The organism is Alkalitalea saponilacus (assembly GCF_900168165.1).
Lineage (GTDB): Bacteria > Bacteroidota > Bacteroidia > Bacteroidales > Marinilabiliaceae > Natronoflexus > Natronoflexus saponilacus.
This window is the reverse complement of sequence record NZ_FUYV01000009.1, coordinates 57,672-115,342: the sequence shown is the minus strand read 5'-3', so window position 1 is coordinate 115,342 and position 57,671 is coordinate 57,672. Positions and strand designations below refer to the sequence as shown.

47 protein-coding genes and 1 tRNA gene (2 of these 48 cut by a window edge) are annotated in these 57,671 nt (G+C 40.0%); 27 read left to right on the top strand and 21 right to left on the bottom strand.

The genetic code is table 11. From position 1 onward, the window contains the following. A protein-coding gene (pheT, locus tag B5X70_RS08950) for a phenylalanine--tRNA ligase subunit beta (RefSeq protein WP_079557562.1) crosses the window boundary here: on the bottom strand, window positions 1-1,432 show its 5' portion. Its footprint begins 1,019 nt before the window's first position; 1,432 of the gene's 2,451 nt are visible here — the first part of the coding sequence; the start codon lies at window positions 1,430-1,432; the stop codon falls past the left edge of the window. 335 nt (window positions 1,433-1,767) lie between these two features. Between pheT and surE the strand changes: the two genes are divergently transcribed. The 10 genes from surE (at window position 1,768) to B5X70_RS08905 (ending at window position 12,885) form a co-directional block, all read left to right on the top strand. After that, window positions 1,768-2,574 carry a 5'/3'-nucleotidase SurE gene (surE, locus tag B5X70_RS08945; protein ID WP_079557561.1) on the top strand — a complete coding sequence of 269 codons (807 nt, stop codon included), beginning with the start codon at window positions 1,768-1,770 and terminating at the stop codon, window positions 2,572-2,574. A 105-nt stretch (window positions 2,575-2,679) separates the two neighbouring features. Next, window positions 2,680-2,979, top strand: coding sequence for a hypothetical protein (locus B5X70_RS08940; RefSeq protein ID WP_079557560.1), 300 nt, complete (start codon window positions 2,680-2,682; stop codon window positions 2,977-2,979). A 13-nt stretch (window positions 2,980-2,992) separates the two neighbouring features. Continuing rightward, a complete protein-coding gene (lpxB, locus tag B5X70_RS08935; protein ID WP_079557559.1) occupies window positions 2,993-4,126 on the top strand; it encodes a lipid-A-disaccharide synthase in 1,134 nt (377 codons plus the stop codon). A 121-nt stretch (window positions 4,127-4,247) separates the two neighbouring features. After that, the gene (gene gldF, locus B5X70_RS18315; protein WP_232468372.1) at window positions 4,248-4,979 is read left to right on the top strand and encodes a gliding motility-associated ABC transporter permease subunit GldF; all 732 of its coding nucleotides are present in this window, start codon (window positions 4,248-4,250) and stop codon (window positions 4,977-4,979) included. 18 nt (window positions 4,980-4,997) lie between these two features. After that, window positions 4,998-6,710: a gliding motility-associated ABC transporter substrate-binding protein GldG gene (gene gldG, locus B5X70_RS08930; protein WP_232468371.1), complete on the top strand. Its 1,713-nt coding sequence runs from the start codon at window positions 4,998-5,000 to the stop codon at window positions 6,708-6,710. A 375-nt stretch (window positions 6,711-7,085) separates the two neighbouring features. Next, window positions 7,086-8,213, top strand: a complete 1,128-nt coding sequence (gene dnaN, locus B5X70_RS08925; protein ID WP_079557558.1) for a DNA polymerase III subunit beta — start codon at window positions 7,086-7,088, stop codon at window positions 8,211-8,213. Between the two features lie 132 nt (window positions 8,214-8,345). After that, the gene (gene mnmA / locus B5X70_RS08920; RefSeq protein WP_079557557.1) at window positions 8,346-9,551 is read left to right on the top strand and encodes a tRNA 2-thiouridine(34) synthase MnmA; all 1,206 of its coding nucleotides are present in this window, start codon (window positions 8,346-8,348) and stop codon (window positions 9,549-9,551) included. 9 nt (window positions 9,552-9,560) lie between these two features. Continuing rightward, complete coding sequence (locus B5X70_RS08915; protein ID WP_079557556.1) at window positions 9,561-10,061, top strand: metallophosphoesterase family protein; 501 nt, start codon at window positions 9,561-9,563, stop codon at window positions 10,059-10,061. A 97-nt stretch (window positions 10,062-10,158) separates the two neighbouring features. Further along, entirely contained in the window at window positions 10,159-12,258 is a 2,100-nt protein-coding gene (gene ppk1, locus B5X70_RS08910; protein WP_079557555.1) for a polyphosphate kinase 1, read from the top strand. Window positions 12,259-12,378: 120 nt separating this feature from the next. Beyond that, window positions 12,379-12,885 (top strand): SixA phosphatase family protein, encoded by a 507-nt coding sequence (locus tag B5X70_RS08905; protein ID WP_079557554.1) that lies wholly within the window; start codon window positions 12,379-12,381, stop codon window positions 12,883-12,885. A gap of 2 nt (window positions 12,886-12,887) precedes the next feature. Here the strand turns inward: B5X70_RS08905 and B5X70_RS08900 are convergent, their stop codons facing one another. Beyond that, the gene (locus tag B5X70_RS08900; protein WP_079557553.1) at window positions 12,888-15,143 is read right to left on the bottom strand and encodes a sensor histidine kinase; all 2,256 of its coding nucleotides are present in this window, start codon (window positions 15,141-15,143) and stop codon (window positions 12,888-12,890) included. Between the two features lie 240 nt (window positions 15,144-15,383). On the opposite strand from B5X70_RS08900, the gene hydG reads away from it, so the two are divergent. Then, window positions 15,384-16,769: a [FeFe] hydrogenase H-cluster radical SAM maturase HydG gene (gene hydG, locus B5X70_RS08895; RefSeq protein ID WP_232468370.1), complete on the top strand. Its 1,386-nt coding sequence runs from the start codon at window positions 15,384-15,386 to the stop codon at window positions 16,767-16,769. A gap of 276 nt (window positions 16,770-17,045) precedes the next feature. On the opposite strand, the gene pgl is transcribed toward hydG, so the two are convergent. From pgl to hydE, 3 genes are all read right to left on the bottom strand, one after another. Then, a complete protein-coding gene (pgl, locus tag B5X70_RS08890) occupies window positions 17,046-17,759 on the bottom strand; it encodes a 6-phosphogluconolactonase (RefSeq protein ID WP_079557551.1) in 714 nt (237 codons plus the stop codon). A 46-nt stretch (window positions 17,760-17,805) separates the two neighbouring features. Then, the gene (gene zwf / locus B5X70_RS08885) at window positions 17,806-19,332 is read right to left on the bottom strand and encodes a glucose-6-phosphate dehydrogenase (protein ID WP_079557550.1); all 1,527 of its coding nucleotides are present in this window, start codon (window positions 19,330-19,332) and stop codon (window positions 17,806-17,808) included. 119 nt (window positions 19,333-19,451) lie between these two features. Next, the gene (gene hydE, locus B5X70_RS08880) at window positions 19,452-20,555 is read right to left on the bottom strand and encodes a [FeFe] hydrogenase H-cluster radical SAM maturase HydE (RefSeq protein ID WP_079557549.1); all 1,104 of its coding nucleotides are present in this window, start codon (window positions 20,553-20,555) and stop codon (window positions 19,452-19,454) included. Window positions 20,556-20,715: 160 nt separating this feature from the next. On the opposite strand from hydE, the gene B5X70_RS08875 reads away from it, so the two are divergent. The 8 genes from B5X70_RS08875 to B5X70_RS08840 all read left to right on the top strand — a co-directional run bounded on the left by B5X70_RS08875 (window position 20,716) and on the right by B5X70_RS08840 (window position 29,358). Next, the gene (locus B5X70_RS08875) at window positions 20,716-22,779 is read left to right on the top strand and encodes an acetate--CoA ligase family protein (RefSeq protein WP_079557548.1); all 2,064 of its coding nucleotides are present in this window, start codon (window positions 20,716-20,718) and stop codon (window positions 22,777-22,779) included. Between the two features lie 86 nt (window positions 22,780-22,865). Beyond that, complete coding sequence (locus B5X70_RS08870) at window positions 22,866-23,291, top strand: ACT domain-containing protein (RefSeq protein ID WP_079557547.1); 426 nt, start codon at window positions 22,866-22,868, stop codon at window positions 23,289-23,291. A 35-nt stretch (window positions 23,292-23,326) separates the two neighbouring features. Next, window positions 23,327-24,637: a phenylacetate--CoA ligase family protein gene (locus B5X70_RS08865; protein ID WP_079557546.1), complete on the top strand. Its 1,311-nt coding sequence runs from the start codon at window positions 23,327-23,329 to the stop codon at window positions 24,635-24,637. 443 nt (window positions 24,638-25,080) lie between these two features. Continuing rightward, window positions 25,081-26,400: a pyridoxal phosphate-dependent aminotransferase gene (locus tag B5X70_RS08860; protein WP_079557545.1), complete on the top strand. Its 1,320-nt coding sequence runs from the start codon at window positions 25,081-25,083 to the stop codon at window positions 26,398-26,400. Between the two features lie 167 nt (window positions 26,401-26,567). Then, window positions 26,568-26,804, top strand: a complete 237-nt coding sequence (locus B5X70_RS08855; protein WP_079557544.1) for a 4Fe-4S dicluster domain-containing protein — start codon at window positions 26,568-26,570, stop codon at window positions 26,802-26,804. Window positions 26,805-26,882: 78 nt separating this feature from the next. Then, entirely contained in the window at window positions 26,883-27,965 is a 1,083-nt protein-coding gene (locus B5X70_RS08850) for a 3-methyl-2-oxobutanoate dehydrogenase subunit VorB (protein ID WP_232468369.1), read from the top strand. A 2-nt stretch (window positions 27,966-27,967) separates the two neighbouring features. Then, window positions 27,968-28,735 (top strand): thiamine pyrophosphate-dependent enzyme, encoded by a 768-nt coding sequence (locus B5X70_RS08845; RefSeq protein ID WP_079557543.1) that lies wholly within the window; start codon window positions 27,968-27,970, stop codon window positions 28,733-28,735. Window positions 28,736-28,806: 71 nt separating this feature from the next. Then, complete coding sequence (locus B5X70_RS08840; RefSeq protein ID WP_079557542.1) at window positions 28,807-29,358, top strand: 2-oxoacid:acceptor oxidoreductase family protein; 552 nt, start codon at window positions 28,807-28,809, stop codon at window positions 29,356-29,358. Between the two features lie 41 nt (window positions 29,359-29,399). On the opposite strand, the gene B5X70_RS08835 is transcribed toward B5X70_RS08840, so the two are convergent. From B5X70_RS08835 to B5X70_RS08800, 7 genes are all read right to left on the bottom strand, one after another. Next, on the bottom strand, window positions 29,400-30,242 hold the full coding sequence (locus B5X70_RS08835) for an MBL fold metallo-hydrolase (RefSeq protein ID WP_079557541.1): 843 nt from the start codon (window positions 30,240-30,242) through the stop codon (window positions 29,400-29,402). Window positions 30,243-30,484: 242 nt separating this feature from the next. Next, on the bottom strand, window positions 30,485-30,886 hold the full coding sequence (locus B5X70_RS08825; protein ID WP_079557539.1) for a DUF134 domain-containing protein: 402 nt from the start codon (window positions 30,884-30,886) through the stop codon (window positions 30,485-30,487). 1 nt (window position 30,887) lies between these two features. Beyond that, window positions 30,888-31,595: a peroxiredoxin gene (locus B5X70_RS08820; RefSeq protein WP_079557538.1), complete on the bottom strand. Its 708-nt coding sequence runs from the start codon at window positions 31,593-31,595 to the stop codon at window positions 30,888-30,890. A 193-nt stretch (window positions 31,596-31,788) separates the two neighbouring features. Then, complete coding sequence (locus B5X70_RS08815; RefSeq protein WP_079557537.1) at window positions 31,789-34,470, bottom strand: TonB-dependent receptor; 2,682 nt, start codon at window positions 34,468-34,470, stop codon at window positions 31,789-31,791. 29 nt (window positions 34,471-34,499) lie between these two features. Further along, window positions 34,500-35,456 carry a FecR family protein gene (locus B5X70_RS08810; protein ID WP_079557536.1) on the bottom strand — a complete coding sequence of 319 codons (957 nt, stop codon included), beginning with the start codon at window positions 35,454-35,456 and terminating at the stop codon, window positions 34,500-34,502. 52 nt (window positions 35,457-35,508) lie between these two features. Then, on the bottom strand, window positions 35,509-35,694 hold the full coding sequence (locus tag B5X70_RS08805) for a hypothetical protein (RefSeq protein ID WP_079557535.1): 186 nt from the start codon (window positions 35,692-35,694) through the stop codon (window positions 35,509-35,511). Between the two features lie 242 nt (window positions 35,695-35,936). Continuing rightward, complete coding sequence (locus B5X70_RS08800) at window positions 35,937-36,551, bottom strand: RNA polymerase sigma-70 factor (protein WP_079557534.1); 615 nt, start codon at window positions 36,549-36,551, stop codon at window positions 35,937-35,939. A 341-nt stretch (window positions 36,552-36,892) separates the two neighbouring features. Here B5X70_RS08800 and B5X70_RS08795 point away from each other — a divergent pair. From B5X70_RS08795 to B5X70_RS08775, 5 genes are all read left to right on the top strand, one after another. Continuing rightward, a tRNA-Pro gene (locus tag B5X70_RS08795) sits at window positions 36,893-36,970 on the top strand. 630 nt (window positions 36,971-37,600) lie between these two features. Further along, on the top strand, window positions 37,601-39,058 hold the full coding sequence (locus B5X70_RS08790) for a TlpA family protein disulfide reductase (protein ID WP_079557533.1): 1,458 nt from the start codon (window positions 37,601-37,603) through the stop codon (window positions 39,056-39,058). A 22-nt stretch (window positions 39,059-39,080) separates the two neighbouring features. After that, window positions 39,081-39,671, top strand: a complete 591-nt coding sequence (locus B5X70_RS08785; RefSeq protein ID WP_079557532.1) for an SUMF1/EgtB/PvdO family nonheme iron enzyme — start codon at window positions 39,081-39,083, stop codon at window positions 39,669-39,671. A 235-nt stretch (window positions 39,672-39,906) separates the two neighbouring features. After that, window positions 39,907-40,902 carry an alpha/beta hydrolase gene (locus B5X70_RS08780; protein ID WP_079557531.1) on the top strand — a complete coding sequence of 332 codons (996 nt, stop codon included), beginning with the start codon at window positions 39,907-39,909 and terminating at the stop codon, window positions 40,900-40,902. Window positions 40,903-40,908: 6 nt separating this feature from the next. Continuing rightward, window positions 40,909-42,114, top strand: coding sequence for a hypothetical protein (locus B5X70_RS08775; RefSeq protein ID WP_143255051.1), 1,206 nt, complete (start codon window positions 40,909-40,911; stop codon window positions 42,112-42,114). Here B5X70_RS08775 and B5X70_RS08770 read toward each other — a convergent pair. The 3 genes from B5X70_RS08770 to B5X70_RS08755 form a co-directional block, all read right to left on the bottom strand. Continuing rightward, window positions 42,104-42,940: a patatin-like phospholipase family protein gene (locus tag B5X70_RS08770; protein ID WP_079557529.1), complete on the bottom strand. Its 837-nt coding sequence runs from the start codon at window positions 42,938-42,940 to the stop codon at window positions 42,104-42,106. The genes B5X70_RS08775 and B5X70_RS08770 overlap by 11 nt on opposite strands. Window positions 42,941-43,362: 422 nt before the next feature. Further along, the gene (locus tag B5X70_RS08760) at window positions 43,363-44,814 is read right to left on the bottom strand and encodes an aminoacyl-histidine dipeptidase (RefSeq protein WP_079557527.1); all 1,452 of its coding nucleotides are present in this window, start codon (window positions 44,812-44,814) and stop codon (window positions 43,363-43,365) included. 15 nt (window positions 44,815-44,829) lie between these two features. Next, complete coding sequence (locus B5X70_RS08755) at window positions 44,830-46,368, bottom strand: hypothetical protein (protein WP_079557526.1); 1,539 nt, start codon at window positions 46,366-46,368, stop codon at window positions 44,830-44,832. Between the two features lie 1,120 nt (window positions 46,369-47,488). Here B5X70_RS08755 and B5X70_RS08750 point away from each other — a divergent pair. Then, window positions 47,489-48,049: a helix-turn-helix domain-containing protein gene (locus B5X70_RS08750; protein WP_079557525.1), complete on the top strand. Its 561-nt coding sequence runs from the start codon at window positions 47,489-47,491 to the stop codon at window positions 48,047-48,049. A 266-nt stretch (window positions 48,050-48,315) separates the two neighbouring features. Here B5X70_RS08750 and B5X70_RS08745 read toward each other — a convergent pair whose 3' ends face one another. The 4 genes from B5X70_RS08745 to B5X70_RS08730 all read right to left on the bottom strand — a co-directional run bounded on the left by B5X70_RS08745 (window position 48,316) and on the right by B5X70_RS08730 (window position 53,570). After that, window positions 48,316-48,792: a hypothetical protein gene (locus B5X70_RS08745; RefSeq protein ID WP_079557524.1), complete on the bottom strand. Its 477-nt coding sequence runs from the start codon at window positions 48,790-48,792 to the stop codon at window positions 48,316-48,318. Between the two features lie 120 nt (window positions 48,793-48,912). Continuing rightward, on the bottom strand, window positions 48,913-49,983 hold the full coding sequence (locus B5X70_RS08740) for an ice-binding family protein (protein WP_079557523.1): 1,071 nt from the start codon (window positions 49,981-49,983) through the stop codon (window positions 48,913-48,915). Between the two features lie 114 nt (window positions 49,984-50,097). Further along, on the bottom strand, window positions 50,098-50,652 hold the full coding sequence (locus tag B5X70_RS08735) for a hypothetical protein (RefSeq protein ID WP_079557522.1): 555 nt from the start codon (window positions 50,650-50,652) through the stop codon (window positions 50,098-50,100). Continuing rightward, a complete protein-coding gene (locus B5X70_RS08730) occupies window positions 50,649-53,570 on the bottom strand; it encodes a chemotaxis protein CheB (RefSeq protein ID WP_079557521.1) in 2,922 nt (973 codons plus the stop codon). Before B5X70_RS08730 ends, B5X70_RS08735 begins: the two co-directional genes overlap by 4 nt. A 531-nt stretch (window positions 53,571-54,101) precedes the next feature. On the opposite strand from B5X70_RS08730, the gene B5X70_RS08725 reads away from it, so the two are divergent. Both B5X70_RS08725 and B5X70_RS08720 read left to right on the top strand, forming a co-directional pair. Continuing rightward, window positions 54,102-54,773, top strand: a complete 672-nt coding sequence (locus B5X70_RS08725; RefSeq protein ID WP_079557520.1) for a YiaD family glycine zipper/OmpA-like lipoprotein — start codon at window positions 54,102-54,104, stop codon at window positions 54,771-54,773. A gap of 86 nt (window positions 54,774-54,859) precedes the next feature. Next, the gene (locus B5X70_RS08720; RefSeq protein WP_079557519.1) at window positions 54,860-55,543 is read left to right on the top strand and encodes a porin family protein; all 684 of its coding nucleotides are present in this window, start codon (window positions 54,860-54,862) and stop codon (window positions 55,541-55,543) included. 218 nt (window positions 55,544-55,761) lie between these two features. On the opposite strand, the gene B5X70_RS08715 is transcribed toward B5X70_RS08720, so the two are convergent. Together B5X70_RS08715 and B5X70_RS08710 are read right to left on the bottom strand one after the other, a co-directional pair. Beyond that, entirely contained in the window at window positions 55,762-57,573 is a 1,812-nt protein-coding gene (locus B5X70_RS08715; protein ID WP_079557518.1) for a BamA/TamA family outer membrane protein, read from the bottom strand. 63 nt (window positions 57,574-57,636) lie between these two features. Further along, a protein-coding gene (locus B5X70_RS08710) for an MlaD family protein (protein WP_079557517.1) crosses the window boundary here: on the bottom strand, window positions 57,637-57,671 show its end. Its footprint extends 901 nt past the window's final position; only the last 35 of its 936 coding nucleotides appear in the window; the start codon falls outside the window, past its right edge; it ends in the stop codon at window positions 57,637-57,639.

Genomic DNA, 57,671 nt, shown 5'->3' with positions numbered 1-57,671 from the left:
TTTCTTCAATAACGTCGGCCTCACGTTGCACATCAACCCTGTATGGCGGAACTGCCACGCTTAATCCGGTTTCGGTTTCATTGGTAATTTTGATGTCAAGGGATGTCAGAATTTTTTTCACCAGGGTTTGGTCAATGATTTTCCCTATCAAACGGGTGATGTTTTTCCAGCTTACATCTACTTTAAAATCAGTTACCGGGTTTGGATAGACGTCCACAACCTCGGACGATATTTCACCACCGGCAATTTCTTTTATCAGAAGTGCCGCTCGTTTTAAAGCATAAACTGTGATGTTTGGGTCGGAGCCTCTTTCAAATCTGAATGATGCATCGGTGAAAAGAAGGTGGCGTCGAGATGTTTGACGGATATATACCGGGTTAAAGCAGGCACTTTCGAGAAAAATACGTGTGGTTTTTTCAGTAACCCCGCTTTTAATTCCTCCAAAAACTCCGGCAATACACATGCCTTCAGTTTCGTTGCATATCATCAGGTCTTTTTCGTGGAGTGTTCTCTCTTTTTCATCGAGTGTGATAAATTTAGTGCCTGCAGACATGGTTTTTACAACAACATGATCACCGGTTATCTGATCTCCGTCGAACGCATGTAACGGTTGGCCACATTCATGCAAAACAAAGTTGGTGATGTCAACAATATTGTTGATGGGTGTCATACCAATGCTCAGGAGTCTGTTTTTAAGCCAGTCGGGCGATTCCGTGACTTTTACCCCGGAAATGGTCACTCCACTGTATCGCGGACATGCCTCTGCATCTTCAACGGTAATTTTTATCGGATAATTGTTATTATCGGTTTTGAAATCGTCAACCGATGGTTTTGTTACTTTAATATTGGGGTCGGTCAGTTGAAGCGATGCCGCCAAATCTCTAGCTACGCCAATGTGGGAGGCCCCATCAATGCGGTTTGGGGTCAAATCAACTTCAAATATGGTATCCGATTCAATTTTGAAATATTCAGCAGCGGGTGTTCCAACTTTTGTTTCGGGATTCAGCACCATAATTCCATCGTGACTGGTTCCCAGTCCAATTTCATCTTCGGCACAAATCATCCCTTCTGATGCTTCTCCGCGTATTTTTGTTTTCTTGATAACGAACGATTCTTCCCCACTGTATAGGGTTGTTCCCACCGTGGCTACCACCACTTTTTGTCCGGCCGCAACATTGGGTGCTCCACAAACAATGGGCAATGGTTCACCTGTCCCCACATCTACTGTGGTTACACTAAGTTTGTCAGCGTTTGGGTGTCTTTGGCATGAAAGAACCTTTCCAACAACCAGTCCTTTTAAACCTCCTTTAACGGTTTCTTTTTCTTCAATACTGCCAACTTCGAGTCCCAAAGCAGTTAATGCAGCAGCAATTTCAGAAGGTGATTTATCGGTATTGATGTAATTTTTTAGCCAGTTATATGAAATATCCATGCCAGTAGCGGTTATCTGTTAATTATATAATTACAATTTTTTGTGAGTTCTTTAAGAATTCACAAAAATAGCATTTTACTTTTATGGAGCGAAAAATTATTCCGTTTGTTTTGATACGTACCCGACTGCATTGGCAATTAATTTTCGGTATTGGGGGTGATGAAACAGATCCGGTCCATGTCCGGGCATGATATAAACAATAGCAGATTGGTTGAAGCGGTTGGTCCATCCTATGGTTGAAACGGAGTGAGGATTGATTTTTCAAATAGAGATCAATAAATACCCATTGTTGTTTCTTCCTTTAATGTTATCTTTGATTTCTTAAACAAGTAAACATGGAAAGAATAAGTACCAACCACAGGCCTTTGATATTAGTGACCAATGATGACGGGGTTGAAGCGCGTGGATTAAAGGCTTTGATTGAGGTGGTTCGGCCGTTTGGAGATCTTTTGGTTGTGGCATCTGATCAGCCTATGTCCGGCATGTCACACGCCATTACAGTGAAATATCCTTTATATCTTACAAAAGTAACAGATGAACCCGGACTGGAGATTTATAAAACAAACGGAACTCCCGCCGATTGTATAAAACTAGCGATGAATTCTCTTTTGGAGAAAAAACCGGATTTTGTTGTATCAGGAATTAATCACGGAACCAACAGTTCTGTGAGCATGCATTATTCAGGCACCATTGGAGGAGCCAGAGAAGGTGCCTTAAATGGAATTCCTGCCATAGGATTTTCTCTGCTCGATCATCATCCTGAAGCCGATTTTTCAAATGCCATCCACTATTGTCGTGAAATCTTCAGTTTTGTGCTTAGCAACGGCATGGAACAGGGTATTTGCTATAATGTTAACATCCCTAAAGGAAAAAGTATAAATGGGATTAAAGTTTGTCGCCAGGCCAAAGGTGTTTGGGTTGAAGAGTTCGATAAAAGAATCGATCCCAGAGGACGAACCTATTATTGGCTGACCGGACATTTCCAGAATAATGAACCCGAATCCACCGATACCGATGAATGGGCGCTTAATAACGGTTATGTATCCGTGGTACCCTGTACCATTGATGCCACACACCAACCTTCCCTGGAGCATTTGAAAAATGCGGGTCTCGACAGGGTTGCTTCTCATCAGATTGTTTGAAAATAAATTCCACAGATGAAACGAGCCATGTCGAATGTTTCAACACTCAAGGAGATCACTAGCTGTCGAGTTCCATCTGATTATTGAAAAACAAATTATTAACAGATGAATAGAAATTGGAAAAACAACCAAATTACAGGTTTAATTATTGGATTTATAGTCCCTTTGATAGCCTCCTTGCTCATTTATCATTTCAGGTATCCCGGTGCAGGAACCTATATTGAATTCCTTTCGAAACTCAATGAGTGGGACAGTTTGGGAAAGTTGTTGAGTTTAAGTGTAATTCCCAATTTGCTGTTCTTTTTTATCGGGTTGAAAAAGGAGTGGATGAAAAGTGCAAGGGGAGTTTTAACGGCCACCATGATATACGGTGTTGTGGCTTTGATTATTTTTATGGCTCAGTAAAATAGTTGTTTAGGTGAAGTACTATATAATAGCAGGCGAAGCATCCGGCGATTTACACGCATCAAACCTGATGCGCCAGATTAAAAAAAACGATAATATGGCGCATTTTCGCTATTGGGGAGGCGATTTAATGGCTGCCGAAGGCGGACAATTGGTGGCTCATTACAGAGATACCGCCTACATGGGTGTTTTTGAAGTGGTAAAGAATCTGTTCAACATATTCAGGAATTTTAGAAAATGCGAAAAAGACATTCTCAACTATCAACCTGACGTCGTAATTTTGGTTGATTATCCTGGTTTCAACCTGCGAATGGCCAAATTTATTAAAAGAAGCGGGTTTAAGGTGTTTTACTACATTGCACCAAAGGTTTGGGCATGGAACAGGAGTCGTGTAAAGAAAATTAGAAAATATGTTGATAGAGTTTACTCTATTTTACCTTTTGAAACCGATTTTTTTGCCAAATATGGCATAAATGCCATATATTCAGGGAATCCTTTATTGGATTCAATTGATCAGAGGAAGAATAAAAACGAAACGGGAGAGGAGTTTCGAGTTCGTAACGGGTTAAACGGAAAACCCATCATAGCCATGCTTGCCGGCAGTCGCAAAGAAGAAGTTCATCGTTTGCTGCCTGAAATGGTGACGATGATGCCTCATTTTCCCGATTTTCAGTTTGTTATAGCTGGTGCACCATCTTTCACCATGAGTCATTACGAGCCATATCTTCAAAATGTGAAGGAGGCCAAGGTTTTGTTTGATGAAACATACAGTTTGTTGCAGCATGCCCATGCCGCCATGGTGACTTCCGGCACCGCAACCCTCGAAGCGGCCTTGCTTAATTGTCCGCAAGTAGTATGTTACAAAATGTGGGGAGGAGTTTTTACTGATTTTATGTCTAAGCGGGTGATTATAAAAGTACCATACATCTCTTTGGTGAATCTGATCATGCAGCGCGAAGTGATTAAAGAACTCTTTCAGAGTTCTTTTTCGACCGAGGCATTGCTTGATGAATTGAAAAAGTTATGTTACGATGAATCTCATCGTAACAAAGTTTTTAAAGGTTACGATGAACTTAGTTTTATAATGGGAGGGCCTGGCAGCAGTGAACGTACCGCTAGATTAATGGCCGATACTTTAAGTGAATAAAATCCTTTGGGATTGCTTAAAATATATGTTTTATGCAAATCTTTAAATTTGCAGAGGTCACAGAAATTTAAACCTAACCCATCAGTCTAAACATCTTGTTTCTAATAATTTGTTCTGTATTATGCTGGCACTTTGGAAAAAAGAAGTCATGTCGTTTTTCAGCTCACTTACGGGCTATTTGGTAGCAGGCGTATTCCTGTTAATGACAGCACTGTTTTTGTGGGTCATTCCCGGAAACCTGAATATTCCCTTCGGAGGTTATGCTACCCTGGATTCTCTGTTCTGGATTGCACCCTGGTTGTATCTATTTCTAGTTCCGGCAGTCACCATGCGTTTGCTGGCCGATGAAAAAAAATCAGGCACCATCGAGTTGCTTATGACTAATCCTTTAACTGATTGGCACATTGTGTTGGGTAAATATCTGGCCGGGGTGACTTTGGTGGTCATATCTCTGATACCCACTTTGGTCTATTTTATCTCTGTACATTACCTCGCTCAGCCGGTGGGGCACATTGACCACGGAGCCATTTGGGGGTCATATATCGGGCTGGTACTACTTGCCGCCGTCTATGCATCCATCGGGTTATTTGCTTCGGCTTTAACAGAAAATCAGATTGTATCCTTTGTTATTGCCGTAGTCATCTGTTTTTTCTTCTACAGTGGAATACAGTCCATGGCAGTTTTACCGTTTTTTCGTCCCATTGGAGGTTTTCTGGTTCAGTTAGGAATTGATGAGCATTATCAATCAATCAGCCGTGGGGTTGTTGATTCGCGCGATTTGGTATATTTTGTCGGTATTATAACTTTCTTTTTAGTGTTAACAAAAACCGTTTTGGGAAGCCGTAAGTGGTAAATTTTTAAAATGAAGGAGATGAGTAGATTCAACCCCCGCAAAAAAGATTTAATTCAGCTGGCTTTGGTTTTTGCTATAATTATAGTTGTTAACCTGATTTCATCCAACTGGTTTTTTCGAATTGATTTAACCGCAGAAAAGCGATATACACTGGCTCCTGTCACCAGAGATTACTTACGTAATCTCGATCATCAGGTATTAGTAAGAGTCTATTTACATGGAGATCTCAATGTAGGTTTTCAGAGGTTGGCACGTACCACTCGTGAAACACTTGATGAGTTCCGTTTGGTATCAAGAGGTGCTATACAATATGAATTTGTGGATCCTGCTACCGATGCAAACATCCGTGAAGAACTTCGGGAGTGGGGGCTTTCTCCCGTTCCCGTTTATGAGGCCGAAGCTGATGGTCGGAGAACACAAACCAATGTTTTTCCTTACGCAATTTTTCATATAGATGGGTATGAGCTGCCTGTGAATTTATTGGAAAATCTGCCGGGAAAATCGGGTGCTGAGAACCTGAATATATCTATGGAATCGCTGGAGTATAAAATTACCGACGCCATGCGACGTCTCGCAACTGATGAGATTCCTGCCGTTGCATTTCTGGAAGGGCATGGAGAATTGGATGAATGGGATGTGTATGATATTACCGAAGCTTTGTCACACTACTACCAGGTGGACAGGGGCGCTTTGACAGGCGATCCATGGGTTTTAGATAATTACGAAGCCATCATCATTGCCAAACCACAGGAGCGTTTCTCCGAGAGCGACAAGTTTATTATCGATCAGTACATCATGCGAGGAGGTAAGGTTCTTTGGTTGGTGGATGCCGTTAATGTAACGCTCGACAGTTTAAGACGTGCCACTCAAACAGTTGGATTGGCAACGGATGTAAATCTTTCCGACCAGCTTTTCAGATATGGAGTTCGAATCAACCATGAGTTGTTGCAGGATATTCAGGCAGCAATGATTCCTATAAATACCGCTCCAGACGGTCAGCAACCCAGATTCGTTCCGGTTCCATGGCTTTTTAACCCGCTTCTGAATGTTAATATGGAACACCCGGTTACCCGCAATCTGAATGCAGTAAGAGGAGAATTTGTCAGCAGCATTGATACCGTTGGGAGTCCGGAAGACATATACCGTGAGGTTTTGTTGCATACCAGCAGATTTACCCGACGATTGCCGGTTCCTGTATATATTTCTCTTGCCATGGTAAACGAACGACCGGAAAGAGAGGATTTCCGAAGTTCATATGTGCCTGTTGCAGTAGCAATGGAAGGCTCATTTCCATCGGTTTTTGCAAATCGGTTAATACCCCCGGGTATTGAAATGGAAGCTTCAGAAGTACGACACCGGAGTGAACCAACCCGTATGATAGTGGTAGCAGATGGCGACATCATTAAAAATGAAGTGAGAAACCGCCATGGAGCATCGCCACGTGCCATGCCCTTAGGGTTTGATGAAATGGGCAACCAGACCTTTGGAAACAAGCAATTTATTCTTAATGCCATCAATTATCTGGTTGACGATGAAGGTTGGATGGAGCTAAGAACCAGAAATTATGAACTTCGTTTGCTTGATAGGGAGAAATTATCTTCACAAATTAAGTTTTGGCAAACCATTAATGTTTTGGTACCGCTTCTTTTTCTGTTGTTGATTGGGGTGACGCTTCCAGTATGGCGTAAGTTTACTTTTGGAAAACATAAGGGAGTTGATGAGGCTGTCTAAAAAGTCTGTTAATAATATTCAATACTTACAATTTGTAAAACAACCTTGCTTTCACTCCACCAAACCTCCCCATAGTGGGAGACTTAAAGTCCCCTAGGGGATTTAGGGGTGAATTATTAACGTGTAATTTACGATTTGAAAGATAAGGAAAATTTAAATTTACTTTTTGGACAGCCTCATCTGTTTCAAAAATTTGTATATTCGAACGCTTTTTAAGCTTTTATGCTTTGCCGTATTTATGATATAAAACATCACAATGACTTTTTAGTTTTTTCATGAAAAACAGAAGAGGAATTCAATCAAAAATTAATTGATATTTCATATATTTGAGAAGAAAGAAAAGTACTTAATGCATTAAAATAAAACAAAATAACTATGAAGTTTGTCGTATCCAGCTCCGAATTGCTGTCGCACCTGACGGCCATAAGCCGGGCAATTTCTACAAAAAGTCAGTTACCGGTGCTTGATTGTTTCCTGTTCGATTTAAATGGAACTACCCTGAATATCACAGCTTCCGATCTGGAGGTTACCATGACTACCACCATGGAAACCGAAAGCACCGAAGGCGATGGGAAAGTTGCGTTGCCTTCTAAAATGTTATTAGAGGTTCTTAAGAAGCTTCCGGAGCAGCCTCTAACTTTTGAATTAGCTATGGATTCGCTCATGGTTGATATGGTTTCGGAAAAAGGAAAGTACAATTTTGTGGCGCAAGCTGGTGATGACTATCCTGTTATTCCTGAAATTGATGAGGATAAGGCTAGTAAATTGCAGGTTCCTGCTTCAATGTTGCTTACAGGTATTACCAAAACCCTGTTTGCTACAGCCGACGACGAACTGAGACCAGTAATGAACGGTATTTTATTCGAATTGTCTTCTGAGAGCCTTACTTTTGTGGCTTCCGATTCGCATAAACTGGTTCGCTATAGAAGATTGGATGCCAAGAGCGAGTTTGAAGCATCATTTATTCTTCCTAAAAAGCCCGCAGGCTTATTGAAAAATGTGTTGCCTCGCGAAAGTGGTGATGTAATGATTGAATTTGACCATAAAAATGCATTTTTTAACCTGCCAAACTATAAATTGGTTTGCAGACTTGTTGAGGGTAATTATCCCAGCTACAATGCTGTGATTCCACAGGACAATCCCAATAAAGCTGTAGTTGACAGAGTTGATCTGGCCAACTCACTTGGTAGGGTATCGATATTCTCAAACCAGGCTTCCAATTTAGTGAAGCTGCATCTTGGTAAAGATGAACTGGTGGTATCCGGACAGGATATTGATTTCTCAATTTCAGGTTTTGAGAAACTTAATTGTCAGTATGACGGTGATGAAATGGAGATCGGATTCAAATCGGTGTTTTTAAGTGATATTCTTGAGAATATCAATTCTGGTGATATCATCATTGAGTTATCAGATCCTTCAAGAGCCGCTATTGTATTACCTTACGAAAAAAGTGATGATGAAGATGAATTGATGCTGATCATGCCGATGATGATTAACGCATAATTCTGATCATACGTTTAATATTTTACGGAGGCTGTCCAAACATGGTTTGGACAGCCTTTTGTGTATCTTGAAATCTGTATTTATTAATCAGGTTAAAAACTCTATCTTTGTCTATTCAAAATTTTAGTTAGCATGTCAGTTAAAAAAGAGAAGGTAGTTATTGGTTTGTCGGGAGGCGTGGATTCTAGCATTGCAGCATTTGTTCTGAAAGAGCAGGGATACGATGTTATTGGGTTGTTTATGAAAAACTGGCACGATACCACCGGTGTGTTAAAGGCTGATTGCCCTTGGCTTGATGATAAATTTGATGCGGAATCTGTTGCGCGTAAACTGAATATTCCTTTCCATTTTGTTGATTTAAGCGATCATTACCGGAAAAGGGTTGTCGATTATATGTTTGCCGAATATGAAAAGGGTCGTACCCCAAATCCTGATGTGCTTTGTAATCGTGAGATCAAGTTTGACGTGTTCATGGATGAAGCCATGCGCCTTGGTGCTGATTATGTGGCCACGGGACACTATTGCCGGAAAGAAACTGAAATAATTAACGGACAACCGGTTTACAAACTTCTAGCTGGCGCCGATCAGAACAAGGATCAGAGTTATTTTTTGTGCCAGTTATCTCAAAAGCAATTAGAGAAGGCGCTTTTCCCCATAGGTGATTTGCAAAAGCCTGAAGTAAGAAGAATAGCCAATGAACTTAAACTGGTAACGGCTCATAAAAAGGATTCACAGGGAATTTGTTTCGTAGGGAAAGTTGACCTGCCTGTCTTTTTGCAGCAAAAGCTTGAAGCAAAAAAGGGGAAGGTGTTTCTGGTTGAACCAAATTGTGAACTGTTTCAGAGAGATTGGAGCAGGGCAGATGAAAATTCCACAGACGACGAACTGGCGGAACTTTCAAAACCATTTCCATTTCATCCAAAATTTGGAAGCAGAGTTGGCGAACATAATGGGGCTCATTTTTATACCATCGGACAAAGGAAGGGGCTCAACATAGGCGGTTTCCCGGAGCCCCTGTTTGTGATTGGAATTAACGTGGACTTTAACCAGGTTTATGTTGGAATGGGGCAGGAGCATAACGGGTTATTCCGTTCAGTTATTCAGATTCAACCTTCGGAAATTCATTGGATCAGGCCTGATTTGGCACTTGAAATTGGTCAATCGATGCGGTTAAAAGTACGTATCAGATACCGGCAGCCTTTGCAAGACGCTTTAATAATTCGGCGAACCAATGGTCTGTTTATCGTTTTTGATGAGCCGCAAAGAGGAGTCACAGCCGGACAGTTTGCTGCATGGTATCGCGATGACGAATTAATTGGTTCAGGTGTAATTGGATAGTTATTATATATGCAAAAAATCGGGTTGATTTCTGATACACACAGTTGGTTGGATCCACGATTGTTCGAACTTTTTAAAGATGTTGATGAGGTTTGGCATGCCGGTGATATAGGCTGTGAAGAAGTTTTAGATCAACTGGAGTCTTTTAAACCGGTAAGGGCTGTTTATGGTAACATTGATGGAGCGGAATTGCGGCGAAAAGTACCCGAACTTCAACGATTTACCATTGAAGGGATAGATGTTTTAATGACTCACATTGGGGGGTATCCCGGCAAATATGCACCCAAAGTAAAACAGGTCATTTATTCCAATCCCCCAAAACTTTTTATTTGCGGCCACAGTCATATTCTGAAAGTGATGAACGATTCATCATTAAATTTGTTACATGTAAATCCCGGAGCTGCCGGTAAATATGGTTTTCACTTAGTACGAACTGCGATCAGGTTTGTTCTGGATGAAGGAAATATCAGCGATATGGAAGTTATCGAACTTTCACCGGTGCGCGTTTAACTTGCAGATAAGTAAAAGTCTTGCGGTCTTTTCTTCAATGGTATTGTTTTTTTTAATATTTTAGAGAGCAACATACGAGTGAGTAATTGGGTTTTATATGGTAAATGTTCCGAAATATTTCAATCGTGATATTAGTTGGCTATCATTCAATTATCGGGTTCTTGAGGAGGCCGATGATAAGAGACTGCCGCTTTATGAGCGTTTGAAATTCCTGGCTATCTATTCATCCAACCTGGATGAATTTTATAAGGTAAGAGTCGCAGAATATAAATATAATTTTGATCCTGAAGAAGTCGATGAAATTCAGGGAGCATCGCCCGTAAAGGTGCTTAAGCAAATCAACACCATTGTTGACAAACAATTGATCGATTTTAGTCGAATTTTTCATAATGAGATTCTGGCCGGATTATATGAAGAAGGGCTTATGTTGTATCAAGGGTTTGAGCCTCCTGCCAAAGTGCATCAGACTTTTATCCGGGACTATTTTTATCGTGAGGTTATTCCCTATCTGCAACCGGTTCTTTTAACTCGCGGTACACGCTCGTTCTTAAGGGATAACAGATTGTATCTGGCCATCAAACTTTTTAGAAAAAAAAATACCGATGATCCCGAACGACTAAAGAAGCGACGACCCCGTTACGCCATTGTTAAGTTGCCTACCAATGACCTGCCGCGCTTTATTCGATTGCCGGATTTGGGAGGACAATATCACTTCCTTTTTTTGGATGATCTGGTAAGATTCAATTTGCAGGAGCTTTTTCCGGGCTATGATGTTGATTCAAGTTACTGCATAAAACTTTTGAGAGATGCAGATTTGGGAATTCAGGATGAATTCAGTGGAAATCTTGTGGAGAAAATTAGGCGCAACATCGGGCTTCGAAAAGTTGGAGAGCCCACTTTGTTTACTTATGATCGAGCAATTCCTTCGGAATTTCTTCAGATATTGAAAGAGACTTTTGGCCTTTATAAAGAAGATATGCTGGCAGGTGAGCGTTACTTAAGTTTTCAGGATTTTTTCTCTTTCCCAAACCCGTTTTCGCCTCGTCTGCAAATGAATCATCCATCACCCATTCAGCCGGCAGCACTGCGGAAGTATGGTTCTATGTTTTCAGCCATCAAAATCAAGGATCGGGTGCTTCATTATCCTTATCAGTCTTTTGATTTTGTATTAAAATTCTTAAATGAAGCATCGCTTGATCCAAAAGTGGAGGAGATTAAGGTTACTCAGTACAGGGTGGCCTCAAATTCGGCCGTTGTAAACGCACTGATCAATGCCGCCAGAAATGGAAAGCGAGTCACTGTTTTTGTTGAAGTAAAGGCAAGGTTTGACGAGGAGAATAACCTCCAAATGGCACGCCTGATGGAGAAGGCCGGAGTCAGGATTATTTACAGTCTGCCTGGACTAAAAGTTCATGCCAAGATGGCGCTGGTCATCCGCCGTGCAGGAGGTGTGCGGAAAAGATCTTATGCCTATTTAAGCACAGGGAATTTCAATGAAAAAACGGCTCGTTTGTACGCAGATCATGGATTCTTTACATGCAAAGATGAGTATATTTATGATCTAGAGAGGCTTTTCAATTATCTGGAAGACCAAAGTGAACTTCCGGTTTTTAATAAAATACTAGTTACTCAATTTAATTTTAAGCAGGATTTAATGCGCTATATCGATCGTGAGATCGAATTGGCTCAAAACGGAGGTGAGGGATACATTCTTTTAAAGATGAATGGCATTCAAAATAAAACCTTTATTAATAAATTGTACGAAGCAAGCGATGCTGGTGTAAAAATTGATCTCATTGTTCGCGGAATATGCAGCGTGGTTCCCGACCAGCCATTCAGTAAAAATATTCGCATCCGCAGAATTGTTGACAGCTACCTGGAGCACGCTCGCATATGGGTGTTTGGAAACAGCGGTAATAAAAAGGTATACATGACTTCTGCAGATTGGATGAATCGCAACATTAACCGACGTATTGAGATCGCATTTCCTGTTGATGACGAGGAGATTCTAGAAGAACTGCTTGATATTTTAAACCTTCAGTTAAGAGACAACGTGAAAGCCAGGTATATTGACCATCAACTTAATAATATTAAGGTAGAACACGATGGCTATGAGCGGATCAGATCTCAATGGAGTACTTTTAATATGTTGGCTGCCAAAGAACCGGATTACAATGGCGATTTATTTGAAGTTTAAATATTCGCCTACAAACTCAGAAGAGCAGATACCAATAAAAACATTATGAAACGAGTTCCGAGACTTCGGGACGAGTTCTCCCGAGGCTTCGGGAGTAACTTATAAACAAATTATTGACACATGAAACGATTGATATTAGTAAGACATGCCAAAACAGAGGCATATAGTGATGCAGGATCAGATTTTCAAAGAAAACTGAAAAAGCGTGGACATAAAGATGCTACCTTGGTGGCAAGGGATCTTAAGGAAAAAGGTTACCACCCCGACGTGATTATTTCAAGCCCGGCAACCCGGGCTCTTCAAACTGCTGAGATTTTCTCCAGAGTTTTTGATTTGGACATTATGACCATTCAACAAGCATCTTTTATTTATGATGGTGATACCACTGCCGGAATGTTGCATGGCATTTCGCAATTGTGTGGCGAGGCAAAAACAGCTCTGGTGGTTGGGCATAATCCGGACATTGCTATGTTAAGCATCAGATTGAGCGGACAGGATATGTTCCATTTTCCTACCACGGCAAGTACCGTAATTTCTTTCCCAATTACAAAATGGAGCGATATGGAAGTAGGAAAAGGACGAAAAGAATACTTTATCTATCCTAAGGTGTTGAAAGTTCAAAAGTAATTTCAGAAATGGATTCCTGATAGCTGTGATTTTACCCGACAGGGAATAACAAATCGAAAACAAGAGCCTTTTTTGGGCTCCGATTCAACAGATATCTGACCGCCCATTAAATCAATCAGACTTTTGGAAATGGCCAGTCCCAATCCGGTGCCGGCTGTATGGTGATCACCATTTCCTGCTTGGCGGAATCGTTCAAATATAAGAGACTGGTCTTCTGAGGCAATTCCAACTCCAGTATCGGTCACCGAAAACTCAATTTGCCGATCATTATTTATAAAATAGGCAAGTTCAATTGATCCGGAATTAGTGAATTTTATCGCGTTATTGATCAGGTTATAAATGATTTGTTCAATTCGGTGCGGATCAGATTCAATGAAGAAATCCTTTTTTGTGTTTCCTTTTTTTACGACAAATGCAATGTTTTTGTTCTTGGTGTTAATCAATGTTTTTGCCACCATTTCAATGTTTTGCAACAGCGTGTGCAGATCGAATGTTTCTGGTTTAATCTGAATTTGTCCCGACTCAATTTTACTGATATCAATGATGTCGTTGATTAGGTTTAACAAACTTTCTCCGCTTTTTAATATCATTTTCAGGTATTTCTCAGCCTCCTTGCTGCTCATTTTTTCTTTAAGGATGATGTCCGAAAAACCAATGATGGCATTCATTGGTGTGCGAATCTCATGAGACATATTGGCAAGGAATGCTGATTTTAACCGGTCGCTTTCAAGCGCCCGGTTACGTGCTTTATGTAGTTCGTTCTCAAACTCTTTTTGAAAGTTAATATCGGTAAGTATCCCAACCATCCTTACCGGTCTGTTTGATTCATTAAACTCAGTAACCCTTCCATGTACGCTATGCCATCCATATTCTCCGTTATCTGTTTTTAATCTGAATTCACCGTGAAATCCTCTGTTGGTTCCTTTAACGTGCATGATAAATGCTTCTCTTATCTGGTCAATGTCCTCAGGATGAAACAGATTTCTTACCATCTTGATATTAAAGTTTGTTTCAATTTTATCATCATATCCCAGAAAACGAGATAATCGTTTATTTAGATAAATGGTTTTGTTTTCAAAATCGATGTCCCATAATCCGGTATTAGATCCTTCCAGAGCTAGTTCCAGACGATTCTCACTTTTGCGGAGTCTTTTTTCAATGATTCTTTTCTGATTGAGTATATGCAGCAATATAAGTATGGCAGTTACAAAAAATATAAGCACAGAACCACCTATAATAATCGTCCTTTGATATTTTCGAAATAGGTTTTCAGGCCGGTTAATGAATGTTATGTAGCCTTCTCTGGGTATGATGAGATCGTATCTTTTTAGTTGAGCATAATCAAATATCACATGTTGAGGAGTCTTTATAAGAAATGGAACCTGTTCGGCCTGGCCGGAGAGTATCTTCCGCATGGCTCTTCCTGCTTCTATCCCCTGATCGGTTCCGTTTATAACAGAACCCCCAACTATAAAATTACCAAACAAAAAGTCCCAATTCCCATATACAGGAACATCGAGAGATTCCCTGATAAAATCGGCCTCTAGAATGATGTCCCGAGACGAACCATCTCTATCCAGGTATAAACTCAGAAGGTATATGGCGCGATTATTTTCAGGAAATGCCGAAAGTTGCTCTTTTAATTGAAAGGGAGTTGTAGCATAAATAATCTCATAGTTTAGGTGTGTGAACTCTGGTTCTATAGCATTCTTGAATTGGTTAACGAAGAGCAGGCCGGATAAAGTTGAGTCAGATATTACAATCAACTCTTCTATCTCAGGCTGAACTATTTCAATGAGTCTAAGGGTTGATTCAATGTCAATATCTTCAGCAACACCCCGATAACGGGTGGTGTCAATGTTAAAGTCCCTGATGTTATTTACCCCGCAAAATACCACCGGTACCTTGCCAAACAACTCATCTCCATATTTTAGAATGAATTCCATGGCATGATTATCGCTACAAATAATGCCCTGTACATTTATCCCTTTATATTTTTCAAACATGTAATTTCTGAAGGCTTCCAATTGAGGTTGCGTGTGGAATTTCTTTGTATCCATATATTCAACAAAGAGCCTGTAATTATCTTTTTCAGGCAGTTCTTTGATTATGGCATTGGTCAGATCCTGTGTCCACTTGAATGTAGTATGGTATGAGTTGATGATGACGATATCTGTCAGTTTAACGCAAGTATCAGCAACTGTTGCTCCTGTAGTCAGGATAAACAGAATTACTAACAGTTGATTTTTTCGTATCATAAAGTCGTGATAATTTACTCACAAGTTATAGGAAATTTTCTAAATTAAAAAGGTTGTGAGGGTAATCTGACATAAGTTTAGTTTAATCAATATTGTTTTTTGATTATTTTTTCTAATCTATATGGATGAATGCAAAAGGAGTGTTAATTTTACTGTTTCAGGAGAGCTGCATTTTCTGAATGATTTCAAGAAGAAATGATGATATACCAGCCACAAAAATACAAGATCGGGGACAAATCCATGACACCTTTTATTGATCCCAATGAAATATGGGATTATATTAATGGGTTTAAAAATCCATCAGCAGAAAGGGTGCTGGAAGTTATTGATCGAGCTTTGAACAAAAATCGTCTCACACTTGAAGAGACAGCTGTTTTGGTTAACACGACTGATCCATTGCTCATTGAAGCCATAAAAGATGGTGCACGGAAACTGAAAGAACAGGTGTATGGTCGTCGAATTGTGTTGTTTGCTCCATTATACATCGGGAATTATTGCACCAATAATTGCGCCTACTGCGGATTCAGAGCAACCAATAAAGATCAGCTGAGAGTAACGCTAAATAAAGAGGAGATAGTTAAAGAGGTGGAGATCCTTGAAGATGCCGGACATAAACGTCTCATTCTTGTTTTTGGCGAACATCCCCAATATAATGCGGAATTTATTGCGGAGTCGGTTTGTACGGTTTATGGAGTGAAAAAGGGTTTCGGCGAAATTCGACGAGTCAACATCAACGCTGCGCCGTTTGATGTTGAGGGTTTCAGAACCATCAAAGAGGCCGGAATAGGAACTTACCAGGTTTTTCAGGAAACTTACCACCCAGAAACTTATCTGGAAGTTCATCAAGGAGGGAAAAAGCGGGATTATGACTGGCGTTTGACAGCACTTGACAGAGCACAGGAAGCAGGAATAGATGATGTGGGAATTGGTACTTTACTCGGATTGTACGACTGGCGTTTTGAGATTTTAGGCCTAGTTAGGCATGTCAATCATTTCGAGGCTGTCTATAATGTAGGTCCACATACCATCTCTTTTCCACGTATTAAAAAGGCTTCGGGATATACCATCGATCAGAAATATGCGGTGAGCGATGCCGATTTTACTAAACTTGTAGCCATATTGAGGCTGGCCGTGCCATATACCGGCTTAATACTTACAGCCAGAGAACCTTGGCATGTGCGTGATGAAGTTTTGCAGTTTGGTGTATCTCAAATTGATGGTGGAACCAATATTGAGATGAAAGGATATTCCAATCAAAAACCAGAGCAAAATCTAAATGCTGAACAGTTCGAGATTAACGATAACCGCTCGTTACAGGAGGTTATGACTGAATTAATTGAAAAGGAGTATATCCCTTCTTTTTGTACTGCATGCTACAGATTAAACAGAACAGGCGAGCATTTTATGGAGTTTTCGGTACCGGGTTTTATCAAGCGATTCTGCCAACCCAATGCCATGCTTACTTTGGCTGAATATCTTGAAGATTACGCTTCGGATGAAATTAAAATAAAAGGTTATCAGCTGATTACCGATAACCTGGAGCATTATCCGGATGATGCTTTTAAAGATAAGTTGATTGAACGCCTGGATTTGATTAAAAAAGGTCAGAGGGATCTGTATTTTTGAGGCTTAAAGTTAAAGGTTATAAGTTAAAGGTTTTTAGTTGATTGTTTTAAGTTTATGGTTTTGAGTTTATGGTTTTTAGTTTAAGGTTTTAAGTTGATGGTTTTAAGTTTCGGAGCATATCGGGAAAGGTTTGAAAACATTGAGCGTAAAACCTAGAACATTAAACCTAGAACCTCAAACCCTCAACTCTCAACCCTCAACTCTCAACTCTCAACCCTCAACTATCAACTATCAACACAAAACAACCCAACCCTCTGTCCTGTCTTCAGTCTAAAATCAACCAACTTTCTTCGCTGCTTTTTCATCCATCATCCAGATGCTGTTATCAGGCTTAACAAGTGATGCCGGGTATTGTTTGTAGTTGTCTTTTTTATTGATGATTTCATCCACTTTCTCCGCTTTTTTCTCACCTGTAATCCAGAAAAGAATTTGCTTTGAGTTGTTTATTACATTGCCGGTCAGGGTGACCCTGTTTTGTCCGGTGTCGGGATGAGTAGCAACTTCACATATGTTTTCTGAGTTCCACAATTCAATTTGGTGGGGAAAAATGGATGCGGTATGACCATCATCACCCAAACCCAGTATCATGAGGTCGAATTGGGGGAGACCGTTGATAAAAGGCACTTCTTTTTTTATGGACTGTTCGTATTGGAGAGCCGCATCGTGGGGGCTGATTTCACCGGAGACTCTAAATATTTTAGTTTTATCAACCGGAACTCTGCTAAGCAACAGATCATGGGCCATTCCATAGTTACTTTCCGGATCTATGGGTTCCACACACCGCTCGTCACCCCAGAAGAATTTGATGTTTTTCCAGTTAATTAGGTCTTTAAACTCTAATACCAGGATTTCGAAAATGGCTTTTGGTGTACTTCCGCCGGAAAGAGCAATGGTGACATTTTCCGATTCTTGAGTCAGTTGCTCCAGTTGTTTTCCAAACTCTCTGGCCATGGCTTTTTTGCCGGGGTATATTTCAATTTTTGGTGTCATAGTTGTCTCAAATAGATTATCATAAGATCTTAAGTATTCCCTTTGCCTATAATTCGCAATACTCTCCGTCGCCAACCAGATTTTTACATGGGTATCTCCATGTTTGTTCTCCTTCAATCAGCTGATCTGAAACATCCGGACCCCATGTTCCGGCCGGATAACCATGAACTTTGATGCAAGGTTGGTTTTTCCAGGCTTTGAGTATAGGATCAACAAATTCCCAAGCGGCCTCCACGGCATCAGCTCTGGAATAAAGTGTGGCGTCGCCAAGCATACAGTCAAGCAGTAGCCTTTCGTAAGCACTTGGTAAATAAGTGTCGTTCAGTTCGGAATAGTGAAAATCCATATTCACATCCTGTACGTTGAATCCGGCGCCGGGAACCTTCATTCCGAATTTCAGGAGAATTCCTTCATCCGGTTGTATCCTGATGACCAGCTGGTTTTTTTGTTTCATAATATCTTTATCCCCATGAAACAGGTGATGTGGCGTAGGTCGGAAATGTATAACAATTTCAGTTACACGAGTCGGCAAACTTTTTCCGGTGCGTATGTAAAACGGAACACCGGCCCATCGCCAGTTATCAATAAAAAACTTCATGGCCACGAAGGTCTCTGTTCTTGACTTGGGGTTTACTCCTTTTTCTTCGCGATATCCTTTTTGTTTTTTACCTCTGATTTCTGAACCGATATACTGCCCGCGAATCACAAATTCCGGAACTTTTTCCTCTGGTATTGGCCGAAGCGATTGCATCACCTTCACGATTTCATTCCTGATGCTCTCATCCTTGATTAATGCAGGTGGCTCCATGGCCACCAGCGAAGCCAGCAACATCAGGTGGTTTTGCACCATGTCTCGCAAAGCACCCGAATCTTCGTAGTATCCTCCACGATCGCCTACACCAATGTCTTCGGCAGAAGTAATTTCTACATGATCAATGAAATTACGATTCCAAAGGGGTTCAAAAATCCCATTGGAAAAACGTGTAACCAAAAGGTTCTGCACGGTCTCTTTTCCCAGGTAGTGGTCTATCCTGTATATTTGATCTTCTCGAAACTGGTTTTGAAGATCTCGATTCAGGCTTCTGGCACTTTCCAGATCATAACCAAATGGTTTCTCAACTATCAGTCTTTTAAAACCATTGGATTCATCATTTAATTGGTTATTGGCCAGAAATTTTGGAACCAAGGGATACATGCTTGGTGGTGTAGCCAGGTAAAAAATGTAGTTGTTCCCGGTTTTTAATTTTTTGTTGAGTGATTCCAGATGATTTTTAAAATCGGGGTACTCTTTCTCTTCTTTGGTGTTGAAGGCGTAATAGAAGAGTTTCGTAAGAAACTCTTCTTCCATACCTTTTTTTGTTTTGATGGTTCCTGAGAACTTTTCAATTCCCTCTTTCATCTTATCCCGAAACTGATCGTCGCTCAGATCGGTTCTTCCCAAACCTAAAACTCCAAAATTATCGGGAAGCAGCTTTTGTGTATAAAGATCAAAAACCGACGGAATCAGTTTACGGTATGTCAGGTCGCCAGAGGCTCCAAAAATTACTAAAATATGTTTTTCCGGTTGTCTCATGTTTTACTTTACATTAATCTTATGGTTTTAAATAAACCATACAGTGAATATTATTTTAAATGATTAATATAATATTTTTCTTCATCAGGTTGTTCGGGTTAAAAATAATATTAACGGCGCTAACGCTTCAATTGTTCATTTTTCTGTTTTTTGAAAAAATGCAGAGAATCACCCCACTCTCCCAATCCGGTTTCTCTTCCCGTAAAGGCTATACGCATTTGGAGACAAGAGAGGCAGTCGTCGGCTGATTCATCAATACAAGGTTTATTGTTATACAGTTGATAGTTTTTGCGCTCTGTGGCAGGGGTAATATTGGGCATGATGATGTTGGCACCACATTTTATGGCTTTTTCTCTTCCCATGGGATCAATGGCCTGCAACGCTGTGGAGGCTGCAATGTTTATATCGGGCATCATTAACCGAAGCGTGGCTATCATGTTCAGCGTCATATGCAGTCTCTCTTCCTGTGTGTACGCCGACTGAGATGATTTAGCCAATGGCGTGTCTTCGTGTTCAATGTATGGCCCCATGCCAACCATGTCTATGTCAAATTCTTTTAAAAACAGAAGATCATTTGCCAAATCGCTGATGGTTTGACTGGGAAGACCAACCATAACTCCCGATCCGGTTTGATAACCAATTTCTTTAAGAGCTTTAAGGGCTTCCAATCTACGTTCAAAACTGTGCAGTTTGTTTACAGGATGTAGCTTTTGGTAAAGTTCCTTGCTGGTTGTTTCTATGCGTAATAAGTAGCGATGTGCTCCGCTGTTGAACCACTTTTGATAGGTCTCCTTGGTTTGTTCTCCTAAACTAAGTGTGATTCCTATCTTGTTGTCTGAAATCTCCTTGATTTTTTTTATCAATTGGTCGATGCGATCAATAAATTTGTTGTCAATTCGTTCGCCTGATTGCAACACCACAGACCCATACCGATTTTCGAAGGCATATCTGGCTGCCTGGATGATGGCCTCATCATCCAGATTGTATCGGGGTACTTTTGTGTTGCTTTTCCTGATTCCACAGTAAAAGCAATCTTTTATACATACGTTCGAAAACTCGATCAGACCTCTAAACCAAACTTTGGAGCCTCTTAATTCAATGGCTTTTTGTCCGGCCATTTCACGTAAAGCTTTGCTGTTGGCTCCGGAGCATCCTATTAGAAAGGCTATCTCTTCACCTGACAGACTCTTTTTAAAATCAATTTGGTTTATGTTGGTTGTCACGTTCTTTTTTTTGTAAAAATATAAAAAATATATGGGTAGAATACCATTGTGGTAGTTGAGTATGATAAAACTCAAAGCATCTGTTCATTAATTTAATGTAATTTTGTTTTGATGGAAGTTGAAATCCAGTTATCCATCCAAAATCGAAAAAAAATGAGATATGATAAATAAAACATTGTTTTCGCCATCGGGAATTGTTGTCGTGGGTGGTTCAGAAAACATATCCAAGCCGGGAGGCAAAATTGTGAAGAATATTGTGGATGGTGGTTATACAGGGAATTTATTTGTAATTAACCCCGGGCGTGATATGGTGCAGGGAGTTGCTTCTTTTTCCAGTGCAAAAGAGCTGCCCGGCGACGTCGATTTAGCCATTCTTGCCATAACCGCACATCAGTGTCCGGCAGCTGTCAGAGAACTTGCAGAATTAAGAAATACACGTGCTTTTATAGTTATTTCAGCAGGCTTTAGTGAGGAGGGTGAAGAGGGCGCATTATTGGAAAATGAACTGCGTGATGCTGTAAATTCTTTAGGAGGAACTCTTATTGGACCAAATTGCATTGGTGTCATCACCCCTGTTTACAACGGGGTTTTCACTTCACCTGTACCACGACTAAATCCGGCCGGATGCGATTTTGTTTCCGGCTCTGGTGCTACAGCCGTTTTTATTCTCGAATCTGCACTTCCCAAGGGGCTAACTTTTTCATCCATCATTACTGTAGGAAATAGTGCTCAGACAGGTATTGAAGAGGTGTTGGAATACTGGGATGAATCATTTGATGTATCAACAAGTTCAAAAATCAAACTAATTTATGTAGAGAACATACAGAAGCCTGATAAATTATTAAAGCATGCCACTTCCCTTATTAACAAAGGATGCCGGATTGCAGCCATCAAATCCGGAGTAACTGATGCGGGGCAGCGTGCAACTTCATCGCACACAGGTGCGATGGCAAGTGCCGACTCTGCTGTAGAGGCTCTGTTTAGAAAAGCCGGCATTGTTCGATGTTTTGGCAGAGAGGAGCTTACAACAGTGGCTTCTGTGTTTATGTACAACGAGTTAAGAGGCAAGAATCTGGTCATCATCACACAGGCCGGCGGGCCTGGTGTAATGCTTACCGATGCGTTATCTGATGGCGGTTTAAACATCCCTGCCTTAGAAGGTGCGGATCATGATCGTATTCTGAAAATGTTAAATCCCGGTTCTTCTGCATCCAATCCCATCGATATTCTGGCAACAGGAACCGCTGAGCAACTTGGGAAAGTCATCGACTACTGTGACAACGAGATGGATGAAGTAGACGGGATGATCATTATCTTTGGAAGTACGGGGCTGACTACCGTTTATGATGCTTTTGACATGATTCATGAGAAGATGCAAAATTGCCGGAAGCCTGTATTTCCCATATTGCCGTCTATCAGTAGCGCCAGGAGCGAAGTGGAAGAGTTCCTGGCAAAAGGACACATTAATTTCCCTGATGAGGTAGTTTTAGGTAAGGCTCTGACCTCAGTTCACAACACCCCAAAACCTGCAGGTGAGAATGTTTATATGGAAGGAATTGATATTACTGAAATCCGAAGGATTGTTGAAACTGCTATGGATGGATTTCAGGAACCCGGAGTGGTAGGCCGTTTGCTTAAGGCTGCCGGTATTCCGATAGTGGAGGAGGGGGTTGCAGCTACACGTCGGGGTGCTTTGCGAATTGCCAGAAGAATTGGTTATCCGGTAGCGCTTAAGGTGATTGGTCCAGTTCATAAATCGGATGTTGGAGGAGTGACCCTTAACATCAAAACTGAAGCACATTTAAATGCCGAATATCGCCGAATGAGAAAGATAAAAGGTGTAAATGCCGTGTTGGTTCAGAAGATGCAGTCGGGGATGGAGTTGTTTATTGGAGCAAAGTATGAACCCCGTTTCGGACATGTGGTATTATGTGGTCTGGGAGGAATTTTTGTCGAAGCATTAGGTGATCATTCCCATGGATTGGCACCTTTGACTTTTGATGAAGCTAGATCCATGATCCGAAGCCTGAAAAGCTATCCCATCATTCAGGGGATTAGGGGTACAGAGGGTGTAAATGAAGATTTATTCGCAGAAATTATTGTCAGATTATCAACTTTGTTGAGGTATGCTACTGAAATTAAGGAGATTGATCTTAATCCATTGCTCGGTAATCAGGATTACATAAGGGTTGTGGATGCCAGAATGTTGATAGAAAAAACATGACATATGTTATAAAACATGTTATTAACATTTCTTGATAAGTGTTAATGTTTGTATTTTGCGTGCTTAATCTGCTAAAACTTAAAAATATGATAATCAAACAATTATCTGTATTCCTTGAAAACAAATCTGGTCGTTTACACGAAGTTTTCGAGATTTTTGGGGAAAATAATATAAATGTTTCGGCCTGTAGTGTTGCCGATACTTCTGAATTTGGAATTCTACGGATGATTGTTTCTGAACCGGAAAAGGCCAGAGATGTTCTGAAGGAAAAACTGTTCTCGGTTAATATCAGTGAAGTCATTTCATTTGCAACACCCAATACTCCGGGTGCATTGGCCAAAGCTCTTCAGATACTTTCCAAAGCCAATATCAGCATTGAATATTTATATGGATTTTCAGTTGGTGAAAAATCATTTATCGCTCTCAGAAGCGATAATGTTGAGCAGGCCATTATGGAATTACAACGAAACCAGATGGAACTGATTTCGGCCAGTGATCTGTATAAATTTTAAATCATATTCAATCTCATTCATCAAACTAAACCTAAATGACAAATACAATCTGGAACCGGCATTTTGAAACCATGCCGCGGGAACAAATGAAAGTTGTTCAAAGTGAACGGCTTAGAGATGTGGTGGAACGTGTATACTATAATGTTCCTTATTACAGGGAAAGAATGCAGCAACAAGGTCTTGGGCCTGAACATATAAAGTCTGTTGATGATTTAAAGCTTTTACCTTTTACTACCAAAAACGATTTACGGGATAATTATCCTTTTGGATTGTTTGCAGTTCCCATGAGCGAAATAATCCGGTTACATGCGTCCTCAGGAACAACCGGAAAACCAACTGTGGTTGGTTATTCCCGACGAGATATTGGAGTGTGGAGCGAAGTTATGGCACGGACATTAACAGGTGCTGGTGCCGGGAAAAATGATTTTATTCACATTTCATACGGTTACGGACTGTTTACAGGTGGATTGGGACTGCACTATGGCGGCGAAAAAATTGGAGCATCAGTCATTCCTATTTCAGGAGGAAATACAAAAAGACAATTGCAGTTAATGCGCGATTTTGGAAGTACAGTGCTGGCCTGCACACCATCCTATGCTTCTTATCTTGCCGAAGCCATTGAAGAAGGAGATATTGACAGGGATGAGCTTAAATTGCGGGTAGGTGTGTTTGGTGCAGAGCCATGGACTGAAAACATGCGTCGCGAAATAGAGAAAAAACTTAAAATCAAGGCCATTGATATATATGGTTTGAGCGAAATTATTGGTCCGGGTGTCTCTTTTGAGTGTCAGTACCAGTGCGGTCTGCACATCAATGAAGACCATTTTATTCCTGAAATCATTGATCCTGAAACGCTGGAAGTTCTTCCCGAAGGAGAACTGGGAGAACTGGTGTTTTCTACAGTGACAAAGGAGGGACTGCCAATTATCAGATACCGAACACGCGATTTGACTCGCCTGAATTTTGAAACCTGTGCCTGTGGCAGAACCCTGGTCAGAATGAACAAGTGCACAGGTAGAAGTGATGATATGTTGATTATTCGCGGAGTAAACCTGTTTCCATCACAAATTGAAAGTGTATTGCTTGAAATGGACGAAACAACTCCTCATTATCTTTTGGTGGTCGACAGGCATAATAATCTGGACACCCTGGAATTGCATGTAGAAGTTGAGGATCGGTTTTACCAGGATAAAATCAGTGAACTGCAGACTTTACGCATGAAAATTCAAAACCATGTGGAGAGTGCCACCGGACTTTCAGTGGCCGTAAAACTGGTTGAGCCGAAAACGATTGAACGCAGCGAGGGCAAAGCCAAACGGGTGATTGATAAAAGAAAGTTGTTGTAGGTTCTTTTTTGTGGTTTATGGTTGGAGGGTGAAAGGGGATTACGGAGACCGGAGAGCGGAGACCGGAAATCGGAGAGCGGAGAGCGGAGAGCGGAGACTGGAAACCGGAGAACGGAGGAGGGTTTCAGGTTGAACGTTGCTGGTTAGGAAAAGGTGCGATGAGTGCAGCCTGATATATCAAGGTGGGAGTTAGGTCAAGAGGTAGAGAGGCGGATGAAAATACGGGAGTAGAGCCTGCCAATTCCCGAAGCCTTCGGGAGCGATTGATAATGCCGCCGCAGGTGGCTAATGTCGGTAGGTCAGAATGTTTCATTGAGAAAAGGCACGCCGTAGGTGTGCAAAATAAATACAGTTCGATGTTATTTGGGATGTTTTTTTTATTTTATCTGAATGGGAGATAAGGTACAATCGGTTACCTGTCGTCTGATAATATGTATTTTGATATGAGTAATCCTTTTCCTCTTAGCAAAGAGGTTATATACAAGTTCAGGGAAGAGTTGGGCATAAAAACCCTGGCTCATGCTTCCATTCGCCAGATTGTTTATCTGGTGAATAAATTGCAGGAAAAATACGGTGTGCAATTCATTCGCACTGAAATGGGAGTACCTGGATTACCGGCGCCATCCATAGGTGTTGAAGCTGAAATTGAGGCATTGAAAAGTGGTGTTGCATCAATATACCCGCCAATTGAAGGCATTCCTGCATTGAAGCAGGAGTTGTCGAGGTTTGCCAAACTCTTTCTAAATATTGAGATATCTCCGGATGTTTGCATCCCAACAGTGGGAGCCATGCAGGCTTCAATGCTTTTGTTTCTGGTGGCTAATCGTCGGGACGCAGTAAAGGATACCACTCTTTTTATTGATCCCGGCTTTCCCGTTCAAAAACGCCAGCTTGGCGTTTTGGGAATGAAATATGAAAGTTTTGATATTTATAATTTCCGGGGTGATAAATTAAGGGAAAAACTGGAGTCTTATCTTAAAAAGGGAAACATCAGTACATTTTTGTATTCAAACCCAAATAATCCCGCGTGGATTTGTTTTACGGAAAATGAGCTGAGAATCATCGGAGAACTGGCAAACAAGTACGATGTCATCGTACTTGAGGATCTAGCCTATTTTGGAATGGATTTCCGGGAAGACTTTGGTTGTCCCGGTGAGCCACCATATCAGCCAACTGTTGCAAATTACACCAATAATTATGCACTGATTTTTTCCAGCTCTAAAGTTTTTAGCTATGCAGGCCAACGTACTGGTGCCATGCTTATTTCGGATGAGCTGTTTAATATGCAGTTTCCAAATCTTTCGGGGTGGTTTGTTTCTGATGTCTTTGGACGGGCTGTTTTGCAGGAAGCCATGTACACGGCTTCTGCCGGCACGGCACATTCTTCACAGGTAGGGTTTGCAGCCATGCTGAAGGCTGCAAACGATGGAACTTATGATTTTATTGGCAATGTAAGAGAATATGGAAAGAGAGCGGCATCCATGAAGCGCCTGTTTCTGGAGAATGGATTTAAAATTGTTTACGATCATGATGAGGAGAAGGAGCTGGCAGATGGGTTTTATTTTACCATTTGCTACCCCGGTATGACAGGAGAGGAGCTGCTTGGTGAACTTTTGCGCTTCGGAATAAGTGCAATAACACTTGATACAACAGGAAGCTCCAGAACTGAGGGTTTAAGAATCTGTGTTTCGCAAACATCATCGGATAGGTTTGCAGATATGGAGGAGCGTTTGAAATTATTTAGAACGGTTCATGGGGAGTAATTAGAATGTTTACAAATTAGTTGCGTAACTCTCTGTTTTATTTATAGATTATAAACCGTAACCGGTTTGTAAAGCTTTGTTTAGATGTAATCTAAAATAAAGAAATGTGGTGAAATCGGGGAATATGATTAAATTCGTAATCAATTCAAATGTTAATTAAATAATTTATGGCAAAAGTTAGAGGTGCAATTGTGGTGGATACGGTAACCTGCAAAGGTTGTTCTCTTTGTGTAGAGTCTTGTCCCACCGATGTTATCCGTCTGGCTGCGGAGGTAAACGCAAAAGGATACAATTACGCTTATATGGAGAACCCGGAGGCTTGTATCGGATGCGCCAATTGTGCAATGGTATGTCCAGATAGTTGTATCACTGTTTATAAAGTTAAAGTTGCTGAAGCTGTCTGACAGTTGAATCATTGCAACTAAATCTCTCTTTCTGTTGGTTTATGCCAACAAAATAAATCAGGTAACGAATTCATAACAATGAGCGAATTAAGGTTAATGAAGGGAAATGAGGCCATCGCCGAAGCTGCCATACGATATGGAGTAGACGGATATTTTGGCTATCCCATAACGCCTCAGTCTGAAGTAATGGAGACTTTAATGGATCTTCGTCCCTGGGAATCAACCGGAATGGTGGTTTTACAGGCTGAGAGTGAAATTGCGTCCATCAATATGATGTATGGTGGAGCAGGATGCGGAAAAAAAGTAATGACATCTTCATCCAGTCCCGGAATCAGCTTAATGCAGGAGGGGTTGTCTTATCTGGCAGGCGCCGAATTACCTTGCGTTGTCGTAAATGTGGTTCGTGGCGGACCAGGTTTGGGAACCATTCAGCCTGCTCAGTCTGATTATGCTCAGGCGGTTAATGGTGGCGGACACGGAGATTACAATTTGATAGTGCTTGCTCCTTCGTCTGTACAGGAGATGGCCGATTTTGTGGAATTGGCTTTCGAACTGGCTTTTAAATACCGCAACCCGGCCATGATTCTCTCTGATGGAATGATAGGTCAAATGATGGAGAAAGTTGAGCTAAAGCCTCAAAAAACACGCATGTCCAACGAGGAAATCGCTGAAAAATATCCTTGGGCAACCACAGGTAAACCCTCATCTCGCGAAAGAAATATCATAACATCTGTAGAGCTTGATCCATATGCTTTTGAACGGTTTAATAACAAAGTTCAGGCAAAATATAAGCAGATGCACAAGGAGGATGTTCGTTTTGAGCAGTTTCAGTGCGAAGATGCAGAGTACTTATTGGTGGCCTATGGATCTAGTGCTCGCATATGTCAGAAATCTGTACAGTTATTGAGGGAAAAGGGCATCAAAGCAGGCCTGTTACGTCCCATCACACTGTTCCCGTTTCCGGGAGTTGAACTGGAAAAACTTGCAGGTCAGGTTAAAGGAATGCTGGCCGTGGAGTTGAGTGCCGGACAGTTGGTGCGTGATGTACGTCTGGCTGTTAACGGTAAAGTGCCGGTGGAGCATTTTGGCCGTATGGGCGGTGTTATTCATTCACCCGAAGAGGTGGTTGAAGCTTTGGAAAAAAACTTTTTAAAAGGTTGATTATGGCGTTGGAAGTTAAAGATATTATTAAACCGGAAAATTTGGTTTACGCAAAAACCAAGCTCCTCACCGAAAGGATGTTACATTACTGTCCCGGCTGTACTCACGGGGTAGTAAATAAACTAATTGCCGAAGTAATTGATGAATTAAACATTCAGGAAGATACCATTGGTGTTACTCCGGTTGGTTGTTCTGTTCTTCTTTATAATTATATAGAAATCGACTGGCATGAAGCTGCGCATGGTCGTGCACCTGCCGTAGGTACCGGCATTAAACGTTTGCGGCCTGAAAAGTACGTTTTTACCTACCAGGGCGATGGCGACTTGGCTGCCATAGGTACAGCAGAGACCATTCATGCCTGTAACAGGGGTGAAAATATGCTGATGGTTTTTATAAATAACGGAATTTACGGGATGACCGGAGGGCAAATGGCTCCTACAACCCTTGAAGGAATGAAAGCATCAACCTGTCCTTTTGGACGGGATGTGGAGCACGATGGAAATCCACTTAATATGACCAGCATTGTGGCTACCTTACCGGGAACATGTTATGTAACCCGCCAGGCAGCGCATACAGCTCCGGCAGTTCGAAAACTTAAAAAAGCTTTGCGAAAAGCTTTTGAAAATCAAAAAGATAAAAAGGGAACATCGTTTATTGAGGTGGTGGCCACCTGTAGCTCCGGATGGAAAATGAATCCCGTTCAATCCAATAAATGGATGGAGGCCAATATGTTTCCAATTTATCCGTTGGGCGATATAAAAGATGTATAATCAAGTGAAAAGTTCACATTCTTTTTAAAAGAGTAGAGATTTTGCCTTGGGTTTATTAAAATCACGAGATCATGAATGAAGAAATAATTATAGCCGGTTTTGGTGGTCAGGGTGTCCTGTCAATGGGTAAAATCCTGGCATATTCCGGCGTTATGCAAGGTATGGAAGTTTCATGGATGCCATCTTATGGACCCGAAATGCGGGGCGGTACAGCCAATGTTACGGTAATCCTGAGCGATAGCCGAATCAGTTCCCCAATTTTACGCAAGTATGACACCGCCATTATTCTTAACCAACAGTCAATGGATAAGTTTGAGCAGACGGTTAAACCGGGTGGTTTATTGGTATACGATGGAAATGGAATCACACGACATCCCGAGCGAGATGACATCAATATCTACAGGGTTGATGCAGCAGAGGAGGCGTCTAAAATGCAAAGTGCAAAAACTTTTAACATGATAGTGTTAGGAGGATATTTGAAAATCAATCCGGTGGTTACGATGGAGAATGTCATGAACGGACTTAAGAAATCTCTACCAGATCGTCATCATCATCTTTTACCGCTAAATGAGGCCGCCATCAAGCGTGGTACTGAAATAGTGCAGGAGATAGCAACAGTTTAGAATAATGACTTAATTAAACAGCGACCTGAGAGTCGCTGTTTTTATAGTGATTTACTATATCCGCTAAAGAATCTGTCAAACTTTCCTCCCAGTTTCTCTTCAAATTGATCCATTGCACGTTTTCCCGTACAATGACCGGTTATCAGCATGGCATCCGGGTACTCTGACCTAAAGGTGTTGGCTATGGTTGAAATTTCCTCTTTATTTTCATATATAGCGGAGTTGCTGTCGAGGAGGTGAGTCCCACCGGCAAAAAGTATAATGGATTTGTTTTTCCAATAGCTTGAGGCTGCATTTAGCGTATTTAGCAACCCATTGTGTGTGCAGGCCGAAAATACCACAATTTTATCGCCTTGTTTTAGCGTCAGAGCAATTTCATGGCTGAAATTGTCAGGAATTAAATTGTTGTTGATCTCTGTTAACAGATGCCGGTTCCCTTTTGGGACAGGATAAATTTGGTTAAAGCTGGCAATCAACGCGATGTTATCATTGATTAACCCATTTTGACTAATGAATTCGAATCTGTTTTTATATTTATTGAAGAGTGAATGATCGGTAGAAATGTCCTTTGGATCGCTCAATTTGGTTGAGTAGAATGATTGATTTTTAATTCTTTCGGAAAGAAATACAACCGCTTTTTTATTGATTTCCAGAAACGCTCCCAAGCCACCGGTGTGGTCACGATGTCCGTGCGACAGAACAAGATAGTCTATCTCTTTGATGTTGATTCCTAATTTTACAACATTTTTTATAAAGGCATCTGAGTTGCCTGTATCGTATAATATTTTCGTCTTTTGTGATTCAATAAAGATGCTCAAACCATGCTCTGTCAGAAGCTTTTCTTTAGGATTTGGGTTATTATCGATGAGAATGGTGAACCTCATGTCTTTTGGTTTAGCTTTTCTTAAATGTTGGTCAGATTCTTAAAGGTTGAGGTTGTTTCCTGAATCCTGTAGCTTTTTTAGATACAGTTGATGATGAAAACTTCCTTCCCTCATTAATGGTTTGTGACATTTTTCACAAACCTTTTCGCGGCAAGGGATTCCGGGTTTATGAATGTATTTGATGTTGCAATGAACACATATACAATCCCCTTTGCACTTCTGGTCAGACATAATTTTCTCTGTTATTTTTTATCTATTCTTCGTAAATTATCTGATTTACAATAATTACACTCAAGTAATTGTTGGGTATTTATGTTGAGTTTTAAACACTCATTACATCTGTACCAGTAATCCTGGGTGTAATAATTACCACCATCAAAAAATATCGCTTTACCTTCTGTAAAAGCTCTGGCAATAGCTCTTCTGGCATTTTCATAAATGCGTGTAAAGGTAGGACGCGAAACTCCCATGCTTTTTGCCGCCTCAATGTGATTCAATCCTTCGTAATCTGCCAGTTTGATGGCTTCATACTCCTCAAACATAAGGATTTCAGGTTCAAGGTCGGTGAATGGTATCCCAAAAGGGCGAAAACCCTCCATTACGGGAGGGTTTTTTAGTTTTCGCTTTTTTGGTGGTCTGGCCATTCTATTTTTTTATGGCTTTAAACACTTCATCTTTTGCCAGTGGTTTGGTGCAGAAAAACCAGTCATAACATTTAATTCCGCTCTCTTTACCATCCACTCTGTCTTTGGCTGTTCCGCATGAACCTGCCGGAGGTACAATCAGGTCGTCTCCCGGTTGCCAGTCTGCCGGAGTTGCTACTTCTAAAGCATCGGCTGTTTGAAGAGCAATGACAACTCTTTTCAGCTCATCAAAGTTTCGTCCAAGTGAAAGTGGATAATAAATGATGGTTCTGATTTTTCCTTTTGGATCCACAAAGAAAACAGCACGTACTGCTTTGGTGTTGCTTTCGCCGGGTTGAATCATTCCATATTTTTTAGAGACTTCCATGGTGATGTCTTCAATAAGAGGGAAAGTAACTTCTACATCCTTCATCCCTTTGTACTCAATTTTTTCCTTTATGGTGCGCAGCCATGCTATATGGCTGTAAAGTCCGTCAACAGATAGTCCGACCAATTCGGTGTTGAGTTCCTTAAATTCATCCTGCATCTTTGCGAATGTCATGAATTCTGATGTACATACAGGGGTGAAATCTGCCGGGTGGCTGAAAAGAATAACCCATTTCCCTTCATAGTCGGATGGAAAATTAATGGTACCCTGAGTGGTTACCGCTGTAAATTGTGGTGCGTCGTCGCCAATGCGAGGCATGGCGATGGTTTCTTGTTGTTCCATAATCTCTTTTTTTGTGATTGATTGTTTTTACTAAATTTAATAAATAATGAACAAATGTTCAAAATTATTTTCGTGTCACAAAGTAATTACAATCAATGCTTTTTATGCTGTATAGATAAATACTATAAATAAGGTATGAAATTTTATGGGTCTGTTGCTTTTACAATAATAGAAATTAGATATAACGGAAAAACTAAAAAATCAGAGTCCATCTCACATAAGGAATGGGGAAGGGGAATAGGCTCAACTGCTTTAAGTTGCGCTGTGCAGAACCCGGCTCGGAGTTTGAATCGGATGCGAAATATAGGAGGAAAGGGTTTTGACGTCCATAAAGATTTATCACTCCCAGACTCCATATTCTTTCGGTTCGGTCTCTCTGTTTGGAGAAATTGAAACCTACATCCATTCTATGAAAAGGGGGCATTCTGTATTGATTCAGTGAAACTGCATCTTCTGAAAAACCGCTGCCTGGCGATTCATCCAAAAATGGAAAATCGGGTGCAAAATATTTCTCTGAAGGGAGGGTAATGGGGGTTCCACTACCAAATTGCCAATTCAGGTTGCCATCAATTCGTTCATTAAACTGATATTTCAGGTTCAGGTTGATGTCATGGCGACGGTCAAACCTAGCGGGAAAGGATCTGCCATTGTTGATCTCTTCAAATTGGTTAGTGGTTTTTGCCAAAGTATAACTCAACCATCCGGTGAAATCACCGTTGTTTTTTCGCAGAATCAGCTCAAGGCCGTAGGACTCCCCATCTCCTCCTGTCAGCTTATCTTCCCATTCGGTGCTGTAATCAAAAAATCCTGTGCTCTCTTTGTAATGCAGGAGGTTTTTCATCTGTTTGTAGTAAACATCGCCCGATATGGAGTAGTTCTGATTAAATCCTGATTTCCAGTCGGTACCCAGTGAAACCTGTCTGCTATACATGGGGGGAATGGTTTCGGTAACCGGCAACCATAAGTCTGTTGGCAGCGCCACATTGGAAGAACTTACCAAATGAATAAACTGTGACATGTGAGAATACGCGGTGCGCATGTTCCACATGGGCGACAATTCGTAATTTAATGAGATTCTGGGTTCAAGTGAGTGATAAAATTTATCGTTTCCATTAAAAAGCACATATCTTGCACCTGCATTTACCCTGAGTTTACGCATCAGCGTAAACTCGTCTTCCAGATAAAAATGGTATTCACCTCCGGTGAGTCTGACATCTCCTAAAGTTGTATCTACCGGCTGGGAAGTACCCGGGCTTCGTTGAACCACATCCACCCCGGGGTTAAATTCGTGCTGGATGGCATTCAATCCAAATTTTACCTGATGGTTGTTTGCCGGGTAGTAGTCAAAATCTACCTTAACACTATAATCTCTTATTCCGCTGATATATCTTTGCTCGAAACTGTCCCAATTATTGTTGATTTCATGATTACGTTCTACACCTATGAAAAAACGATAATCAGAAAAGGTGGCAGTGAGATTTCCAAACAGTCGTTGATTGAACACGTGGTTCCATCTTAATGCAGTTACAACATTCCCCCAACCGGCATTGTTTTCGTCGTTTATTGTGGTTCTCAACGGTTCACCACCAGGTGAACCATTGTTTAAAGTAAGGTCTACAAAGTTGTAAGTTGTCATGTATTTATCACGTCCCCAATAAGCACTGAGATAGAGTCGGTTTTTGTCGTTTATAATGTGATTGTATTTGGCGTTTAGATCGAAAAAATAGTAGTTGGTGGTTTCTTCTTGTCCACGCTGAGCCAACGCGGCAATGGCATCCATATAGGTTCTTCTGAAAGAGATTGCAAACCCAGACCGGTCTTTTTGAACCGGTCCATTAAGGGAAACGCCTGAGGATAGCAACCCAACGTTGATGTTTCCTTCAACCCGTTCGTTGTTTCCTTCCAGCATTCTAATGTCTATTACCGACGATATTCTACCTCCATAGCGAGCTGGAAACCCACTTTTAAGTACAGAAACGTGTTTAACGGCATCGGCGTTAAACACCGAGAAGAAACCAAGCAGATGTCCTATGTTGTATATGGGAACATCATCCAGCAAGATTAAATTTTGATCGGGTCCTCCACCACGCACGTACAAGCCACTGAAACCTTCGCTTCCACCCTGAATGCCGGGAAGCATCTGGATGTTCTTAACAATATCAGTTTCTCCTAAAAGTGCAGGCGTTTGTTTTATTTCGTGAATGGGAATCAGAATGTTTCCCATTCTGGCCGCGTTTAACTGTGCGTAGGATAGTTGTCCAACCACATCAATTTCACCAAGCAGGAGGTGGGGTTGAAGATTAAAAACGATGACTGTGTCATTGTTTAGTTCCAGGGGTTTTGATTCTGTTTGGTAACCAACGTACGATGCATTCAGGGTATGCTTACCCGGAATTAGAGTGATGCTGAAAAACCCATAGTTATTACTTACGGTTCCTTTAAAATCAGGGGAGGTATAGATATTTGCTGCCGGCAAGGATTCCATGCTTCCGGCTTCACGGACAAAGCCGCTGATAGTATGTTTTATCTCTCTCTTTGGCGGAGGTGTAAGAATCAGCCTGTTTGAACGAATTGTATATGAGAATTGAGCGTCCTTAAACAGATGACTGACGTGCTGAAGCAGTGTCTTTTCATGGCCGGAAAGCTGGCCGCGCTCAGGAATTGGTAGTCGTGAACTGTAGCTGATGACCCATCCCGATTTCTCTTCCAGTAGCCGAATCAGTTCGGGAGTGCTGCCGCTGACAGGTTCTAATTGAATACGGGGGGTAACATCGGTTTGTGCCAATAAAAATTGCGAGGTTGTTCCGGTTAAGAGAACAACCCCGTATATGATTCGAGTGATTATTTGAATTAATAAGGGTCTGGAAGGGATCATTTAAATAAGCATTGAATGATCCCATAAAATTAATCAGAGATTACTAAAACTCCGTTATGAAGTGCAAACTTTTTTTGAAAATGTAATGATAATTCTTCAGTTATGTCATGAAGCGACTGTTTCTGAAAACGGGTGGTTACTTTAATGTTGGTGGTGTCTTTTATGTTGAATGCTTCAATTTCCGGGAAATGATCTTTAAGAGTTTTTGCTATTTCGTAAAGAGTGGCATTATCAAATTCCAGTAACCCGGTTTTCCAACTCAGAAAATTATTATCAGATATGAGCGATTTTTGAATCAATCTTTGTCCGGCCAACGCTCTTTCTCCCTGCTTTACATCAAGACTGCCGGTTGGACTATATATGGTTACACCTCCTTTGGTGACATTGAGTTCAATAATGCCATTTTCGTGAGTTGCATCCAGATGAAATGCTGTACCGGTTACATGAACCTGAACGATTCCGGTCTCAACTTTAAATGGACGGTCTTTGTCCTGTTGAATTTCAAAGTAGCCTTCGCCGGTCAGTGCAACGGTTCTTTGGTCAGGCTTAAATGAGTTCAGAAACTTAAGGGAAGAGTTTCTGTTAAGAAACACGATGCTTTGATCGGGTAATACTATCGAGTCCGACGATGCACCCGTTTCAAATACAACCCATCTTCCATATCCGGGTACATTCCAATAAACCCATAATCCTGCGGATACTGATATCACCAATCCAATTACAGCGGCAACTCTCATGAAAAATGAAAGAGCTCCCGATTTCTTTTTTGTGAAACCAATGCGCCGACGGATGGCTTGCCAATCTTGTTCGGGGTTGTAACAGGGTTTTGCAGCCTGCTCCCAAACAAACCGGGTTTCATTAAAAAGCTGAATAAATTCCCGGTCATTTTCTAGCAAGGATTCAATTGTGATTATCTCTTCGGGTGATGTATCACCACATAGGTATCTCACAATCAACTCTTCCTGGTTGTTGATATTAGAAGTCATACGATTATAATACAATTTGTTCCGGTTTAGGTATTACTTAATGCCAAGGTTATTAACGAAACTGAATGACATTGAATAAATTTGGTGTTTCGGGCACAGGTTCCTGCAATGATTTCTCCACAGCATTGGCTGCTTTGGATACCGTTGCTTCAGGCTCTGCTGTTTGCATTGTTTTAGCTGTCTCTTCGGCTTGAACCGTTCCAAACATGTCTGCTATTAGTTGCAACAAAAATTCCATCTCTCTTGGGTTTTAATGGTTACAATTATTTGATTTTTATAATGATTAAGGCGTGATCTAACAAAATGATATTGGCTCATAGACGGATAACGTCCATTAATGGTTAATCACTCATATGACAAACGAGCCTCCCCATACACGTATAAAAAATGTTATTTTTTTATTGATTGAATAGAAGTTGAATGAAATTCGTGTTTAGAACAGGAAGTGCCAGGCTCTTTTAAAAAAGAAAATACAAGGCATCAGATCAGCATCAGAGATGGCTGCATCAGGCAAAATAAAACAGCCAATATCGGCGGCAACATCTGGCTTTTCGACAATTCTTCCCGAAGCTTTTTTAGTGCTTTACTGATTTGCGTTTCTACAGTTCTTTTGGATATGTCAAGCTGGTCGGCAATATCCTGATTGGAGTGTCCCTCGAAGCGACTCATTTTGAATATTCTCTGACACTGATCGGGAAGACTGTTGATGGTGTTGTTGATTTTCTCCTCCAGTTCAGTATATTCCAAATTTTCTGATGGCTCGATAAAGTGATTTGATCTGCTCAGAATATTTTGATGGTGCTCATGAATAATTTTGTCCCGTTTTACAATGTTCAAGCATCTGTTTTTAACGGTTTGATAAAGGTGTGCTTTCAGACTTGTATGAATGTTTAACTCTGATCGTTTATCAAAGATCATCACGAATACATCCTGCACCACATTGCGGGACTGGTCATCGTCGTTTAGGATACGGTTGGCAAATATAACCAGTTGTTTGTAGTAAAGATCGAACAGCCTGCGGTAGAAGGACTCTTCTCCACGCATCAACCCATTTAGCAAAAAGGTCTCTTCTTTTGTTTGGCCGTTCGTACTCATAAAATGTTCTATCCTGGTTTCTTTGGGGATGATGATCCTAATATCTCTAACATGGATGCTTCTGATATGGTTTTACAAAAATAGATGATTTTGTTTATTAATGGTGAGAATTTCGCTAAAACGACGAATTTAATGGAGGAACTGTAATTTATCGCGGATGGGAATTATTTTATACTAACATTAGAATGTTTTGCTGGCGCAAAGATTTGTAATTGAATACGAAAACAGATTTGTTAATATCTTATGAGGAAATGTCCCTATTTTTTAAGGAGGTTGAGGTTGTGTCTAATGATAAAAGTTGTTATCTTTGCACTGCTTTTTTAGAAAAGCATCATTAAGTTCGGGATGTAGCTCAGTCCGGTTAGAGTACTCGTCTGGGGGGCGAGGGGTCGGAAGTTCGAATCTTCTCATCCCGACCAAATCAACATCAAACAAAACTAAAAGCCTGCAAATCGTATGATTTGCAGGCTTTTGTGATTTTTATGATTTAATTCAATTTAGATTACTTCAGAATAAATGAGAACTAAACTGTGAACCAAATCTATTTTTATATTTGGTTCTCAAATTGAGTTCAAAGCATTGTAATATAGGGTTTTGAAAATTTAGTTCTGATAGATTTTGGAGTGTTTTGGATGTTTTTTGAGAACTAAAATGTGAACCTTTTTTTCAAGTGAACCAAATAATCTTTAACAATCATAAATTGAATGGTCATGAAGACAATTAACTACTATGGAATTAGGTTTATTGTTCGATATTTGGTTTTATGAATAAAATCGATTGAGGCAACACTTACTGGCATAGGCGGTTCTAAAAGTGCTATCTATATCGGTTTCATTGTGCCAGATTAAATATTCCGGAGCATATTGATTACCTATGTTTAATAGATTTATAATTTAAGCACAGCATTTTCAAACCTGAAAGAATATTTTTCATCGGGCAAACATGTTGTTGTTCAAGGAGGATGATCATAAATTTCACTTCTTGGTTTTTTTTAAAGATCAAAATTCATTATCTTTATGCTAAATAATTGAATTAAAACAATAATAATTATGAGAACTGAAATCCTGACCTTATTATGCTTATGCGTGATTTTTGCATCGAGTTGCTCAAGCCAGAAAGAGACAGACAAGGCTAACAACCTAACCATCATTAGTGGCAAGGTTTACAACAGGGATGTATATCCCAATACCGAGAGGTTGACAGTACATCTAACAGATTTCCGCAACTTCAGAAGTGTCTTCAACAGTCCTATCAATGACGATGGTTCCTTTCATTTTACTTTTAATTTGTACTCACCGCAGGACATCGGTTTTAGTCCAGTGGGCAATAAAATGATTCTGCATCCCGGAGACAGCATTTTTGTTGAGATCGACTTCATGGACATTGGCAATTTTCGTTTTTTCGGCGATCGTGCTGAAACCAACATTGCACTGCAAAAATATTTAAGTCGCAATACCGGCGCATTCACTTTCGAATTTTTTAGTTCCCAGGCTTCTGGATTAGAAGAGAGAAGAAGATACTGTGACAGCATTCGCGTTGATGCTTTGGAGAAAAGGCGAATGTTTATTGAGAGAGAAAATCCTCCTGTAGATTTCATGCAGTGGTCACTGGATTACATAAACATCCAGTATTACCGCGCCATGTTAACAAATTTGCCTCCTGATGCCATTCTGGATCAGGGGTTTATAAATTGGTTTAATGCGATTCAAATTGAGGATTTATATGGGGAAGCTGACTCAGACAGCAAAGGTTCTGCCAACAGGATAGTTAATTCAGCAATTTTTGATTTGGCATATGGTTATGAACGCATTCATGGCCGAATGCTGGCAAATAATTTACCTGAAGGGGGAGTTCTTTCGCATGAGGATGTTTTTGAAGTTTTGTTAGAAAAAGAAGATGGAATATTTAAGGAATTACTTATTGGCAATGTGTTCCATTATATTCTTCGAAGTTTTAATCTTACCCAATTCAATGATTATAAACATATTTTTGAGGAAAACATCAGCGAATATTCTATAAAACAGCCTTTATCGGAGTTCTACCAACTTGTAAAGAATCCTGAACTTTCAAAAGTTACTTCAGAACCCATATTCTCTAATATGGGAAGTGAAGGACGGTCGCTTATGGAAACCATTATTGCTGAAAACAGAGGTAAACTTTTATTTGTTGATTTGTGGGCAACATGGTGCAAGCCTTGCATTATGGGAATGGAAGCCATGAAAGATGTTATGCCACGCTACGAAGATGAAGAGATTGAGTTCATCTTTCTTTGTATCAGATCAACGGAGGAGAATTGGGCTGGTTTTCTTGCCGAAAATGACATTGGAGGGAGACATTATTTTGCAAACAAAGAACAAAGCGAGGATATTTCAATTGCTTTGGGTGTACATGGGATTCCTCATTATTTTGTGATAGGTAAGGAAGGTCATATTGTTAAGCGGCATAGTATTGGTTTTTTCCATTCAAAAGATTTAATCACCCGACTACTGGATTCATCACCCAGTTAATTTTAACCAAAAATCAGAAATTATGAAGAGAAATGTTTCACTGTTACTGTTTCTTGTTGTTGTTTCGGTAACCAATTTGTTATCGCAGAGAGAATTCAGATTGGAAAATATGCATTACATACCGGAAGGTATAATGGATGATGATCCCAATATGGAGGTTAGCTTTCCTTCATTTTGGATAAGTGATCAGATCACCAATAAAGAATTCCAGGAGTTTTGGCAATATGCTAAAAGCAATCCCAACGTTGAATTGTCTTGGGCTGAATTAACACATGCACCAGGCGACCCAAAGCCTTCCCAACCTGTAGTTAGGAGCATCTTATTCTCTGAACTTTTGAAAGAAAAACCAGATTCAACCAACTGGCCGGTTGCGAATTATTTTGAAAGTGATCAATATGCAGATAAACCAGTTATTGGAGTCTCCGAAAAACTGGCTACTTATTATTGTATCTGGAAGACCACTAAGGTTTATGACAACCTTAGCGAACGTGAAAGAGATCCGGTTCATCCATTCATCGTTGCACCGGACTTGAAAATTCGATACGCTCTAATTTGTAGACCGGAATTATTTTCTGAAGATGAAGTTGGTTTCAGAATTGTGATACATCAATAATATTTGAAGCGGCATGACTTAAATTAGATAGAATACCACAATGGGCCAGCATTAAAATATTTAGCTAAAGAATCTTTCGTCCTGAAGAGAAAAAAGAAAAAAACAATAAAAATTCCGTTATTTTTTTTGTATTTATAAAATTACCCATTATATTTGTAGTGGGTTAGGGTTAAGGTTAAAGGGCACGTCGGAACGTCGGCGGGCCCTTTTCATTTTTATGTAAACCAGATAATCAATGACTCTGCTTTCAAATAAGTTTCCACTGCTTATATTTTTATTCCTCTTACCATATGCTATGTATGGTCAATTGGTGGAGATTGATGGAATCCCCAGAGATACCTCCTTTAACTTAATCAGCGAATTCAAAAAACAACAGATAAATTATCCTGATATATCTCTTGCTAAAAAGGGCGATACATCTGCTTTGACCATACATCATGATATCACTTATCTTCAATTGGAAAATCGTTCTCTCAAACTGGATATCATCTATTTATCCCACCTTGAAAAATCAAAATTACCCACTGTACTTTTAATTCATGGGGGAGGATGGAGAAGCGGTGATAAATCTATGGAATATCCTATGGCCATGGAGTTGGCAAGAAGGGGCTATGTTTCCATTTGTATAGAATACAGACTTTCGCCTGAAGCAGTTTACCCGGTGGCTGTTGAGGATGTAATTACCGCTGTCCGTTGGGTCAGATCCAACGCCTGCTCTTATCCTATTGATCGACAAAAAATCGTGTTATACGGCACCTCGGCCGGAGGACAGTTGGCTTCACTTGTGGGAACAATTAATGGAGTCGATTCTGTTTTTAATCCGCCCTACCACACAGAAATTGATGCAGTGGTAAATACTCTTGTAAATGTAGATGGATTGTCTGCGTTTATACACCCGGAGTCGGGCGAGGGTCAGGATCGGCCAGGAAGACCATCTGCTGCTACCTGGTGGTTCAATTCAACAACCGATGAGCGACCCGATTTGCGATATGAAGCATCTCCAATTACCCATGTTCATTCCAACTCTGTGCCTATTCTTTTCATAAATAGTTCCATCCCCCGATTTAGTGCCGGAAGGGATGATATGATTGAAAAGTTAACAGAACATGGAATCTACTCCCAAAACTTTGTACATAAAAATGCCATGCACACTTTTTGGCTCTTCCACCCATGGTTTGATAAAACTGTGGAGTTAACGGATGATTTCCTTAAGAAAGTTCTAAATCCTTAAAAAAGGATGATCTGTAATAAGCTATTCTTTTACAATCCAACTTGCGAGATGGCCGTTGCTAACAGCCATGCTTCCTATACGCCTCCTCAGCGACTGAAAAGATTTGAAGAGGATTTGGAATCCATTATGCTTTGGTTGGGCAGATCCGATGATGTTTTGCTGACACGAAATGGTTTGAGTGCAGATTTTGCCAGTTGGTTGTCCGATTTTGGTTTTGATCTCCCCAAATGTGTGGTTGCAGATTCATTACATGAATCCATAGTCCTTGATGAACTCCACCCATGGGGGTGGAGTCCTGCCATGCACAAATACTTCTCATCAAAGGATTTACAGACACAAAAATTGTGGCATGCGAATCCCATGAGTCAATGGCATCATGGATATAGGCAAATGCTGAGCAGACTGACAGGATTTAAACTGATCAGGGAAACAGCAGAAATCTTAAAGAATGAGGCTATACCAACCATTTCCATTCCTGAAATTCCTTTGATTGTTGAAACCCCTCAGCAGATTGATGACATAGAACGAAAAGGTACTTTGCCAAGATTGCTTAAAACCCCTTGGAGTGCTTCCGGGAGAGGTCTTTTCAAAATAAGGGATAACAATGAGCAAGCGAATAAAAATCCCTGGGTTCTTGGAAAACTAAAACAGCAGGGCTTTTTGTTGGTCGAGCCATTTTTAAATAAACTTCAGGATGTTTCGTTTCATTTTTGGTGTGATTCAGAGGGAATCCGGTTTCTTGGAACCACTTACTTCTCAACTGATTCGACGGGACAATTTTTGGGCTGTTTTACCCACTTGCCTGAAAACATCAACATCCCGGAATCTCTGTTGAAAGAAGGGGAGAGGCAGGCAGAATTTGTTCTTTTGGCTGCTCTTGAAAAAATGAAGATCAATACCAGATATCATGGCCCTCTGGGTGTTGATGGTTTGTTTTTTCTCAATACCGAAGGGGGGATTTTTTTAAACCCTTGCATTGAAGTAAATCTGCGTTATTCAATGGGGCTGGTAAACCTGAAAATCAGAGAGCAGATGGCTCCGGGGCGTTCCGGAAAATGGCAAATTGGTTGTTTAAAAGCTCAGGAATGGATTAAGATTTCCGACAAAAATCCGGTTAAAGTTTCAAATGGCCGGATTCATGAAGGTGTTATGCCGTTAACAGTTCCTCCGGAGAAGGAAGGCCACATGGCCTGGCTTGAGGTCATTCATTAATCTTTAATTCACCTTTTTCGATCATTTTTTTTGTACAGTTGTAGCCCACTTCAATAATCTCTTCAGATTTATCAAAATCCCAGAACGAGTAGTTTTGCATTTCGGCTGGTTCAATCAGGTAGTCGCATATTTCCATGGAAGCTCTGACATTCTCACCAATTCCCAGACTGAAAGCACGTTCTGCAATCTTGGTAATCCCGTCAAACTCATTCATGGGGCCAATGTAATTTACATGAACGCCAATCAGGGTTTTGCATTTCTTCCTGATGGCATCGGCGGGGAGATTGTCAAAGAGGCCTCCGTCGATGTAGGTGGTGTCGTTTATAACTTGTGGAGCAAAAATAACCGGAACAGCGCATGAGGCCAGCACATAGTCAATCAGGGGGCCTTCGCTGATGATTTCGTTTTTACCCGTGTTGATGTTTGCTACAGCCAGGCAGAATGGTTTCTTTAGTGCTGCAAAGTCATCCTTCTCAATATATTTTTTTAGCAGTTTTCGAAGCTCTGTCATCTGGAAAAGGCCATTTTTATTCCAAGCCGGCCTTACCATTTTAAGCACAGGTTCCTCTTTTACAATTTTTTGAATCTCGTTTGGATGATAACCTGCTGCATACAATACTCCGACCAGCGATCCCATGCTTGTTCCTGAAATGATCTCTGGTGCTATGTCATGCTCTGTAAGAGCGTTTAAAACCCCAATGTGTGCGTAACCTCTGGCACTGCCTCCACTTAGCGCAATCCCGAGACCGCTTACAGTTTCTATGTTTGTGTTTGATTTTTTTGTTTTTCGTCTGTTTTCAATAAGACGTTTTAACCATTCGAGCATGATTGAATTATTTTATGGTCATTCAAATATAAAAAAAGGTTGGTTAACTGCTAAAGCAGTTACCAACCTTTTTTCATTGTTCACCAAAAAATATTCTACTATGACGTCTTATAAATAAGAAGTGCGGAATACGTGTTTATTCCTCCGCTTGAATGCGCAGCGTACTCAAGATCTATCACCTGCTCCGGATGGATGTTGTTCTCAGTTAGGAACGCATTCATTTGAGAGTCCAATGACTCATCGTAATCATCAAGTCCAGTGTACTGGAAATGTTTTGTCAGTACTTTATCCATTCTGCTTCTTTTTTAAGTATGATGGGAAAAAACTTGTTTATTATATACTTCCTATACGCAGGAACTATGTATAGGATACATAAAAATGTATATTTTTATCAAAGAAATATGACCGTTGGTCATAACCGTCTATGCTACATGTTTTAGTATGGCAAGTAAATGATCCCAGAACTTTTGAACCGTTTCAATGTTGAGTCTTTCATCGGGTGAATGAGCACCTTTTATGGTGGGGCCAATGGAGATCATATCCAATCCGGGATACTTTTGCAAGAACAAACCACATTCGAGTCCTGCATGAATGGCTTTTACCTGCGGCTCTGTTTTGAAAAGCATTTTGTATGTTTCAACAGCCGTTTTCAGGATGCTGGAATCGGGATTAGGATTCCAACCGGGATAGCCATCTGTTTGCTTTGTGGTTGCTTCTCCCAGTTTAAATACTGAATCAACCATGTTGGCAATGTTGTTTATGCCGCTTTCAAGCGCGCTCCTTTGGCTTGTATTAATGACCAACTGCTCTCCTTCAAAATTTATGGAGGCCAAATTGGTGGAGGTTTCGACTAACCCGGGTACGCTGCTGCTCATGGTAATCACTCCATGTGGCATAGCATAGATGGTGTTCACCAAACGATTGTGAAAATCCTTGGTTAAGATTTTTTCCGGAAGACTGATTGACTCCAGATGTAATTTTATATGGGGTTCTGTTTTTCCAATCTCTTCCTGTAAATCTGCAATAAAGCAGTTTATAAGCACCCTTACCTCTTCTTTGTATTTCCATGGCACGACGCCGGTTGCGCTTGCTTCACGCGCAATGGCATTGTGAAGATTGCCTCCTTCTATGGTAGCCAGTTGAAAACCAAACTGGCGGGTGGCGTCGTAAATGTACCGGTTCAGAATTTTTATGGCATTTCCAAGTCCTTTGTCAATATCATCGCCGGAATGTCCGCCCTTTAACCCGGAAACTGACACCTTAAACGCAAAGGCATCTTTGGAAGTGGCTTCAAATTCAGGATTAAAATAGCCAATGGTACCAATACCTCCGGCGCATCCGATGAATATCTCACCTTCATCTTCCGAGTCCAGGTTAATTAATATTTTTCCGGAGAACATGTCCGGTTCCAACTCAAAAGCGCCTGTCAGACCTGTCTCTTCATCAACAGTAAACAAGCATTCAATGTGTCCGTGTTCAATCTCTTTTGAAGCCAGAATGGCCAGTTGAGCAGCGATTCCGATTCCGTCATCAGCTCCCAGTGTGGTGCCTTTTGCTTTCACCCACTCTCGGTCAATGTATGGATTGATGGAGTCGGTCATAAAATTGTGAACTGTTTCATTGTTCTTTTCGCACACCATATCAATGTGCGATTGCAAAACAACAGATGGGAGGCTTTCAAAACCGGCCGTGGCCGGCTTTGAAATCACCAGGTTTCCAATTTTGTCCTTTTTAAGATCTAGTCCATGCTTTTCGGCAAAGTCAATAAGATAATTAATCATTTTCTCTTCATTCTTCGAAGGCCGGGGTATCTGGCATATTTCATGGAAATATGTCCAAATTTCTGCAGGTTTTAAGTTCTCAAAAGGATACATTCAATTTCTTTTTAATTAAAATACTAAAGCATATAGTACTCCTAAAATACCAATAGCTGCAAGTATAAATACGATTTTAACCGGCATTACGCCATTGTTTTCAGCTGTTTTTCCAAAAATCCCAAAAACCAGCGGGTGTACAAGGAACGGCATAGCAAAAACGAAAGCAATCATACCTGCAGCCTGTTCTCCAAACATACCTCCCTGTATGGCAGCAAATAATCCGAAATGCGATATGGCCGAGGCATTTGCCATTACTGAATCGTTTAATCCCATTCCTCCGAGATTGAGAATTAACAAACCACCAAATACTGCCACCAACTGCCAACCCAGAGAAAATATCATTAATCCGCGAATTTCTTGTTTTTCCCTGCTGTTGGCCGTTTTCAGAGTTCTTAATGCCAGCCAGGTGAGCAGCATTCCTATGGCGACAATTAAAAGCGTATATGGAATAAGAAGTTTTCCTGAAGTGGCACTTGCTGCCAGAATACTGAATACGAAAATATGGCCAATAAAAGGAATGTTAATCATAATGGGTGCTCTCAGTTGTGCTTCATAACCCAAATCGCCGGCAGTACATGCACCTGTAAGACCTGAGTGCGATAACGAACCGGCCATACCGGGAGCCAGATTTCGCATGTGGTTGGCATGCCCTAAAACGATTAAAAGCGTAAGTCCTCCAAACATCCAGACCAGCTGTCCAAAAAAGCCGAATGACAGAACTGAAGTCATGCCTGTTAGTGAAAATGCTTCGGCAATGCGAGAACCTCCAACCATAAAATTGGCTGCCAGCACAACCGGAATCCCAGCGAACAGCAGTGAACGGATGGTAGGCCCAAATTTCCAGCGTGAGAAAAGCATTCCTAAGGTGACCGATAGAATCATGGCAAAGAATATCTCAGGCAGGGCAATAATTGGCCTGATCCAGGTTGCAATGTAATATGCTAGAACCAGAATGCTGAGAATCAGTCCTGTTTCAATCATTCCCTTTCGAATATAAACTGGCTTATTGGTGATTTTTGCGCGGTAATCAATTAGAATAATTGATCCTACAACACCAATATATCCAAGCAATGGATAAAAATTGTCCAGAGGTTCATTGTTGCTGTAACCAATAATTGTGCGTTTGAGGGATTCAACTCCGATCATGATGAAGAATGCTCTGATCAGAAACATGAACTGTGTGAACTTGGTTCCCAGAAACATTTCATCTGCTGAAGGTTCAACAATGTCGGTGTTGTCAATGGATTGATTTGATATGAGTTTCCTGATTTCCTGACCACCCACGAAGAAGGACGCGCTTAGGGCTGTAATGGTCACTTTACTTGCAAAATCAATGATGGGAAATTCTCGTAGTCCCGGGGTTCCCATGCCTGTGCTCACCATTACGTAGCCCATAATTAATCCAAAAACTACGATAATAAGGATGGGGGAGTAGCGTGTTCCTGCTACAAAAGTTCTGGAGACCAGAACCATGGAAATAACTAATAAAAACGTGAGCCAAAACTGGTTCAGAATATGAGCGTTGGCCATTTGGTCGTTAAAATACTCCATTGTTCAGTTGTTAGTTTGAATTGAAAATTACAGATAAATTAAATGGTAGTCTGCATGGTTTCAGAAGAAAAGGTATATTTCAGCAATGCTCTGCCTATCATTTGGAATGATGTCGCAAAAATAGTTTTTTTTAGGAAATTTTGCCAGAATTGTAATCATTTCAAACGAGAAATGTTTTTTGATTAGTGTTTATATCAACCTTAGTTTGAGATTCGATATGTTTCGCAGGTGTTTCAAAAATATTTGAGAAAGGGTCATAATCATTCCGATGATTTAATCGAAATTATAATTTAAGCGATTTGATCAATTTTGTCGGCTATTCCTTAATACATGAGGCGGAAAGGCCTCGCAAGTTAAATAACGTGCATTAAATAGGTGCATAATTAATGTTTTTAATTGATAAACTTGCTTTTAGTCTTTGATTAGGTTAAATTACATTGATTCAAAAAGCATATTAAAGGTGTCGAAAAGAGGAACAAAGAAGACGAACTTTCAATATCGGCCAAGAATGGTGATTGCTCTTATAAATATGTGTTTATCAAAACACAAGTTTTTCTGTTGAATTGATTAACTAAACTTATATCTGTTGATATGACAAGTTCATGACATTGATAAAGTGTAGATGCTTTCCGGCGGGATTTATATTGTGACTTCTTATGATGGTTCTCTTAACTTAATTATTTGCTTTTAACTCTTAACATTTAGGAATTGTTTAGATTTAGCTTATTAACATGTTATGAAGTTTGAGTTTGAAGTGTCTTATATCTATAAACTGTCATTGACAAGTTAGTTTTCGATATCAGTTTTTTTTGATTCGAGCATGAATGAAGATTTGACAAATTCTATTAAACGCTCATGAGTGAGGTACTCACGAAATGAAGTTAGAACTTAACCAATTGAAAACAGACGGAGCTAATTCCGATTCCATCGGAACTCTTAGAAGTTTCCGCGTTACAAAACTTCTCTGCACTTCGCCTCCTCATGTGTTCGGGAGCCATAAACTTAAACAGATTATTTTCAAATGAAGATAGGGCAATCATACGAAGTTCTTCAAAGCGGAGCTTTCCTGTACCTCGCTTCCTGATTTACGGCGAAACAATTAATAATTTAATTTATTCAAATGAAGATTTACATCAAAAATATGGTTTGTATTCGATGCCAGATGGTGGTTAAGAATGAACTTAAAAAACTCAATCTGGAGTATTCTGATGTAAAAATTGGGGAAGCAAATATTATTGGAACGATAACAGAAGAAGACCTGAAGAAGTTGGATACCTCATTAAAAATGGCAGGACTTGAGTTGATGAGCAGCAGGAAAAGAATTCTTGTTGAAAAAACTACCAACGCAATTATAGAACTGGTGCATTACACCGACGAACAAATAAAAGTAAACCTGTCGATTTTTTTGAGCGACAAGCTAAATTACGACTATACCTATCTGGCTAATCTTTTTACTGAGGTAAAGGGAACCACAATTGAAAAGTTTTATCTGAAACATAAAATAGAAAGAGTTAAAGAATTGCTGGTGTACGATGAATTAAATCTATCAGAGATAGCATATAAAATGCATTATAGCAGTGTCGCACATTTGTCGAATCAATTTAAAAAAATAACAGGCTTAACACCATCTCAGTTCAAAACACTTAAGAATATAAGTCGTGATACTCTCGAAAATTTGTAAATGTGGAAAGCCAAACTCTGAAATCTACATGATCAGATTATTTTAAATCGGTTAAGACAGTTAATACAAATAAGCCACAGGAATACTTATTTTGGTAAGTACAATTCCTGTGGCTCGAAACTTAAATTTGATGAAGGGCCAATGGTTAAATTCAGCTATCGTATTTTTTCACTCCTACCTGTTTATTAATAAAAAAGTTGATTTCTAATAATCAATAGATTTTTAATTGTAATCAATGACATTGGAGTGACGCATATTATCGGTTTTCAAAAAATATAACGTACTGATATTGCACCACCATCGCCCCAATAGCCCGTATGGCCAACCAGATTGTAAGACGGTTTCCAGTCTATGCTTAAATTAATTGGAATTTCTGCGAAATTGTACTCTAATCCCAGTATCCCATCAATCCCCACAACAGTATAGGTTTTCCCTGGGTCTCCCCAGTATTTTTTGGTGTTGTCACCATCCCAAAAGCCCACGTGCCCCCCAAAACCATAATACCAATTTAACCGGTCGGTATTAAAGGCTCTGTTATGGATTTCGTAAAGACCTGTAATCTGAACTCCTTTCCATCGGGAAGTAAGAATACCTTCGAGAGCGGCATTGGGACTGATAAAATGTTTAACAGTTATACCATTTGCATATCCTCCCCGTAATCCAATTCCAGTTTTATAGTCCTGAGCATTGGTGAATGATGTCAAAAGGGCAGATAATAAGATGATTAATCCGAGTTTTTTCATTTTGTTTAATTATTGGTCATATTTTAAGCATGTTACCCATTCTTTTGGGTACTACCTGCAATTAAATCTGTCGGTCAGGAACAGTTCAAATTTTATTTGTCAATATAGTAAAATCAGGAATTATGGTTGAACAATCACATTTCCATCAAGATTAACAGCCGTTTGAGCCAATGCTCTCCCTTTCAATGAAGCTCCCCTTTGAAAAGTAATGCCGGTCATAGACAAGATAATGCCTTCAAAATGAGATGATGTTCCGAATGTTGCATCGCCGGCAACCTGCCAGAAAATGTTTTGAATCTGTGCACCTCCCGTAAGAATAACTTTTGCAGATGAACTCATGCTAAGATCGCCGGCAATTTGGAAAATCCACACATCATTTTCATTGCCAGAAATGGTAACGTCAGAGGGTATCGTAACAGAACTGGTCCATTTGTATAATCCTGGTACAAGAGTTTGACCACCAATATTTCCAATTCCCAGTTCAATGAATTCAGGCGTTGGACGACCGGCAGCATCGTTATAGGCTGAAATCATATTTTCAACGGCTGTAGTAAGATTGCCTGGAGTTGGATTGGCCATATCAGCGGCAAATACTTTGCCTGTAACCTGAGCGGAAATGGCATTTCCAGTTTCGGCAGTTAATCCAAATCCCGTTATGTAGGATGTGGCAGCCGGACTTAATCCAAGATTTCCTGTAATTGCGGAAGTAGGATTATTGTTGATAGCTGTTTTTGCCAGAATTGCGTAATGACCTGCTGTTGCCAAATCTACTACGGCCAGGTTTGATGTATTAACACCTGTTGTAAAACTCCAAACTTTATCTTCAGCCAGTGTGTTTCCTGTGAGGCCGTTTACTCCCGTTGTTATAGTGGCTGTATAAACCGTTTCGGCCGACAGAACATTTGTCGGATTGAATGTTGCTATTAATCCGGAATAGTGTACTGTGCCACCAATTAAGTTTGCCCCTTGTTTTAAGGTAAAAGTTGAAGGATTGATGGTTGAGGCCTGCATTTCTTCACTAAAAGTCGCCTTTATTTCGACATTTCGTTCAATGTCAGTTGCATTGCTGAGTGGGCTGATTAAAGTGATTGTAAGATCTTCGTCAGTTTTGTCATTGTCCTTTTTCGAACAACTGCTCATAAATACAACCATTGCTAATGCAATAGTTGAGAATATAATTTTAATTTTCATCACCTAAATAGATTTGAATTATGTGAAAATAATTTCAAATCAAAGGTAGGCTCGTTGGCAGGCTGAAATGTTATAGAATTAAGTTATTAAGTTACATGGTTCACACATTTTCGATCATACATTTGAGAACTTTGAAATATCAACGACCGATAGAAAGCAATTTTTTTCATTCTCTAAAACAATTCCTTCCATATAAACCTGGCATAGTATTTTATTGTCGTAACCAAGCCAAACTTTGCATGATTCTCTTACATTGCTAACATATAATTTCCCGAAAAAATCATTAAATATCGGTTTTGATTCGTCTGCAATAAAAAGTTTGAAATTGCTGTTAATTAAACTGAATCGTCGTTCTTCAAGCATATTTGCACCCGTAAAATTCAGATCGCAAATAGAACCGTCAGAATCAAGAGAAAAATAGCCCATAGGAGAGAAGTCAAACAACGTGGTATATTTTTTCAATGCTTTTTCTGCTGCTTTATACGCTTGTTGCAACTCTTCATTTTGCATTTCCAATTCAATCTGGTGCACCTGTAATTCATGTAATAGTTTATTTACATCAATTGTATTTAGTTCACCGTTCTTGGTTTTGCGGGTTTCGTTCAGTTTTTTCTCAGCCTTTTCGCGCAGCTTTTGGATATTTGTAAAATCCATCTCGTCGTTTATCATGACTGTTCGTTTTTTGTGATTGTTATTATTGCAGAAGACAATTCAAGACAGTTAAACAGCACATTTATTGACCATGTAGTATTAATCTCCTTATTTCCATCTGCAATTACTTTCATTTTAAAGTCAGCATCTCCTTTTTTTGTTATAAGGTGGGTCATTTTATCTTCAACCTGTTTTTGCAACGATTCAGATATAAACAATTTCATGAAATTTGAACCTGTAACTTCTTCTCGCTTTTTCCCGAAAAAAGTTTCAGCTGCCGTGTTGAATTCCAAAATTGTCCAGTTGGCTGATATTTTAAGTATTACCATCGAAGAAGAATCAATCAACAGCCGATTCTCCTGGTTCATTTTAAGTAGTTTATCTTCTACCAGTTTCATTTCGGTAATATCGATAAAAGTTATTACCAGTCCGTCAATTCGATCATCGAATGTACGGTAAGGCATTATACGTATGGAAAACCATCTGCCATTTTTGGTTGGGATCTGTTTTTCAATGAATATGAGCGTTCTCAGAACTTCGAGGGCATCTTCAGGAAGTTCCGGGTAAATGAGTTGTGAAACTTGATCGGTGAACGGTCTTCCAATGTCGCTTTTAATGAGCTTAAATATTTTTGTTGCCTGATTGGTATAACGACGAATATTCAGCTCTTTATCCAGGAATAAAGTTGCGATATCGATGCTGTTCAGCAGATTTTTCATGTCGTTATTTACCCGCGAATAATCATCCACTTTGGCCATCAATTCTGCATTTACCGTTTGAAGTTCTTCATTGAGACTCTGCATCTCTTCCTTGGATGTCATGAGTTCTTCATTGGTCGATTGCAATTCCTCATTTGTGGATTGAAGCTCTTCATTGGTTGATTTTAGTTCTTCTTGCGAAGTTTGCATCTCTTCCGTTATATTCTGCATTCCCTCACGTGTGTGTTGCAACTCTTCTTCAAGTTTGGCTTCTCTGGCAGTGGCTGGTGATTTTCTTCCTTGTTTCTTTAGTGGCTTTTCATTAGCAGTTTTCGGTACATCCGTAAAAATGATTATGAGCTTGCCATATAATGGCTCCGGTTTATGAATCCACTGAATTGTTACATTTAAAGTTAAAGAGCCCCCGTTTGTACCTATTACAACATGATGTAAAACCACCGTTTCTTTATTCGTTACCGCTTTTCGAAATGCGATGGCAAAATCGCTCTGAAAACCTGGCCGTAACATGGCAAAAATATTCAGATTTGCTTTGCCTACCGCCGGTTCAAGATATTTTCCGGTTCGTCCGCTGATGTAAAGAATATCGCCATTTTCGTTGACCAATACTCCGGACGGAGAAAATTGATTTAGAAGTAGTTGGTCGGCAAGTGTTTGAATGTTCATAATAGGTTTGTCGGGTAGATTATTTTCAATATTTCCAATTCCGGGTCGGGTAAACGAGGATGGGAAATTCAGATTGAGAGGATTATGATTCACTTCTGAACGTTTGAATATTTTCAGACTGCTATTGACCGTTGAGAAAAGATGGCTTTGCAATCCAAGTGTTTCAGAGGTGCCAAGTACCATAATACCATTCTGATTAAGACTGTAATAGAACAATCCAATCAATTTTCTCTGTAGTTCAGTATCCAGATATATTAGCAGATTCCGACACGAAATAAAATCAATATTGGTAAAAGGAGGATGCATAATAATATTATGCTGAGCGAACACGATCATCTCCCTGATTTCTGAACTGACGCGGTATCCCTCTTCAGTTTTTATGAAGTAACGGTTTAGTCTTTTAGGGGAGACATCGGGGGCAATGTTTTCTGCAAACACTCCTTTTCGGGCAAAATCAATTGCGTCGTTATCAATGTCGGAAGCAAAAATTTGCAACGATAATCCTGAGTTGGGATAAACTTTCTCCTGTATTTCTTTAAATATGATGGCAAGGGAATAGGCTTCCTCGCCTGTTGAGCAACCCGGAATCCAGGCTCTCAATTGTGTATTCGGTTTTAAATTTTCAATCAGAGATGGTAATTCTTTTTCCTTAAGTTTTTCCCAAACTGCGGAATCCCGAAAGAAATTGGTTACACCAATCATTAACTCTTTGAAAAGAATTTGTATCTCCTCAGGGTTTTCCTGCAAAAAATGAACATAAGTGGAAATGCTGTCCATTTTGTGTATGCCCATCCTTCTTTCTATGCGTCGATATACCGTATTCTTTTTGTAGAGTGAAAAGTCATTTCCAGTATGCGTTCGCAATAGTATAATTATTTTTTCAAATGCACTTTTATCTTTTACTTCTGTACTAAGATTCGTTTTAACTAATGGGATGTGTTTCAGATATTCAATGAGTTCAGAAGGCAATTTGGCCGGAGGAGCAATAATATCAACCAATCCGGAGTTAATGGCATTGCGCGGCATGCTATCAAATCTTGCCGTTTCAGGATCCTGTACCATCACAATTCCGTTTTTTCCTTTGATAGATCTAATTCCAATACTTCCATCGGAACCCATTCCTGAGAGAATAATTCCAATTGCATATTCGTTTTGATCATCTGCCAGTGAGCGCAGAAAAAAATCTATGGGAAGTCGGAGCCCTCTGGCTTCGACAGGCTCAAAGAGATGAAGTACTCCTTTTAAAATGGAAATGCTTTTGTTTGGAGGGATTACATATACACAGTCAGGCTTGACCTTCATCAGGTCTTGAACCTGGAATACCTGAATTTTGGAAATCCTCTGCAATAGTTCAGGAAGCATCCCTTTTTGAGTGGGATCCAAATGTTGAACAATAACATATGCCATCCCACTTTTTTCGGGTACATTTTTCAAAAACAACTCTAATGCTTCCAACCCTCCTGCCGAAGCGCCAATTCCTACTATCAGGAACTTACCGGATTTTGAATCCGTAGTTTTTGATTTAATGGTCTGTTTTGACTTTTTTGCTCTCAATTATTTGATTTTTATAAAATATATGGTCAATTCTCTATACTTGTATTTAAATATACTCCCAAATTTTCATGAATTAAAAACTGTGAATCATTCTTTTGTGATGTTTTACGCGAGAGGTATCAAATTTATGCATTAATACTTAACAAATATGTTCTATTTCATAAATATTTGAGTAGTCTTATCAACAATGTTTCATGTTGAAATATATGTTGCACAATCAATTTCTGTGTTATATGATTTCTACAAAGTTTTACAATATTCCCACATTTTAAATTAGGCTTATTAAAAAAATGACTCGAATCTGGTTATAGATTGAAAGATTCATTTTTGATGACAAGCCCTGAAGGCAGATTCTATTTAGTCTTTACCAGACAGTTTAGACTGTTCAGTAACAGGAAAAACAACTCCAAAACTACGTAGCAGTTGTAAATGTGTGAATCATGTAACAGTTATAAGCAAATGTGTAACATTTACTTATAAAAATGAGCCGATCTTTATCCTAAATAATAAACCAATATTAATACTATTATTATGAACAAGTTAAGAATGAGTTTGCTCATCGTATTCGGCATGGCTTTCATATTTGTTGGTTGTGCTTCATGGAACAGGACACAGAAGGGAGCGGTTGTTGGAACTGCAGCTGGTGGAACGGCAGGTGCGGTAATAGGCAGAGCTTCAGGCAATACGGCTCTTGGGGCTATCATTGGTGCAGCTGCTGGTGGTGCTACGGGTGCAGTCATTGGGCGACAAATGGATAAGCAGGCTGAGGAAATAGCAAAATCAGTTCCTGATGCAAGAGTTGAACGTGTAGGTGAAGGGATTATTGTGGAATTCAGCAGTAACATTTTGTTTGGTTTTGATCAATCGAACTTATCGGAAGAAGCCAAATTAAACCTGAATAAACTGGTTACTATATTGAACAGCTATCCTGATACCAACATTGAAATACAAGGACATACCGACAGCAGTGGGAGTAAAGCGTATAACCAGACCTTATCAGAACAACGGGCAAGAAGCGTTTCCAGTTATTTGTCCGGGAAAGGAATATCATATGGCCGATTGTCCATTAAAGGATTTGGAGAAACTTTACCAAAATATGAAAATGAAACTGTTCAAGGTCGCAGCCAAAACCGCAGAGTTGAGTTTTTGATTTCGGCTAATGAAAAAATGAAAGCTGATGCAGAAAAACAAGCCTTAAATTAATCTTTTATTGCTATTAGCTAGAATGCTAATCGCATACAGCACTTTCGCGTTATATCAATAATTTCATAACATTTAAAATAAACACAATGAAAGCAAAACATTTTTATTTAATAATACTTTTAGCGCTTCTAGTACCAGTTACAGCATTTTCACAGCGGGCTGCAGAATCGAGATCTTCCATCGGGATTCTTGGGGGTGTTAATTTTCAGAATTTGAACGGTAAGGATATAGGCGGTAGTTCGCTTGATAATGATATTCTAATAGGTTTTCATGCAGGATTGAATGCTCAAATGGCCATTGCTCCGGAGTTTTATTTTCAGCCGGGATTAATGTTCAGTACCAAAGGTGCTAAGAGCTCAGAAGGTGCTGTATCATCCACATACAAGCTGTCGTACATTGAGCTGCCGTTGAACCTTGTTTATAAAGCGATGGTTGGTAATGGGTATGTATTTCTTGGGTTTGGGCCATACGTTGCTTATGGGATTAATGGTAAAGCTACGTACGAAGGCGGCCCTGTATCAATTGATACAGATATTAAATTTAAGAATAAGGTGAATTCTGATGACCCTTTAACCACCGTATATATAAAACCGCTTGATGCCGGAGCGAACCTCTTTTTTGGTTATGAACTGCAGTCAGGATTATTTTTACAACTGAACACCCAACTGGGTTTGCTGGATATCAGCCCGGAAGATAACCGAATTACTGATGATAACCAGTCGACATTAAAAAATACGGGTTTCGGACTGTCACTTGGATATCGCCTTTAGAATTTTAGTGTCTGCTAAGATTATTATTGTTATGGATTTTTAAGATCTTTAGTTTTCATGCATTCGGGAAACTGGTAGTTAAGGTTTTAACCGAGAAGTACACAGAAGAGCACAGAGAGTAATATGTAGTTAAACATGTAGCTCTCTGTGCTTCTTTTTGAATTAGTTTGTGCGCTTGTGATTTTGCTTTTTAACTTTTCAGACGGTCGTTTTTTACTCTACCGAAATGGAATCACTCCCGGCTTTCCAATCTCAAAATCACGGATTCCGAAATCAACGCTTTGAAAAGAGTTTGCTTTAAAGATATTATTTCCTATGCCGGCAATTACCGGATAATACGAAATGGATATTTGAAACGCATTCAAAACCAGATTATCATTTTTTATTAAAACGCCCAGTCCAATTTGGGAGTACAACCTGCTGTTCCGGAAGCCCTTTGCTGCATCGCCAAGCATTCCCAAGGAAAAATTAAAATAGGGGCCAAAGTGAAATCCGATAAAATTCCAGGGAGGATATGATTGTGTTTGCGATGTAAACAACAAGCGACTGGCTCCCGATAGTTCAGGGCTGTTAAAACCTCTCAACCCATATTCATGGTTGATGGTTAGACTGTCGTAATCGGTGCGATTGAAGCCAATAATTAATTGAGGTTTAATGAACTGCCTGAATTTCCATTTTCCTGTTTCAATCAGTTTTGTAAAATAATTGGCCTCCACCAGAAAAACTCCATTCTCAGTTTTATCTGAATTGAGAAACGTGCCGTATTCGATATTGGAGCTAATATATCCCCAGGTATAATAGTTGCCGGAAGAAAATCTTGCTCCGATATAAAAACGGTCAAAACCGTTTTTATTTTGATAGCCACCTGTCAGAGCAATTACCTTTCCTATGGGGACATCTTCCGATACACCAAATTTAAAAATATACCTATCTTTTACATATAACCTGGTGGAAACGCCTACACTGGAAAGATAGAAATTTTCATTCCTGTAAAATTGCAAAGTATCAATCGTTACAGGAGGCTGTTCGATAAAACGGATGCGCTTAAAGCGCAAGGATGAAATAAATCTGGTGGTGCGACTATATTCTGAGTTCCCTTTCAATACAGGAATTGAATTTCCGATCCATAAATCCTGTAAATTATACTTATATGGAATAAAATTGTCGGACCAGATGGGATTTTTATGATGATGTTGAGAGAAATTTATCCCGCCTGCCCATTTCGATAGGGGTGAAAAAAAAGGTCGTTCGAAATCAATGCTTTTGATTAAAACGCCATATTCATCTGTACCATATTCAAGAGTAGAATTGATATAGGTATTGCCGATATTTGGGATGAAGTATTTCATTCGGTAAGCAATGTCGCCGGATGAACGGTTCACAATTATTCCGTTTTGAAACCCGTGACCAAGACCCAGAAGGTTGTTTTCACGCAAACTAAGGGTTAGTCGCTTATCGGAACGGGAGACTCCGGGGAGGAGACTCCAGCTGTCCAGCTCGCGGATGTAGATATCAACCGAATCAGGAGATTCAGGCACTTCCAGTGTGTAAAATGAGACATCGGTAACAAAGTTCATTCTGCGGACCAACCGTTCAGATTCTTTTATTCTCAATGAATCATAGGGCTGGTTTTCACGTACCAATAACAAATTTCGAATGGTATTGGGATGGGTTTTTACATGATATCTGTTTCCGGCTCTGGTTAATATGTTCAGCGACCCCGTAATGGTGTCGCCAATTGAATTGCCAAACGGATCTAAAGTTACAATATGAATATGTTTGATTATTTTCCCTTCAAATGTGCTGTATGGCTTTTGTTCCAGTTGCTTGTTTACCTTTTCCTGTGCAGGAATTGATGATACCGGTTTAAAAAACAACCGGAACATAAATTTAGTAAACCCACTGCGGTCTGAATAAGTTTCAATGTTCTCATAAAGAAGAGTAGAGTCTCTTTGGTTAATTGCATCCTGTGTTAAAGCAAATTCATTTGCCAAAAGAAAAACAAAAAAACAGAATACCGCACGTCTCATCCCTAATTGTTCGTTTAAAGAAAGCTAAAATCAGAAACTATCCACAATAAATCTGACCCGCTCTCACTTGTTTTCTATCATCTCTTCCTCTAACCGCA

Coding starts and splice junctions, on each gene's coding strand:
- surE (WP_079557561.1), top strand. CDS start 1,768: ATGGAAAGAATAAGTACCAACCACAGGCCTTTGATATTAGTGACCAAT.
- B5X70_RS08940 (WP_079557560.1), top strand. CDS start 2,680: ATGAATAGAAATTGGAAAAACAACCAAATTACAGGTTTAATTATTGGA.
- gldF (WP_232468372.1), top strand. CDS start 4,248: ATGCTGGCACTTTGGAAAAAAGAAGTCATGTCGTTTTTCAGCTCACTT.
- gldG (WP_232468371.1), top strand. CDS start 4,998: ATGAGTAGATTCAACCCCCGCAAAAAAGATTTAATTCAGCTGGCTTTG.
- dnaN (WP_079557558.1), top strand. CDS start 7,086: ATGAAGTTTGTCGTATCCAGCTCCGAATTGCTGTCGCACCTGACGGCC.
- mnmA (WP_079557557.1), top strand. CDS start 8,346: ATGTCAGTTAAAAAAGAGAAGGTAGTTATTGGTTTGTCGGGAGGCGTG.
- B5X70_RS08915 (WP_079557556.1), top strand. CDS start 9,561: ATGCAAAAAATCGGGTTGATTTCTGATACACACAGTTGGTTGGATCCA.
- ppk1 (WP_079557555.1), top strand. CDS start 10,159: ATGGTAAATGTTCCGAAATATTTCAATCGTGATATTAGTTGGCTATCA.
- B5X70_RS08905 (WP_079557554.1), top strand. CDS start 12,379: ATGAAACGATTGATATTAGTAAGACATGCCAAAACAGAGGCATATAGT.
- B5X70_RS08900 (WP_079557553.1), bottom strand. CDS start 15,143: ATGATACGAAAAAATCAACTGTTAGTAATTCTGTTTATCCTGACTACA.
- hydG (WP_232468370.1), top strand. CDS start 15,384: ATGACACCTTTTATTGATCCCAATGAAATATGGGATTATATTAATGGG.
- pgl (WP_079557551.1), bottom strand. CDS start 17,759: ATGACACCAAAAATTGAAATATACCCCGGCAAAAAAGCCATGGCCAGA.
- zwf (WP_079557550.1), bottom strand. CDS start 19,332: ATGAGACAACCGGAAAAACATATTTTAGTAATTTTTGGAGCCTCTGGC.
- B5X70_RS08875 (WP_079557548.1), top strand. CDS start 20,716: ATGATAAATAAAACATTGTTTTCGCCATCGGGAATTGTTGTCGTGGGT.
- B5X70_RS08870 (WP_079557547.1), top strand. CDS start 22,866: ATGATAATCAAACAATTATCTGTATTCCTTGAAAACAAATCTGGTCGT.
- B5X70_RS08865 (WP_079557546.1), top strand. CDS start 23,327: ATGACAAATACAATCTGGAACCGGCATTTTGAAACCATGCCGCGGGAA.
- B5X70_RS08860 (WP_079557545.1), top strand. CDS start 25,081: ATGAGTAATCCTTTTCCTCTTAGCAAAGAGGTTATATACAAGTTCAGG.
- B5X70_RS08855 (WP_079557544.1), top strand. CDS start 26,568: ATGGCAAAAGTTAGAGGTGCAATTGTGGTGGATACGGTAACCTGCAAA.
- B5X70_RS08850 (WP_232468369.1), top strand. CDS start 26,883: ATGAGCGAATTAAGGTTAATGAAGGGAAATGAGGCCATCGCCGAAGCT.
- B5X70_RS08845 (WP_079557543.1), top strand. CDS start 27,968: ATGGCGTTGGAAGTTAAAGATATTATTAAACCGGAAAATTTGGTTTAC.
- B5X70_RS08840 (WP_079557542.1), top strand. CDS start 28,807: ATGAATGAAGAAATAATTATAGCCGGTTTTGGTGGTCAGGGTGTCCTG.
- B5X70_RS08835 (WP_079557541.1), bottom strand. CDS start 30,242: ATGAGGTTCACCATTCTCATCGATAATAACCCAAATCCTAAAGAAAAG.
- B5X70_RS08825 (WP_079557539.1), bottom strand. CDS start 30,886: ATGGCCAGACCACCAAAAAAGCGAAAACTAAAAAACCCTCCCGTAATG.
- B5X70_RS08820 (WP_079557538.1), bottom strand. CDS start 31,595: ATGGAACAACAAGAAACCATCGCCATGCCTCGCATTGGCGACGACGCA.
- B5X70_RS08815 (WP_079557537.1), bottom strand. CDS start 34,470: ATGATCCCTTCCAGACCCTTATTAATTCAAATAATCACTCGAATCATA.
- B5X70_RS08810 (WP_079557536.1), bottom strand. CDS start 35,456: ATGACTTCTAATATCAACAACCAGGAAGAGTTGATTGTGAGATACCTA.
- B5X70_RS08805 (WP_079557535.1), bottom strand. CDS start 35,694: ATGGAATTTTTGTTGCAACTAATAGCAGACATGTTTGGAACGGTTCAA.
- B5X70_RS08800 (WP_079557534.1), bottom strand. CDS start 36,551: ATGAGTACGAACGGCCAAACAAAAGAAGAGACCTTTTTGCTAAATGGG.
- B5X70_RS08790 (WP_079557533.1), top strand. CDS start 37,601: ATGAGAACTGAAATCCTGACCTTATTATGCTTATGCGTGATTTTTGCA.
- B5X70_RS08785 (WP_079557532.1), top strand. CDS start 39,081: ATGAAGAGAAATGTTTCACTGTTACTGTTTCTTGTTGTTGTTTCGGTA.
- B5X70_RS08780 (WP_079557531.1), top strand. CDS start 39,907: ATGACTCTGCTTTCAAATAAGTTTCCACTGCTTATATTTTTATTCCTC.
- B5X70_RS08775 (WP_143255051.1), top strand. CDS start 40,909: ATGATCTGTAATAAGCTATTCTTTTACAATCCAACTTGCGAGATGGCC.
- B5X70_RS08770 (WP_079557529.1), bottom strand. CDS start 42,940: ATGCTCGAATGGTTAAAACGTCTTATTGAAAACAGACGAAAAACAAAA.
- B5X70_RS08760 (WP_079557527.1), bottom strand. CDS start 44,814: ATGTATCCTTTTGAGAACTTAAAACCTGCAGAAATTTGGACATATTTC.
- B5X70_RS08755 (WP_079557526.1), bottom strand. CDS start 46,368: ATGGAGTATTTTAACGACCAAATGGCCAACGCTCATATTCTGAACCAG.
- B5X70_RS08750 (WP_079557525.1), top strand. CDS start 47,489: ATGAAGATTTACATCAAAAATATGGTTTGTATTCGATGCCAGATGGTG.
- B5X70_RS08745 (WP_079557524.1), bottom strand. CDS start 48,792: ATGAAAAAACTCGGATTAATCATCTTATTATCTGCCCTTTTGACATCA.
- B5X70_RS08740 (WP_079557523.1), bottom strand. CDS start 49,983: ATGAAAATTAAAATTATATTCTCAACTATTGCATTAGCAATGGTTGTA.
- B5X70_RS08735 (WP_079557522.1), bottom strand. CDS start 50,652: ATGATAAACGACGAGATGGATTTTACAAATATCCAAAAGCTGCGCGAA.
- B5X70_RS08725 (WP_079557520.1), top strand. CDS start 54,102: ATGAACAAGTTAAGAATGAGTTTGCTCATCGTATTCGGCATGGCTTTC.
- B5X70_RS08720 (WP_079557519.1), top strand. CDS start 54,860: ATGAAAGCAAAACATTTTTATTTAATAATACTTTTAGCGCTTCTAGTA.
- B5X70_RS08715 (WP_079557518.1), bottom strand. CDS start 57,573: ATGAGACGTGCGGTATTCTGTTTTTTTGTTTTTCTTTTGGCAAATGAA.